Source organism: Streptomyces canarius (genome assembly GCF_014650735.1).
Lineage (GTDB): Bacteria > Actinomycetota > Actinomycetes > Streptomycetales > Streptomycetaceae > Streptomyces > Streptomyces olivaceoviridis.
The window spans coordinates 1-55,015 of the sequence record NZ_BMVN01000019.1; the positions used below are offsets into that span (position 1 = coordinate 1).

Below are 55,015 nucleotides of genomic sequence, written 5' to 3' on the forward strand. Positions count from 1 at the left end.
TAGTCGACACCGGTCAGGCACATCACCCGCCACCAGCGCTGTCCCTGGTGCGGGGGCTCCGGCTCGGCGTGGGGTCCGGTGTGGCCACCGCCCTTGCCCATGTCGGACAGGCCCTCCAGCATCCACGCGCGCAGGCGTCTGGTACTGGGAGGGCGCTCGGTCGTGACCATCGGCGTGCTCCTGATGTGCGGCTCAGCTCTTTGCGGCCATCACGCGGACGGCGGCACCAGCGTAAGCAGAGAGTGACGCCTGGGCCCATGGATCACGGCTCGGGCGGCGTCAAGCTTGCGTTAAGAATGGCCCGCGCGGGGCGGAGCCGCACCAAGAAGGGGACGCCGGGGGCGGGTTCGGCCGGGGTGGGGCGAAGCGGATGAGCACGGGGGAACCGGCGGGGGAGCCGCCCGGGTGGCGGCCACCGAGCGTCACTCCAGACCCGACGCCCGGAACACACCGAGGGCCGTCTCACGGTCCACGCGGCGGGCCAGGTGACGCAGCTCCGCCGTGCCGCACAGCAGCGTGCCGGCGGCCTCCGAGCCGCGGGCGCCCTCGTCCAGCCGGTACCACAGCTCCGGGTTGCGGACGAGGACCTCCGGGTCGATCTCGATCCGGTTGCCGAGGGCGTCGCGCAGCACCAGGCGCTGGGTCACACCCTCCAGCGGGCGCACCGCGGTCAGCAGATCGGTGCGGACGCGGCGGGTGCGGTACAGGCGCCGGGTGGCCAGCCAGTTCCGGCCGGCGGACACGCGCACCGGGAACAGCACGAGGAGCAGGAGCAGGGCCAGCAGGAGCCACAGGGCACCGCGCCACCAGGTCAGCGAGCCGGCCGCCCAGTCGACGCACAGCAGCAGGCCGAACAGCGCGCCCGCACAGCGGGCCGACGTGCGCGCGTCCTGGGTCCAGCCGCGGTCGTGCACCACGGTCCCGGTGCCGGACGGGTGGGCGCCGGTCGGCTGGGGGCGGGTGTCGTTGCCGTGCTCCATGGGGAAAACGGTAGTCCGTCGACGGTGCCCCGGCTCTGCCGTTGACGGCGCTCTGACGGCCGGGGGCCGGTTCTTGACGGGATGGCAACGGCCCGGCGCGGCGTCCTCGCCCCACGCGCCGGTGCGTGGCGTGGTCGCCCCCTTCACAGCCCCCGGGTGTCGATGCGCAGATGCCACGTGTTGCGACGGTGGACGGACAGCAGCTCCGACTCCAGCGGGGACGGGGGCACCGCCAGCACCGGGCAGACCGCGTGGGCCAGGCAGTGCCGGGAGACCCGGCCGGAGAAGGCCCGGTGCAGTCCGCGCCGCCCGGTGCCCACGACCAGGACGTCGTCCTCCCGGTTCGCGGTCGCCACCAGCGCCGGGCCGGGGGCGCCGCGGACGACGACGGGCTGCACCGGCACACCGGGACCCTCCGCGTCGAAGATCTCCTCCAGCACCGAGGCCAGCCGCTGCTTGGCGAGCCGCTGCCACTCCTCGACCAGCAGTCCGGCGGCGGGGGAGCGCCGCGCGGCGGAGTCACCGCCCGGTGGTTCCCAGGCCAGTACGGGCCAGAGCTGGGCTCTCAGTCGGCGGGCCAGCGCGGCGGCCCGCCGCAGGGCCGTGACGCTGTTCAGGGAGCCGCTCACACCGACCACCACGCGCGTGGCCGCCGAGCCGTCGTAACCGGACATGACTCATGACTCCACCGTTTTGGACGGGCACCGGAGAGGGTGACACCCCTGACACCCGTGACACCCGAGGGCATGGCCGTTGCGATTCCTCGCTTCCTTCCATCCCACTCCCGTGCCGGTGATTCGACCAGCCGGGCGGCACGAACCCTCCCGTGAACGCTCCTCCGGCCATTAAGATTCGGCGCTCAGAACGAAACTTTCGAGCGCCTCCAGGAGGCGAGCATGCGAACGTACGACAATCCCGTCATCCCGGGTTTCCACCCCGACCCCAGCGTGTGCCGGGTCGGCGACGACTACTACCTGGTGTGTTCCAGCTTCGAGTACTTCCCCGGCGTTCCGCTGTTCCACAGCCGGGACCTGGTGCACTGGCGCCAGATCGGCAACGTGCTCGACCGGCCGGGGCAGTTGGACCTGCCCGACGACCTCCCGGCGTCCGCCGGCATCTACGCGCCGACGATCCGGCACCACGACGGACTCTTCCACGTCGTCACCACCAGCGCGGGCGCCGGCGGCACCTTCCTCGTCACCGCGGAGCGCCCCGAGGGCCCCTGGTCCGACCCGGTGTGGATCGATCTGCCCGGCATCGACCCGGACCTGGCGTGGGACGAGGACGGTTCCTGCTGGGTCGCGATGGCCGGGGTGAGCGTCGCCCGGATCGACCCGCGCACGGGAGGGGTGCTGGAGGGTCCGCTGCCGATGTGGTCCGGCACCGGCCTGCGCGACCCGGAGGCCCCGCACCTGTACCGGATCGGCGACTGGTGGTACCTGCTGCTCGCCGAGGGCGGCACCGCCCTGGGGCACGGTGTCTCCGTGGCGCGCGCCCGCTCGCCGCGCGGGCCCTGGGAACCGGCTCCCGGCAACCCGCTGCTGTCCCACCGCGGCACCGGCCTGCCCATCCAGTGCACCGGCCACGGTGACCTGGTCCAGGCGGCCGACGGCACCTGGTGGATGGTGCTGCTCGGCACCCGGCCCCGTGGCTGGTTCCCGGAGTTCCACGTCCTCGGCCGGGAGACGTTCCTCGTCCCGGTGGAGTGGGCCGACGGCTGGCCGCGGACGGGTCCGGTCCAGGAGCGGCATCCGGCGCCGGCCGCCTGGGCCCCCGTGGAACAGCCGCCGGCGCGGGACGACTTCGAGGGCCCGGCGCTCGCACCGCACTGGATATCCCCGCGGCGCCGGCCCGATGACTGCTGGTCGCTGACCGAGCGGCCGGGCCGGCTCACCCTGGCCGCCACCGGTGGCAGCCTCGACCGGCCCGGGCACACCTTCGTCGGCCGCCGCCAGCAACACCACGACTGCCGGGCGGCGGCGTCGCTGGAGCCCGGCGCCGCGCGGGCGGGGCTGTCGGTGCGCCTGGACGAGGCCCACCACTACGACCTGGAGGTGACCGGGGGTACCGCGGCCGTGATCGCGCGCATCGGCCCGCTGCGGCAGCGCGTCGCCGAACACCCGGTGCCGGCGGAGGCGGTCACCCTGGCCGTCGAGATCCGCGCCACCCGGGACCCCGGGACGCAGCACGGCCCCGACACCCTCGTCTTCTCCGTCGCGACCGCCGAGGGAACCGTCCGGCTCGCCGAACTCGACGGCCGCTATCTGTCCACGGAGGTGGCCGCCGGTTTCACCGGCCGTGTCATCGGCATGTACGTCACCGAGGGCCGCGCGGCCTTCGACTGGTTCGAGTACGCGCCCGCCACGCCGTAGGCGAGACCCTGACGCACCGAGCGATGTCGAAAGTTTCGAAAGGGGTGGGGGGTGCGGGGCTGCTCGGCCCCCACGCCGGACACGCGTCGGGGCCGGGCACACGGGTCATGTGCGGCCGACCCCTCAGGGCACTGTGCCCCTGTTCAGGTCAGGCCGGTGTGCCGTGCCCGGTCAGGTCGCCCTGTCGCCCTCAGGCGGCGGTCATCACCTGCTCCGCACCGAGCGGGCGGTGCGGAGCGATGACGCGGCCGTCCGGCAGCAGCTCACCGGTGTCCTCGAAGAGCAGGACGCCGTTGCACAGCAGGCTCCACCCCTGCTCCGGGTGGTGCGCCACGAGGCGGGCGGACTCCCGGTCGGCGGATTCGGCCGACGGGCACGTCGGTTGGTGCTGGCACATGGGCGGGATCTTTCGCTCTGTCGTGATCATGTCCGTCCCCCGTGGTGATGAGTCGGTCGGAAACCAGTGTTGTCCTCTGGGCGTCGTTCCGCAGGGATTTCACGGCACCGCTTCTCACAGGTTCAGGACGCGTCACCCGCGCGGACGGTTCAGTCCAACTGCACTGTCCCTTCGGGTGGTTCGCAGTAGCCGGATGGGACTAGTCCGGATGGCTCCGGGCGGCGGAGTGCTCGAAAGACAGTCGTACCCCGCTTCCCTCGCGGGAAGCGGGGTACGCGGGCGTCGGTCAGGCAGGCGAACCGAGTAGCGGGAGAGGAGTCGCCCGATGGGTCAGCACCGGAAGCAACTCGGCGACCGGGAACGGACGGTGCGTCGGAATGCCGGGCGGTGCGGGCGCCAGCGGCACGAGCAGATCGGTGGCGGTGGGATGGCCCTCGCTGCCGTCGCCGGAGCAGTCGCCGTGCAGCCACAGGGTGAGCATGTACAGCCCGGGCACGGACAGCAGTCTCGCCTGGTACGGCTGTTGCAGGGCCTCGGCCTGTTGCAGGGCGCGTTCGGTGGAGGCGACGTACGGGCCCTCGAAGAAGTGCGAGAAGGCCCAGCCGTCGGGGGTCAGCATGGTGTCGGCCGCGGCCACCGCGCGATCACCGCACCGGATCAGGAAGCGCCAGCCGGCCAGCCGCGTCGCGGACAGGCCTTGCGCGGTGATCCGGTCCAGCACGTGGACGGGCAGCGGGAGTTCCGGTGTCGCCGGACCCTGCGCGGCGCGCAGGGAGGGAGTGCGCGCCTCACGGACCGCGGTGGGGGAACCGAGGGCGGTGAGGACGGAGCGCAGGGCAGGCGCAGGGGCAGGAGGTACGTGCAGCGGCATGTGGGTCGCCTCTCATTCGACAGGCGCGGCGGCGCGAGGAGGGTGGGGCGGACGGCGCTGTCAGCTCACGGAAGGCCGGAGAGGTGGGGGCCCAGGTCGGTGTGAAAGAGAGTGCGGCTCGGTCTGCCGCCCGTCAACGGGGACGGCAGGAACACCGCGGAAACCAGGACCGAGGACGCCAACCTTCTGCCTTGTGGAGGAAGTTTATACGACGTGTGTTCGGCCGGTGTTTCGGCTATCCGATTTCGGTCGGCCCGACAAGGCGGAATTAGGCCGTCGATTTACGGAAATCATCCCGATTTCCGGATGGGGTCCCCGTCGCTGACCTCGCCATACGCACCGGTAACGGTCGGCCGAATGTCGTCGGCGTTTTTCACGAGGTGTGCGGGGCACCCGAAGGTGCGAGTGCGGCATGCCCCGTGAATGTGCCGCCGGGAACATTCCGACAGACTAGCGGGCGGCGGGCCCGCGCGGGACGTTATCGATCGCTTCGGCTGGGCATCATCCCACCTGACCCGGGAGCCAGGCGGCCGGATCGTCGGCCCGCCCATCCGAGGAGGGACACTTCGATGGGGGAGAAGGTCGTGGCAGGGCAGTTCGACCTGTCCGATCGCCAGCGCTACCGTGAAAAGCTCCAGCAGTGCCTGACGGGACTGGAGCGGCTGCTGCGCGAGAAGCGATTCGACCGGCCCAAGAATCTCATGGGAGTCGAGATCGAGTTGAATCTCGCCGGGTCGGACGGTATGCCGAAAATGTTGAACGGGCAGGTACTGGAGCGCATCGCGAGCCGCGATTTCCAAACAGAACTCGCCATGTTCAACCTGGAAGTCAACATAGCCCCACACCGACTGGGCGGCCGGGTATTCGACCGGCTCGCCGAGGAACTGCGCACGTCGCTCGCCTATGCCGACCGGAAGGCCGGCGAGGTGGACGCGGGCATCGTGATGATCGGCATCCTGCCCACCCTCGACCGGGACGACCTGGTCTCCTCCAACCTCTCCGAGGTCGACCGCTACACACTCCTCAACGACCAGATCGTCGCCGCGCGCGGGGAGGACTTCCGGCTCGACATCGAGGGCGTGGAGCACCTCGTCTGCACCTCGAAGTCGATCGTGCCCGAGGCCGCGTGCACCTCCCTGCAACTGCACCTGCAAGTCACCCCGGGCCGGTTCGCCGACGTGTGGAACGCGGCCCAGGCGGCCTCCGCCGCGCAGATCGCCGTCGGCGCGAACTCACCGTTCCTCTTCGGGCACGAACTGTGGCGCGAGTCCCGGCCCCCGCTGTTCCAGCAGTCCACCGACACCCGGCCGCCCGAGCTCCAGGCGCAGGGCGTACGGCCGCGCACCTGGTTCGGCGAACGGTGGATCACCTCCGCGTACGACCTGTTCGAGGAGAACCTGCGCTACTTCCCGGCCCTGCTGCCGATCTGTGACGACGAGGAGCCACTGGAGGTCGTCGAGGCCGGCGGGGTGCCCAAACTCGCCGAACTCGTGCTGCACAACGGCACGATCTACCGCTGGAACCGGCCGGTGTACGGCATCGCGGACGGCGTCCCGCACCTCAGGGTGGAGAACCGGGTGCTGCCGGCCGGGCCCACCATCACCGACGTGATCGCCAACGCGGCCTTCTACTACGGCCTCGTCCGCGCCCTCGCCGAGGAGTCCCGGCCGGTGTGGACGCGGCTGCCGTTCGCCGCGGCCGAGGCGAACTTCGACGCGGCGTGCCGGTACGGCATCGACGCGCGCTTCGTGTGGCCCCGGCGGGGGCGGTACGGCGGCACGGGCGAGGTCGACGCGGTCACGCTGGTCCGCGACGAGCTGCTGCCGCTGGCCTCGACCGGACTGGACGCGTGGGGTGTGGAGGCCGCGGACCGGGACCTCTACCTGGGCGTGATCGAGGAACGCTGCCGGCGCCGCGTCAACGGGGCGTCCTGGCAGGCGGCCACCTTCCACCGGGCGCTGGAGCAGGGGCTGTCACGGCAGGCGGCCCTGGCGGCTACGACCCGGAGGTACGCCGAGCTGATGCACGTGGGGGAGCCGGTGCACACGTGGCCGGTGGGGCTGCCGGAGCCGGTACCGCTGGGCTGAGCGCCGGGCTCCGCCGGGCCGCTGGAGGGGCCGAGCGCCGGAGCGGCGGAGCAGAGGGGGCGGCGGACCGAGGCGGGTGGCGGGGCGTGGTCCAGGAGCCGGTCGCGGGCGTCCGGCAGCCCGCCGTAAGGCCACGGCGGGCTGCCGTAAGCCCGCGGCGGGCTGTCGTATGGCCGCGGCGGGCTGTCGTAGGGTCACGAGAGAGCCCCTGCCCTTCGGGGGCATGCCGCGCCCTCCACAGCTCCTTCTGCGATCCTTGCCGGGCGAAGGGTGGGCCAGGGGCCCGTGAGCCGGCTGGAGGCAGGGGTGCAGGTGGAGGCTGACTCGGTGGCCGATTCCGCGGCGCGGGAGCGTGACCCGCGACGGATGCTGCGGGACGAGACGCTGCTCGTCCTGGCGCTCTCGCTCGGGGCGAGCGGGGTGTCCGCGCTGATCAGCTTCATCGGCTCGGTCACCAAACCGGGCGGGCTGAAGGACCAGGCGGCCACCCTCAACGCCTCCGCCGCACCGGGCCGCCCCTGGCTGGACCTGGCCTGGCAGCTCTTCGGCATCGCCACCGCGCTGGTCCCCGTGGCACTCGTCGCCCACCTGTTGCTGCGCGAGGGCGCGGGCCTGCGCACCCTCGGCTTCGACCGCACCCGTCCCTGGCCCGACCTCGCCCGGGGTGCCGGCATCGCGGCCGTGATCGGCAGCACCGGCATCGCCTTCTACCTCGCCGCCCGCGGCCTCGGCTTCAACCTCACCGTCGTACCCGAGGCACTTCCGGACGTGTGGTGGAAGTACCCGGTGCTGATCCTCTCCGCGTTGCAGAACGCGATCCTCGAAGAGGTCATCGTCGTGGGCTACCTGCTGCGCCGGCTGGGGCAGTTGGGCTGGACCCCGGGGACCGCGCTGGCGGCCAGCGCGGTCCTGCGTGGCTCGTACCACCTCTACCAGGGCGTCGGCGGCTTCCTCGGCAACATGGTCATGGGCGTGGTGTTCGTCTACCTGTACCGCCGCTGGGGCCGGGTCGGGCCGCTGGTCGTCGCGCACTCCCTGCTCGACATCGGCGCGTTCGTCGGCTACGCCCTCCTCGCGGGCAGGGTGGGCTGGCTGCCGACCGCCTGAGCACGCCCTCAGGCGCGCAGTTCGCCGTCGACGACCGTCACCGCGAAGCCGGTGAGCAGGGTGCGCTCGCCCCGCAGGCCGGTGCGGACCAGCCCGGTGCGGCGGGAGGCCTGGAGCCCGGTGAGGTCGTCGCGGCCGAGGCGGGCGGACCAGTGCGGGGCGAGCGCGGTGTGGGCGCTGCCGGTCACCGGGTCCTCGTCGATGCCGACGTTCGGGAAGAAGCAACGGGAGACGAAGTCGTAGCCTCGGGACGGCTCGTCGGCGCGGGCGGTGGCGATGATGCCGCGTGAGGAGTAGGCGCCGAGGGCCCGGTGGTCGGGGGAGAGGCCGAGCACGGTCTTCTCGTCGGCGAGTTCCACCAGCAGGTCACCGACGTTCGGACCGGTGTCGAATGCGGCGACCGGCCGCGCACCGAGCGCCTCGGCGACCCCGGCCGGGATCTCTACCGGGGTGAGCGGGGCGGTCGGGAAGTCCAGGGTGACCGAGCCGTCCGCGCCGGGCGTGGCGATCAGCACGCCGCTGCGGGTGGCGAACCGCACCGGGCCCTCGTGGGCGCCGGTGGTGTGCAGGACGTGGGCCGTGGCGAGGGTGGCGTGGCCGCACATCGCGACCTCGGTGACGGGCGTGAACCAGCGCAGCGCCCAGTCCGCCTCGCCGCCCTCGGGCAACCGGTGCGCGAACGCCGTCTCGGCGTGGTTGACCTCCATGGCGACGTTCTGGAGCCAGTCGTCGTCCGGGAAGACGTCGTCCAGGAGCAGGACTCCGGCCGGGTTGCCGGCGAAGGGGCGGTCGGTGAAGGCGTCGACGATTCGGATGCGCATGGCCCGACGCTAGCGGCTGCGACGGCCCTCGGACCAAGGCCAATTCAGGGCTGCCGGACTGGTTCCCGGCCCGGCCGGCCGCACGTGACTCGACTCAGTGGACTTCGACTGTTCTCACTGGGTTGCGGAAGGGGGCGGGACGACGCCGGCCACACCTGTACGGGCCTTCGGTGACGAGGCGCCTTCGGTCTTGAGCCGGACTGGAGTTCGCGGGCTGGTACTACGCGGTGACGGTCGGCGATCTGCTCAGGGTCAGAGTCCGCCATGCTCAGGGCACACAGGGCACACCGGGCCGCTCAGCGTCGGTCGCCCCACGTGCGGGGATTGTCAGGCGATCGGTTCCGATATATCGTTGAGGCATCGCGAACGATATGCGATACGGACGCGACAGATCAAACGATGGAATGGAGTGATCGCGATGCGCACCCACGGTTTCGAGCGTGGACATCGGCACGAGGGCCCCGGCCGACGGGGTATGGGTGGGTTCGACGGGCGGCGGGCCGCCTTCGGGCCCTTCGGTCCGGGCGGTCCGGGCTTCGGTCCCGGTGGACCCGGATTCGGACCGGGCCCCTGGGGGCCGCGCGGGCGGGGCGGTCCGCGAGGGCGGGCACGGCGCGGTGACGTACGCGCCTCGATCCTGGCCCTGCTCAAGGACCGGCCCATGCACGGCTACGAGATGATCCAGGAGATCGCCGAACGCAGCGGCGGCGCCTGGAAGCCCAGCCCCGGTTCGGTCTACCCGACCCTCCAGCTGCTGGAGGACGAGGGCCTGATCGCCAGCGAGAGCGAGGGCGGCAAGAAGCTCTTCGCCCTGACCGAGAGCGGACGCGCCGCCGCCGACGAGGGACCGGACGCCCCCTGGGAGGAGGCCTCGCGCGGGGTCGACTGGGAGGCCCTCACCGAGATCCGCCAGGCCGGCTTCGGGCTGATGGAGGCCTTCGGCCAGGTGTGGAAGACCGGCAGCAAGGAGCAGCGCGAGAAGGCGCTCGCCGTCATCAACGACGCCCGCAAGAAGCTGTACCTCATCCTCGCCGACGAGGACTGAGCCCCCTGGACGAGGGCCGCGGCGCCCCGCGCTTCCGCGCGGGGCGCCTTCGTCTGTCCCGGCTCAGGCCACCAGGCCGTCCAGCTTGCGCAGCGACTCGTTCAGGGCGGCCGTCGCCGAGTCCTTGAGCTTACCCGCCATCAACGACACCGCGGCCCCGGTGAACTCCCCGTCGATCCGGAGCGTCGTGGCGTCCCCGTCCGGGGTCAGCGTGTAGCGGGTGGCGACGGTCACCGCCATCGGGCCCTTGCCGCGGATGGCGAACACCCGGGCCGGTTCCAGCTCCTCGATGGTCCAGTCGACCTCCGCCGGAAAGCCCATCAGCTTCATGTTCTCCTGGAACGTGCCGCCCACGGCCAGGGTCTTCGGGCCGCCCCGCGGGAAGCTGGTGTGGGTCGCGTTCCACGCCCCGTACGAAGGCCAGTCGGTGAGCTGGGCCCACACCTTCTCGGCCGGCGCCTGGATGCGTGCCTCGGCGCTGACTTCGGCCATGCGACCACCCCTTCGGATCGGGCGTATCGGGCTACGATGTCGCGGAACGTAGCCGCGGTGGCGCGAACATTCAATACTGATGAACTGTCAGGACCGTTGCGGGGGTGTGCCGTCCGTGCGCGGGATCGGTCTGATCTCCTCCGTAAGGATGAGATCCGGCTCGGCGATGTCCACTCCGCGTGGGACGCGAAGATGGTTCCCCTCGTGGATGCCTCGTCCCGTTGCGGCTGATGAGGTAGGGGATGTGCAACCCCGTACAGCCCACCGGACCGCCGATGACGGAGCGGTTCCGTACCCGGACGGCGCTGCCGGGCTCGGTGTCGAGCTCGCGGCGGTGGTCTCCGCTGCCCGCCGCAGGGCCGTCCGGGACAGGGACCGGCACACCGACACCGCCCATCTGCTGCACGCCCTGCTGGAACACGATCCCGAGGCCCGCGCCGCCGTCGGGGGCCCGCAACGGCTCGCCCGGGTCCTCGGTTACCTGGTGCAGCGCAGCATCGGCTACGGACTGCGCTGGCAGAGCCGGGTGGAGGACTCCGGCACGATGCCCCTCGTCCCCGCGCCGGCCGGCCCCGCCGACGCCGCGGGTCTCGCCGGGCCTGCCGGCCCCATGGTTCCCGCCGGTCCCGGCGGTCCGGGCAAGGGCGCCGAGGGCTGGTCGCCCGCCGCGTCCGCCGCGCTCGCGGACGCCCGCGCGCGTGCCCGGCGGCGGGGCGCGCCCCGCGTCGGCGGCACGGACCTGCTCGCGGCGCTCGCCGCGGACCCGCGGTCCCGGGCGGTCGAGGTCCTCGAACGCGCCGGCGTCCCCGCCCGCGAACTGTCCGCGCGGATCGAGGCGGGCGCGGACGTGTACGCCGACGACGGCGGGGCGGCCCGCTGACCCCCTGGTCCCGCCTCCGGCCGCCGTCCATCAGCTGAGACAGGTGTCACCAGGGGTGACGCTCCTGTCGTCGCCTGCCATCATGTGCCGGTGCGTACGTCTGTGAGTAGTAAGGACAGCCCCGGCAAGGGAGCCGGGCTCGGTCTCGCGCTCGGCTCGGCGCTGGCCTTCGGCGGGTCCGGAGTGGCCGCCAAGCCGTTGATCGAGGCGGGGCTCGACCCCCTCCACGTGGTGTGGCTGCGGGTGGCGGGCGCCGCCCTGGTCATGCTGCCGGTCGCGATCCGGCACCGGGCGCTGCCGCGCCGCCGGCCCGCGCTGCTCGCCGGGTTCGGGCTGCTCGCCGTCGCCGGTGTCCAGGCCTGTTACTTCGCCGCGCTCTCCCGCATACCGGTCGGCGTGGCCCTGCTCGTCGAGTACCTGGCCCCCGCCCTGGTGCTCGGCTGGGTGCGGTTCGTGCAGCGGCGGCCCGTCAGCCGTGCCGCCGCGCTCGGCGTCGTCCTCGCCGCAGGCGGGCTCGCCTGCGTGGTCGAGGTCTGGTCCGGCCTGAGCTTCGACGCGCTGGGCCTGGTGCTGGCGCTCGGCGCCGCCTGCTGCCAGGTCGGCTACTTCGTGCTGTCCGACCAGGGCAGCGACGCGGGTGGGGAGGCGCCGGACCCGCTCGGTGTCATCGCCTACGGGCTGCTCGTCGGCGCCGCCGTGCTGACCGCGGTGGCCCGCCCCTGGAGCATGGACTGGCCGGTGCTGGCCGGCTCCGCCCGCCTGAACGGCACCGCCGTACCGGCCGTCGCCCTGCTCGCGTGGATCGTGCTGGTCGCCACGGTGATCGCGTACGTCACCGGGGTGCTGTCCGTGCGCCGGCTGTCGCCGCAGGTCGCCGGGGTCGTCGCCTGTCTGGAGGCGGTCATCGCCACCGTGCTGGCCTGGGTGCTGCTCGGCGAGCACCTGTCCGCGCCGCAGGTCGCCGGGGGTGCGGTCGTCCTGGTCGGCGCGTTCATCGCGCAGTCCGCCACCCCGGCCGAGGGCTCCTCCACGCCGGTCGCCTCGGGTGGCGCGGAAAGGGAGTTGTCCGCGCGGGGTACGGCCGCCTAGGCTCCGGATCATGCCGCACCGCGCGCTCGTCCTCCCGCCCCCGGCCGCCTGAGGCGGGCCTCCGGGTCCCGCCCGGTGCGTGCGCGCCGGGCCGGGCGGTGCTGCCCGCAGATGAAGTCCACGTGCCCCGCCCGAGCGGGACGCTCCCGAACTTCCGCACGTCCACGTGCGCTTCTGCGGAGAGATTCCTTTGCCGACCTTCTCGCACCCCGCTTCAGGCCTGCCCGTCGGGCGTGGCCTGCTCTACCTGATCGTCACCGGTGCCGCCTGGGGCACCGCGGGCGCCGCCGCCTCGCTGGTCTACCGGACCAGCGACATGGGCGCCTTCGCCCTCTCCTTCTGGCGCTGCGCGCTGGGGCTCGCCCTCCTGTCGGCCGGCCGGCTGCTGCGGCCACGCGACCGCCGTCCGGCCCCGGCCCGGCGCCTGCGCCGCACGCTCACGAGGGCGCCGGCCACCGGGCTCGGCCTGGCCGTCTTCCAGACCGCGTACTTCGCGGCCGTGGCGTCGACCGGGCTGGCCGTGGCCACCGTCGTGACCCTCGGCGCGGGTCCCGTGCTCATCGCGCTCGGCGCCCGGCTGCTGCTCGGGGAACGGCTCGGCGCCGGTGGTGCCGCGGCGGTCGCCGGCGCGCTCGCCGGACTGGCCGTGCTCACCTTCGGCGGCTCGGCGGCGACCGTACGGCCGGCCGGGGTGCTGCTGGCCCTGGCCTCGGCGGCGGGCTACGGCGTGATGACCCTGCTCACCCGCTGGTGGGGGAGGGGCGGCGGCACCGACGCCGCCGGCACCACGGTGGGCGCCTTCGCCGTGACCAGCCTGTGCCTGCTGCCGTTCGCGGCGGGGGAAGGACTGTTCCCGCACACCGCCCACCCGGCCCGGCTGCTGTGGCTGCTGCTGTACATCGCCGCCGTACCCACGGCCCTCGCGTACGCGTTCTACTTCGCCGGAGCCGCCGTCGTCCGGTCCGCGACCGTCTCCGTGATCATGCTGCTGGAGCCGGTGACCGCGGCCGTGCTCGCCGTCGTCCTGCTAGGCGAGCGGCTCACGGTGACCACGGCGGCCGGCACCCTGCTCATGCTCGGCGCGGTCGCGGGCCTGGCGGTGAGCGAGGCCCGCGGGGCCGGCCGGCGGGAACCCGCCCCGGTGTGACCCTCGGCCGCTACCGCGCCGCCAGGTAGTCCGGCAGCTCGACGCCGGGCGCCAGGTCGGCGTTGCGGACCGGTGTGTCGTAGCCCTTGCGGAGCGGGACGACCCCGGCCCAGTGCGGCAGGTCCATGTCCTCGGGCTCGTCGTTGGCGTCGCCGGTGCGGACCTTGGCGGAGACCTCCTCCAGGTCCAGGCGGATGACCGCGGTGGCGGCCAGCTCCTTCTTGTTCCCGGGCCGGGAGTCGGCGGCCCGGCCCGGGACGACGTGGTCGACCAGCGCGTCCAGGGCCAGCCGCCGCTCCTCGGGGTCGGTGACCTCGTACGCGGTGCCGTGCACCACGACCGAGCGGTAGTTGATCGTGTGGTGGAAGGCGGAGCGGGCCAGCACCAGCCCGTCGACGTGGGTGACCGTCAGGCACACCGGCAGACCCGGGTCGGCCTGGCCGGTCATCCGCAGCGGCCGGGAGCCGGTCGAGCCGTGCACGTAGAGCCGCTCGCCGACCCGGCCGTACAGCGTGGGCAGCACCACCGGGGCGCCGTCCCGGACGAAGCCGAGGTGGCAGACGTACCCCTCGTCCAGGATCGCGTGGACGAGCTCCCTGTCGTAGGACGCCCGCTCGGCGGAGCGCGTGGGCACGGTCCGGTCGGTCGGCGTGTAGGCGGCGGCCCGTGTGTCCTCGGTCGTGCCCTGCATGTCGTCCCCTCCAGTGGCGGCGAGTTTTGTACTAGTGCATAATGCTGTTTGTGCTAGGAGAATATCGGATCGCCGGGCGCGGCGCAGCCGAGATCGCGGCCGGCGTCGAGCAGGCGGTCGGCACCGGCGAGCTGCGACCGGGCGAGGCCCTGCCCCCCATGCGGGAGCTGGCGGCCCGGCTCGGAGTGAACGCGAACACGGTTGCCGCCGCCTACCGCATCCTGCGCGAACGCGGCGTGATCGAGACGGCCGGCCGCCGGGGCAGCCGTATCCGCCCCAAGCCGGCCACCACGGGCCGGGAGCAGCTGCGCGTGGAGGTGCCCCCCGGCGGCCGGGACCTGTCCACGGGCAATCCCGACCCGGCCCTGCTGCCCCTCCTGGCCCCGGCCCTCGCCGCTGCGGCGGAGCAGGGCGACCGCGTGCCCGTCCGCTACGGCGACGACCCCGTGGACGAGGACCTCGCCCGCCTCGCCCGCGCCGAACTCGACGCCGACGGCGTCCCGGCGGGCCCGCTGACCGTGACTTCCGGCTCCCTCGACGCCGTCGAACGCGTGCTCGCCGCGCACCTCAGGCCCGGCGACACGGTCGCCGTCGAGGACCCCGGCTGGGGCAGCCTCCTCGACCTCGTCCCCGCGCTGGGCCTGCACACGGCCCCGGTCGGCGTGGACGACGACGGGCCGCGCGCCGACGACCTGCGCCGCGCCCTGGAGGCCGGGGCCCGCGCCCTGATCGTCACCGACCGGGCCCAGAATCCGACCGGCGCCTCGGTCACCGCCACGCGCGCGCGTGCCCTGCGCGCGGTGCTGCGGGACCACCCGGGGACCCTGCTCATCGAGGACGACCACGGCCACGGCATCGTCGACCTGCCGCTGCACCCCCTCGCGGGCGTCACCCACCACTGGGCCTTCGTCCGCTCCGCCGCCAAGGCCTACGGCCCCGACCTGCGCCTCGCCGTCCTCACCGGGGACCCCGTCACCGTCGACCGGGTCCGCGGCCGTCAGCGTCTGGGCCCCGGCTGGGTGAGCCTCCTGCTGCAACGGGCCGTGGCCCACCTGTGGACCCAGGGCGCGGTCGACCGGGCGGCGGTGGCGGAGGCGTACCGGGCCCGCCGGACCGGCCTGGTCGACGCGCTGGCGGAGCGGGGGGTCGTCGCGCACGGCCGCAGCGGCATGAACGTCTGGGTCCCGGTCCCCGACGAGACGGGCGCCATCGCCCGCCTGCTCCACAGAGGCTGGGCGGTCGCCCCGGGCGCCCGCTTCCGCCTGGCCTCCCCGCAGGCGGTCCGCATCACGATCTCACCGCTCGCCGAGGAGGACATCACCCCGCTGGCCGACGCGGTGGCGGCGGCGGTGCGCCCGTCCCCGGCCCGCGCCTACGGCTGACGGTGACGGCGTACGGGGTACGGGGCGCGGTGAGCCACCATGGACCCGCACCCCGCACCCCGCCCCTCACGCGCCCTTGCCCCGCACCTGTGTGAGCGCGGCCCCCGCCAGCACGATCACCGCCCCGACCGGCGTGGTCCACCGCAGGGTCTCCCCGAGGATCGCCACCCCCGCGGCCGTGGCGATGACGGGGATGAAGTACGTGACCATCTGGGCGGTGGTGGGCCCGACCTCGGCGACCAGCCCGTACTGGATCAGCACCGCCAGTCCGGTCCCCAGCGCGCCCAGGGCGGCGACGGCCAGCAGCGGAACGACGGCGAAGTGCTCCGGGACGCTGGTGAACAACGGCGTCACGACGGCCAGCTGCACGGTCGCCAGCAGCAACTGGCCCCCGGTCATCGACAGATGGGAGTTCCCCGTGCCGGCCAGGGTCCGCCGCACGTAGATCCAGCCGACCGGGTAGCTCAGCGAGGCCAGCAGCGCCATCGCGGTACCCGTGGCGTCCAGCCCGTGGAAGCCCTGCCAGGCGCCGAGCACGGTGAGGACGCCCAGGAAGCCCAGGCCGAGCCCGGCGACGCGCACCCGGGTCGGCCGGTCCTCGGACAGGGCGACCAGGGACAGGGCCATGCCCCACAGGGGGGACGTGGCGTTGCAGATGCCGGCCAGGGTGGACGGGATCGTCAGCTCGGAGTAGGCGAACAAGGAGAACGGCAGGGCGTTCAGCAGGAACGCGGCGACCGCCATGTGCCCCCACAGCCGGGCCCCGCGCGGCAGCCGCTCCCGCTTCACCGCCATCGCCGCCACCAGTACCGCCGTACCGAACACCAGCCGCCCGAGGGTGACCTGGAAGGGCGCGTACCCCTCGGTCCCCACCTTGATCAACAGGAAGCTGAAGCCCCAGATCAGGGACAGGACGCCGAAGCGGAGCCGCCAGTCGAGGCGGGCGCGCGGCCGGGCGGGGGCGGGCAACTGGGACCGGGTTCGGGTCGCTGCGGTGACCGTGCTCATGGGCTCCACGATGCGGGAGACCACCTCGTAGCACAATCGAGATTTCTCACCTGGTACCTCTTAGAATCGCTTACATGTTGAACCTGGAGCGCCTGCGCACCCTCGACGCCCTGGCCCGGCACGGCTCGGTCAGCGCCGCCGCCGACGCGCTGCACGTCACCACGTCCGCGGTCTCGCAGCAGCTCGGCAAGCTGGAGCGGGAGGTCGGCCAGCAGCTCCTCGCCAAGAACGGCCGGGGCGTACGGCTCACGGACGCCGGCCGGCTGCTGTCGGAGCACGCGGCGCGCATCCTGTCCCAGGTCGAGCTGGCCCGGTCCGACCTGGAGGCACAGCGCGGCCAGGTCGCCGGCGAACTGAGGCTGTCGGCGTTCCCGACCGCCGCCCGCGGCCTGTTCCCCGCCGCGCTCGGCGCCCTGCGCACCGAGCATCCGGGACTGCGCGTGCGCTCCAGCGAGCTGGAGCCGGAAGCGGGCATCGCCGGGGTCGTGCGCGGCGATCTCGACCTCGCGGTGGTCCTGGACTGGTACAACAAGCCGATGCCCGTGCCCGACGGCCTGGTCAAGGCGCCCCTGCTGGACGACCCGGCCGAGGTCGCCATGCCCGCGACGCACCGGCTCGCGGACCGGGACGAGGTGGACCTCACCGAGTTCGCCGAGGACGAGTGGATCACCTGGGGCGAGGGCGAGTTCTGCCACGAGTGGCTGATGTTCACCCTGCGGTCCAAGGGCGTCGAGCCGATCGTCGGCCACCGCGCGGGGGAGACCCACACCCAGCTCGGGCTCGTCGCGGCCGGGCTGGGCGTGTGCATCGCGCCGCTGCTGGGCCGGCACCCGGTGCCCGAGGGGGTGGTCCTGGTGCCCCTCAGGCAGCGCGTGCGCCGCCATGTGTACGTGGTCTGGCGGGCGGACGCCGACCGCAGGCCCTCCATCCGCGCGGCCGTCGAGGCGCTGCGGACGGCGGCCCGGAAGCTGGGCTGAGACCCGCGGTGCGGGCTACGCCCCGCCCAGCTTCCGGAAGTCCCACGACACGATCTTGTCCGGGGTCAGCCGGGCCCAGGCGTGCCGGCCGTCGTGCGGCATCTCGTCCAGACCGAAGTTCTTGCGCGCGAACAGCGTCTCGGCCGTGTCCAGTTCGGCGCACAGCTCGCCCCGGCGCGGCACCTCGCCGACGAACTCCACCCGGCCGGACAGCTCGACCCCGCGCAACTGGTCGTACTCCTCGCCGGAGTCCACCACGACGGCCACCCGGGGGTCGTGGCGCAGCTGCGCCCAGCGCCGGCTGCGCACCACCGAGTACAGCCACAGCGACGTGCCGTCCCAGGCGAACCACAGCGCGCTGACGTGCGGTGCGCCGTCGGCCGAGACGGTCGCGACCCGGCAGGTGCGCTGGGCGGTGAGGAACTCGTCCAGTTCGCCGGGCGTCATCATGATCTTCCGGCCCCGGCGCTGCTGTGTGACGGTCATGCGGCCCCCTCTTCTCCCACGTCGTGTCAGAAAACTATGGTGATCCTCTGACATCACGTCAGAAAAGAGAAGCCGTCGTCTTCAAGGGGGCGCTGCCATGCCGTCGTACGAGCGACTCGACGACCTCCTCGATCCCGCGAGCACCGTGCTGCTCACCGTGGAGTGCCAGCAGGGGGTCGTCGGCCCGGACAGCGCCCTGCCCGAACTCGCCCGCGCCGCACGCACGTCCGGCGCCCTGCACAACGTGGCCCGGCTGGTCGCCGCCGCCCACGACACCGGTGTGCAGGTGATCCACGCGGTCGCCGAACGCCGCCCCGACGGCCGGGGCGCGAACCGCAACGCGCGCCTGTTCCGGGCCGCCGAACGGCTTCCCGTGCAGCAGCTGACCGGCAGCACGGCGGTCCGCGTCGCGCCGCCGGTCGAGGTCGCCGAGCAGGACTTCGTCGTACGGCGGCTGCACGGGCTGTCGCCGATCCACGGCACCGAGGTCGACGCCCTGCTGCGCAACCTCGGCTGCCGCACGCTGATCGTCAGCGGGGTCTCGGCCAACGTGGCCGTTCCCAACGCGGTGTTCGACGCCGTCAACCTCGGCTACACCGCCGTCGTCCCGGCCGACGCCATCGCGGGGGTGCCCGCCGACTACACCCCCGCGCTGATCCGCAACACCCTCGCGCTGGTCGCCACGGTCGCGACCACCGACGAACTGCTCGGCTGCTTCGGGCGGGCGCGCGGACGGCGCTGAACCCGCTCAGGCCAGTGCGATCTCGTCGCCGGAGACCGTGATCTTCGCCGCGGGCAGCGGCTGCGTCGCGGGCCCCTTCTTCACACTGCCGTCCGTCACGGAGAACTCGCTGTTGTGGCACGGGCACACGATCACGCCGTTCGCCACGCTGCCCACCGCGCAGCCCTGGTGGGTGCACTGGGACGAGAACGCCTTGTAGGTGCCCGCCGACGGCTGGGTGACCACGACGCCCTGGTCCTTGAAGATCTTGCCGCCGCCCTCGGGGATGTCGGCGGTCCTGGCCAGCGCGGCGCCGGCGCCGTCCTGCGCGGACCCGCCGGATCCCGAGCCGGTGCCGGCGGTGCCGGACGAGTCGTCGCCCGAACCGCAGGCGGTCAGCGCGGCGGCGAGCCCCGCCGCTCCGGCCGCCGCCATGACGGTACGGCGGGCCGGTCCCGCTGCGGGGTGGAGGGATGCGCTGGTCATCTGAGCGTGTCCTTTCGCGGAGCTTCTCGTGGTCCGTCAAGGGGTACGGCCGGAAGAGGGCGGCCGTTCAGACGGGCGCCCGGATCCTTCCCGTCCGGTGACGAACCGGAAACCGCGCGACGGGGCTCCCGCCCCCGGGCGGCCCCTCAGGGGGGCACCGAGCCGGGAGCGGGAGCCTCGGGTCAGGACGGGGGCTGGAGAACCGCGTCGATGACGTAGATGGTGGCGTTCGCGGCCTTGATGTTGCCGCAGACGATGTTCGCCTTGCCGTTGACCTTGAAGTGGCTACCCGAGCCCGAGGTCGTCAGCTTGCTGCCCTCCACCGTGGTGAAGGAGCCCTTGGAGAGTTGGTCCGGGGCGATCCGCTGGTCCACGACGTGGTAGGTCAGCACCTTTTTCAGCTGCCCCTCGTTCTTCAGGAGTGCGGCAAGCTGCGAGGCGGTCACCTTCTTGAACGCCTGGTCGTTGGGGGCGAAGACGGTGACGTCGGGTTTCCCGTCGAGGGTACCGCCCAGCCTGGCCCGGACCGTGGCCGCCACCAGCTGGCTGAGCTCCGGGTAGGCGGCTGCCGCCTCCACGACCTTGTCCCTGGCCGTGTCGGCCTTCTGCGAGAGCGACGAGCAGCCGGGACCGAACGTCCCCGACGGGCTGGGAGACGCGTCCTGTGCGTGGCTCTGCGACGTCAGACCTCCGAGTGCCAGTGGAACGGCGACCAGAGCCGCCCAGGTGGCCCTTGCTGTACGCATGCGGGTGAACCTCATCGCAACCTTCCTCCCGTGGAGGTGTGAGCACTGCGACGGAGTGGACAGCGGAAGTTCTCGTTTCCGCTGGGCGGGGCGGGGCGACTGCTGCGCCAGGCCATGGGCCGTTCCACCCGGCCACTCAGCGAGCGTAACCAGCAGGTGCGGATGGCCGCATCTCGAAGCCCGGCCCCTGGGAGAGCCGGGTCGCCGGTCCGTTCGCGGGAACACGTCATCGCGGCCGTGGACCCTGCCGGACGAACTGTGGTCTCCCGCTGGGTCGTCGGGACCCCGCCACTCGACCGACCGCGTGCCCGTCTGCGGGCACAACGGGTGACGCGTTCGGTGTGGACCGCCGTACCCGCCGCCGCAAGCCGTTCACTGACAGGTGTGATCAGGCTTGGTACGGCGCTCGTGGGCCTCGGCGGAGCGCTCGGCGGAGGCTTCCTCGGAGCGACAGCCCACTACGTGGTCAGAACGCTGGGACAGCGCCGCAGAGACGAGCGATCGGGACTTCAGGCCCAGCGGCAAGCCGTGCACCAGCAGTTCAGACAGGTGTGCGCGGCAAGGGACTGGGTGGCTGGGCTGCCGCGGTCGATCAGCGCGTCGGACTCACCCGAGCAACGGCACCGGACCAAGGCCGAAGCAGTCAGGCTCAGGGACGAGTGCCGCAGCGTCTGGGACAGCGCCCAAGCCGACATCGACAGTGGCGAGGTCCGCTCGGCCATGGCCGGCCTCGAAAGGGAGGTCGCGACCGTCCTGGGCCAAGTGGCGAAGGGGAACTTCGCCCCGGACACGAACCGGCTTCAACAGCGTCTCGACGAGCTGACGGCTGCCGCGAAGCACCGGCTGACGACCCGTCTCGGCGTACGGCCCTCCGAACTGACACGCCTTCGGAGGGGCGGCGAGGCCGACGGTCACCACGAGCCCCGGCGATCCGGAAGGTAAGCTGACATCACAGGGCGCCGTCCTCACTGTCCACCGGCGCTCGTCACGGCTAGCGCCGGGGAGACATCCGGTCCTTGCTGTGCCCAGGGCGGTTCTGCCCTTCCTGCGTCGTCCACAGGGCGACGATCGAGGTGGTGAGGAGCATGGCCGTACCGGACGGGAACGGACGGGCGCCGACCGCATCACATGCCGATCCCCGAGGGGACCCGTTCCTGCGGACGCAGTTCGCCGTACCGGCGCGTCCCGTGACGTTCCTGCGGCGCGACCGGCTGGCCGAGCACCTCGACGAGGCCCTGCTGACCCCGTTGACGGTGGTCCACGGAGCCGCGGGAGCGGGCAAGACCCTGCTGGCCGCCGACTGGGCCTCGACCCGGGACGAGCCCGTCGCCTGGCTCACCGCCCAGGTGGCGGACAGGGGAGGCGGCACCTTCTGGGCGTACCTCCTGGAGGCCCTGCGCCTCGCCGGCGTGACGACGTCCGCCGACGTCGGCCTCCCCGCCGAAGCGGGCCGCGCGGACGACAGGCTGCTCACGCGGCTCGCCGCCGAACTGAGCGCCCGGACCACCCCGGTGATCCTGGTCGTCGACGAATACGACCGGGTGACCGACCCGGAGATCGCGGACCAGCTGGAATTCGTCCTCCGTCAGGCGGGCCACGGCATGCGCCTGGTTCTCGTCACACGCACCGAGCCCCTCCTGCCGCTGCACCGCTACCGGGCGGCCGGCACCATCACGGAGATCAGGAACGCCGAGCTGGCCTTCACCCCGGGCGAAGCGTCCGCTCTCCTGGCGCTGCACGGCCTGCGTCTCCCGGCCGACGACGCGGGCGCGCTGGTGGAGCGCACCCGTGGCTGGGCAGCCGGACTGCGCCTGTGCGCCCTGGCGGCACAGGGAGAGCCGGATCCGCGGACGTTCCTCAAGGAGTTCGAGGCCGACCGCACCACGATCGCCGACTTCCTGCTGGCCGAGGTGCTCAAGCGGCAGACAGCCCAGACGCAGGACCTGCTGCTGCGGGTCAGCGTCCTCGAACGCTTCTGCCCCGATCTCGCCAACGCCCTCACCGGGCGCACCGACGCCGAACGGGTCCTGACCGCTCTGCACGGCCAGAACGCCTTCGTCGAGTACCTCGGGCACGCCTGGTTCCGTCTCCATCCGCTGTTCGGGGAGATCCTCCGCGCCTACCTCCGGGTGCGCTCCCCGGAGCTGGAAGCCGAGCTCCACCGCCGCGCGGCACGCTGGCTGCGGCGCTCGGGGTCCCTCGGCGAAGCGCTCGGCCACGCGGCCGCGGCGGACGACTGGGAGACCGCCGCCCGCGCCGTCATCGGCGACCTCGCCCTGGGAGAGGTCTTCACCGGCCTGCACTGCGACGATCTGTCCCGGCTGTTCTCCCGCATGGGGCCCGAGCCCGCCAGTGCGGCCACGGACCTCGTCCGCGCCGCCTGCGAACTGTCCCGCTGTGAGGTCGCGCGCGGCTCTTCCCGACTGCGACGGGCGGCACAGGCCCTGGCGGCACAGGCCGGATCGGCGGACGGCGATCCGGCCGACCTGGCCGCGACCCGGCTGAGCTGCGCCTTCCTGGAGACTCTGGTAGCGCGCCTGACGGGTGCGCCGGGACGAGCCGAGAGGGCGGCACGGTTCGCGGAACAGGTGCGGCGCGACGTTCCGGACGCGCTTCTCGAGGCGCACCCCGAGCTGATCGCACTCCTGCTCACCCACCTCGGCTCGGCACGACTGTGGGCGGGCCGGGTCCGCGATGCCCGAGCGGCCCTGACCACGGTGGTCGACTCCAGCGGGACGGGGGCGACGGAGCAGGCACGTCGGGAGTGTCTGGGCCACCTGGCCCTGATCGACTATCTGAAGGGCTGGCCGGGCAGAGCCGAGCGCAAGGCGTTGGCCACGGTCACCGCGGCGGACCGCGGCGGCCCGCCCCCGGCGCCCGGGCCGGGGCTGGCCTCGCTGGTCCTGGCCGCGGTGGCCGTCGAACGCGACGAGCTCGACCGGGCACAGGCGCTCCTCGACGCCGCGGTGGACGCGCGGCACCCGCCGCCGGACCCGGTGACGCAAGCGGGGCGGGCCATCGTCACCGGGCGGATCCTGCTGGCCCGCGGCGACACGCAGGCGGCGCTCGAAGCGGCGGACCGGGCCGTCGTGGCCGATGTGGCGTCCCCCTGGGCCGAAGCGCACACGGCGTCCGTGGCCGCCGCCGCTCACCTCGCCGAGGGCCGGCCGGAGATGGCCGTCAAGCTGCTGGAAGACGCGCCCGGCGACGAGCCGGTGTGCCTGGTGGGGGCCGCGCAGGCGGAACTGGCCGCGGGCAGACCCGAGGCCGCGGCCGAACTGCTCGACAGAATGCGGCCACAGGGCGACCTCGGTCCCGCCCTCACCGTACGGGCCGCACTGGTCAGGGCCCAACTGGCAGGCGAGGACGGTGACTACGCCGCCCGGCGCGGCCTCGTCTCGCGGGCGTTCCGGGAAGCCCGCCGCGAGCGGCTGCGACGCCCCTTCGCGGACGCCGGGCCGTGGCTGCGCACCCTGCCCTTGGGAGCACTGGCCGAGGGCTGGCTCCCCTGCGGACCCACGCGGCGCGGCTCTCCGGCGCGCACGGGGGAGCAACCGGCGCTGCCGGTGGTCGAGGAACTGAGCGGACGGGAACGCGACGTCCTGCGCCGGCTGGCCCAGATGATGTCCACGGAGGAGATCGCAGCCGACCTGTACGTCTCGGTGAACACGGTGAAGACCCATCTCAAGAGCGCCTACCGGAAGCTGGCCGTGAACCGGCGTCACGACGCGGTGCGCCGCGCGCGCGAACTGGGGCTCCTGTGACGGCACGCCTCGCGAGCGGGCGGGCCGGACGCACGTGGTCGGGCGCCCTCGTGACAGGCGGTCTCACCTCCCACGGGCGAAGCGGTGCGAGGGACGGAGCCGGAGGATCGCACGGACGGGGACCGGCGGTCCCCTCGGGGAGACGTGGGGAGAGCAGCTCATGCGCTACGAGATTCGCGTCGACGGACGGATGACCGAGACGCTGGTCAAGGCGTTCCCCGAGCTGGACCACGTCCTGATGGCCGGCCAGACCATCCTCTTCGGAGCGGTCGTCGACGAGGCACACCTGTACGGGCTGCTGGCCCGCTGCCAGTCCCTGGGGCTGAGGGTGCTGGAGATGCGCCAGATGCCGTCCTGACCCGGCCGTCGGCCTCACTCCGGTGTGCCCCGCCCCTGGCGCCGAAGACCGGCGCGGACGGCGGCCCCGAGCACCCGTACGGCGAGACCCACGATCAGCAGCGTGCATGTCATCTGGCACATCACCAGCACCCTTCCCGTCTCGGAGATCGCGAAGATGTCACCGAAGCCGGCGGTGCTGAACGTGGTGAGCGTGAAGTACAACGCGTCGGTCCTGCTCAGGTGCTCGTTGAAGGATCCGGGCACCGTGCGTTCGAGCAGGTAGTAGCCGCTCGCGAAGAGGACCAGATACAGCGCCACGGTGGCCGCCACGGTCTCGACGGCCTTCAGCCGCGGCCAGGGTGAGCGCCTGATGAGCCACACCTCCCAGCCGAAGAACAGGCCGGCCGCCAGCAGGCCACCGACGAGGGTCAGTGCGGCGAGGTCCTCGTGGTGCCGGTCCAGCGGCAACAGGTAGTACGCGGTGACGAGACCGGCCGCGACACCGGCCGAGCGGGTGACCGAGACGGCCATCGCCCAGGCACCCGGCCGGAGGGCACGTGCCGTCCCCGCCGGCGGGTCCGGCTGCTCGCCCGCAGCCACTGGATCGGTCATCGCGTGCCTCTTCGTCCGCTCCGCCACGGGCCGGCCGCCGGCCCTCCGCACCACCTCATCGTCCCGGCCCTCCGCTCGGATCACCCGCCGTGGGTGACCCCCCGGCGACCGGTCGGCGCCACTCTGGCCCGGTGAGGTGCCCGCACACGGCCCCGTCGGCCCTGCGGAAGAAATCCGCCGATCGCGTGAGGAGGAGCCATGACCTGCTCCCGCGGTCACGAGCCGTACGACCGACCGCGGCGGCTCGCCGGCGGGGCCCCTCCCTCAGGACCGCCGGCCCGGGTCACCGGCGCGGTCGGGCCCACGAAGGCCACGCGCCCCTCCGCCCGGCGAGCCGCACGGCCCGGACCGGGCTTCCCGGGCCGGCGTGACCTGGGCACGGACGATGCGCACCCGGACGTCCGCGAGCTCCCGGAGGGGAAACCCTCCGCGGGCCGGGCCCCCGACGCCGCCGACGACACTCCCTCCGAAGGAGGACCATGGATTCCGGCACCGCCTCCGGACCGTCCGGCCCGGAATCGCCCGTACCGGCCGGTCATGCCCTGACCGCCGAGGAACACGCGGAGTACCTGCGGCTCCAGCGCGCCGCGCGGGTACGCCACCGGCGTCTGCGTCGCCTGGGCGCATCGGTCCTGCTGGTCCTGACGCTCGTGCTCGCCCCGCTGGCCGTCGTCGCGGTCTGGGTCCACGACACGGTCGCCGACACCGACCGGTACGTGCAGACCGTGGCGCCGCTCGCCTCGGAGCCGGCCGTCCAGAACGCCCTCGTGAACCGGTTGACCGACCGCGTGGTGAGCCAGGTCGACGTCCAGGCCGTGACGTCCTCGCTCACCAAGGTCCTGGCGGACAACGGGGCGCCGCGCCGTGTGGTCGACGCGGCCGGGGAGCTGACCGGCCCGCTGCGCTCCGCCCTGCGGTCGGTCGTGCACCGGGTCGTCCACCGCGTCGTGACCAGCGATGTCTTCGAGCAGGCATGGGTGGCGGGCAACCGGCGGGCGCAGTCCTCGGTGGTCGGCATGCTCACCGGAGAAGGGCAGGGAGCGCTCCGGGCGAAGGGTGACACCGTCCAGCTGGACATCGGTGTGGTGATCGACCAGGTGCAGAAGCGCCTGGTGGACGCCGGATTCAAGCACGCCTCCGCGATCCCGCAGATCGACCGTTCGGTCACCCTGTTCCAGACCGAGAAACTGCACAAGGCCCAGAACGCGATGCGGCTGCTCGACATCCTCGGCGTCTGGGTCCCCGTCCTGGCTCTCGTCGCGGCCGTCGCGGCCGTGTGGACCGCTCCGGGACACCGGCTGATGCTGATGGTCACCGCTCTCGGTGTCGGTTTCATGATGGTCGTGCTGCTCGTGGCACTGGTCGTCGTACGGCGTGTCTATCTCGACTCGGTCCCGCCGGCCACGTTGCCCCCCGACGCGGCGGCGGCGATCTTCGACACCTTCGTCCGTTTCCTGCGGGACAGTGTCCGCACACTGATCGTCGTCTCGTTGATCACGGCACTGGCGGCCTGGCTGTACGGGCCGAGCCGCGCGGCCCGGGCCGTGCGGTCCGCGGCGCAGAAGGGCACCACGGCGGCGGGACGGGAGCTGAGCGGCGTCGGGGTGCGCACCGGCCACTTCGGTCAGTGGCTGGCCGTTCACCGGTCCTGGACCACCGGTGTGATCATCGGGGCCGGCGTCCTGTCCCTCGTGCTGTGGAACCACCCCACGGTGGGCGCGGTGGTGCTCGTCCTGGTCCTGGTCGTGGTCGTGCTCGCCGTCGCGGCGGTCCTGTCCGCGGCGACGGGACCGATGTCCGACCGGGTGAACCGATCGGTCCCATGACGGACGTTCACCCGTACCGGGTGAGGTGGCCGCGGCCCGTTCCGCGCACGCTGGGCGTACGGAACGGCTACCGGGCGCGGACCTGGGACGGAGGGTGAGACATGAGCACGCACATCCGCCTCGCCTATGACTATCCGGCGCTGAGCGTCTTCTGGTCCATGCTGGTGTTCTTCGTGTGGATCATGTGGTTCATCCTGCTCTTCCGGGTCGTCACCGACATCTTCCGTGACGACGACCTGGGTGGCTGGGGCAAGGCGGGGTGGCTCGTGTTCGTCGTCGTCCTGCCCTTCCTGGGCGTCTTCGTCTACCTGATCGCCCGCGGCAGGAACATGGGCCGCCGGGAGGTGCAGCAGGCCCGCGCGCAGCAGCAGGCCGTCGACGACTACATCCGCCGCACCGCCCGGGCGGACGCCCCGCTGAGCAGTGCCGACGAGATCGCGAAACTGTCCGCGATGCGCACGCACGGAGACATCACCGACGACGAGTTCCGGCGCGCGAAGGAACTGGTCCTCGCCGGCGGCGGGCCGTCCGGGCCTTCGGACGGAGCCGCCTCCGCCTCAACGCGCTGAACACGGCGCACAGCACAGAAACGAGGTCGCACCATGCCCGCCGCACACACCGCTTCCACACAGACCGCCAAACAGCAATGGGCCACCGGCCTCACGGCCTTCGCCGCCGTCATGCTCGTACTCGCCGGGATGCTGGACGTCTTCCGCGGCATCATGGGGATCGCGCACGACGACGTCTTCCTCGCGACACGCAGCTATGTCTTCCGGTTCGACCTCACGGGCTGGGGCTGGATCCATCTGATCCTCGGCGCCGTCGCGCTGCTGGTGGGCTTCGGTCTCTTCGGGGGCGCCCTGTGGGCGCGCGTCGGCGGAGTGGTCATCGCCTCGCTGGTCATCATCGCGAACTTCCTCTCCCTGCCGTACTACCCGGTCTGGTCGATCGTTCTGATGGCCTTCTCCGGCTTCGTCATCTGGGCCCTGTGCGTGGGGCGGCAAGGTGCCTCCGGCATGTTCGACTGAGGGCCACGCACGCCGGGCGCGGGCGAGGACCGCGGTGAGGGCGCCATGATCGTGAGGATGGTGTCGATACCGGAGGGGGCCACCACGCGCCTCTCCTTGGCGGAGGCGCGTCAGCGGCTCGCCCTCGACCCGTTCCTGCTGCTCGACGTCGAGCTGCCCGTGGAGGAGGGCCCGGCGGGCGAGCCACTGGCCCACCGGCTCGGACTGGACGCCCGGGAACTGGCCTGGTTCGGCAGGAAGGGGGAGTCCGCGCGGGCCGAATTCCTGGGTGACATCGCCACGTTCGTCGTTCCGGTGGTCCATGGCGACCGGGTCGCCCATCTCCACATGCTGGCCGGTGAACGCCACCTGGTCGTCTCCCACTGGGGCCGGGCCGTCCTGGCGGCGGACTGGACCACGTCCCTGCGGCGGGAGAAGCCGCACGATGCCGTGGCCGCGCTGTTCCTGGTGCTCCAGGAGGCGCTGACGACGTTCCGCCGGGCCGCGGTGGGCGCCCGGCTCAAGGTGGAGGAGCTGGAGGACGACATGTTCGCGAAGCGGCGCCCCGAGCAGATCTACCGTCTGTCCCACCTGCGCCGCCGGGCCGCCCTCCTGCACCACTCGCTGCTGCCGTACTTGCAGGTGGTCGAGGAGATGATCACCCGCAGGATGATGAGCCCCGACTTCCCGGTGGAGCGGCAGCGGCTCGCCCAGGAGTTCCAGCGCGCGGCCCGGCTCGTCCTCGCGGACATCGAGTCCTTGCAGGAGGCCACCCGCCGGGCTTTCGCCAGCTACGGGTCCCTGATCGCGGGCGAGCAGAACGGTGTGATCAACCGGTTGGCCATCGTGTCGGTGATCTTCCTGCCGTTGTCGTTCCTGACGGGCTTCTTCGGCATGAACTTCGCGTTCATGACGGACGAGTTGGAGAGCAGGGTGGTCTTCTGGCTGCTGGCCATAGGGCTCCAGGCGGGCGTCCTGCTCGTCTCCCTCTACGTACTGCACCGCACCCGCGCCTGGCGAAGACTGCGGGACCAGGCCTGACGCCCTTCACCGACGATCACCCTCGGTTACTATGCTCACTTCATGCCGGAGGCCGGAAGCAAAGGGGCGAACGGCCCTTGACGCAAGGCTGAAGAGACGGGCTGCCTGGGAAAATGCTGAAAGAGGTCACCGCGACCCGCTATATCACGCCCCTGCGTGAGGGAGGCTCGCTGCCGGGGCTCGTCGAGGCCGACGACTTCGGGACGTACGTCATGAAGTTCACCGGCGCCGGACAGGGCCGCAAGACGCTGGTCGCCGAGGTGGTGTGCGGCGAACTCGCCCGGCGCCTCGGATTCCGCATGCCCCGCCTGGTCACCGTCCGCCTGGACCCGGTCCTCGGGCTCGGCGAGCCGGAGCAGCAGGTGCAGGACCTGCTCCGGGGCAGCGGCGGCACCAATCTCGGCATGGACTTCCTGTCCGGCGCCCTCGGCTACGACCCGCTCGCCTTCCCGGTGAGCCCCGAGGAGGCCGGCCGGATCGTCTGGTTCGACGCGCTGATCAACAACGTCGACCGCTCCTGGCGCAACCCCAACCTGCTCGTGCACCAGGGCGAGCTGTGGCTCATCGACCACGGCGCCACCATGATCTGGCACCACAACTGGCCCGGCGCCGAGGCCTCGGCGGCCCGTCCCTACGACGCCTCGGACCACGCCCTCGCCGGTTTCGCCCCGGACGTCACGGCCGCCGCGGCCGAGCTGGCCCCCCGGGTCACCGAGGACCTGCTCGCCGAGGTCACCGCCGAGATCCCCGACGTCTGGCTCGCCGACGAGCCCGGCTTCGACACACCGGACGACCTGCGCCGGGCCTACGCGCGGCCGTTGCTCGCGCGGGCGGCCGGCATCGCCGAGCGGATCACCGGCATCGGCACCGTCAGCGGCTCCGTAACGGGGGAGGGCAAGTGAGCGAGCGCCACATCCACATGGCCGGCCATGTGACCGAGCGGCACATCACCCGGGCGGGCCAGGGCGGCGACCGGGACGTGTTCGAGTACGCGCTGCTGCGGGTCGTGCCCCGGGTGGAGCGCGGGGAGTGCATCAACGCGGGCGTGGTCGTGTACTGCCGCGCCCGGGACTACGTCGGTGCCCTCACCCATCTGGACGAGGCCCGGCTGCGCGCGCTGGACCCGGCCGCCGACGTCGCCGGGGTGCGGGCCGCGCTGCGTGCGATCGAGTGGCACTGCGCGGGCGGTGACCAGGCCGGGCAGGCGGCGGGCGACGACGCGGGGCGCCGCTACCGCTGGGTGATCGCACCCCGTTCCACCGTGGTCCAGCCCGGCCCGGTGCACACCGGCCTGACGGCCGACCCGGCGGCCGAGACGGAGCGGTTGCTGGACCTCTTGGTGAGGTAATGGATCACACCGGGCGGATGTGCCGTTGACACCGGGTGCCAGGGCTTCTAGCGTCACGGGTGCTGAAGGTACTAAGCGGTCGCTCACCGCACCAGGGGGTCCTCTCCGAGGGCCCGACAGGTTCTCTCAAGGGCGAGGAGACACAGCAATGTCCACCACTGAACAGCGGGTCGCGGTCGTCACCGGCGCGGCGCGCGGCATCGGCGCCGCCACCGCCGTACGACTGGCGGCGGAGGGCCGCGCGGTCGCCGTGATCGACCTGGACGAGGCCGCCTGCAAGGACACCGTCGAGAAGATCACCGCGGCCGGCGGCAAGGCCATCGCGGTCGGCGCGGACGTCTCCGACGAGGCGCAGGTCGAGGCGGCCGTCGCCCGGATCGTGGAGGAGCTGGGCGCCCCGACCATCCTGGTCAACAACGCGGGCGTGCTGCGCGACAACCTGCTGTTCAAGATGAGCGCCTCCGACTGGGACACGGTCATGAACGTGCACCTGCGCGGCTCCTTCCTGATGACCAAGGCCGTCCAGAAGCACATGGTCGACGCCGGCTGGGGCCGCGTCGTCAACCTCTCCTCCTCCTCGGCGCTCGGCAACCGCGGCCAGGTCAACTACTCGGCCGCCAAGGCGGGTCTCCAGGGCTTCACCAAGACCCTCGCCATCGAGCTGGGCAAGTTCGGCATCACCGCCAACGCCGTCGCCCCCGGCTTCATCGCCACCGAGATGACCAAGGCCACCGCCGACCGGGTCGGCATGGGCTTCGAGGACTTCAAGAAGGCCGCCGCCACCCAGATCCCGGTGCAGCGCGTCGGTGAGCCCGAGGACATCGCCAACGCCATCGCGTTCTTCACCGGCGAGGCGGCCGGCTTCGTCTCCGGCCAGGTGCTGTACGTCGCCGGCGGACCGCTCAACTAGGGATCCAGGGGTAACACGGACATGACTGAACTCCCGGAGCCGTCCGGCAGGGTCGCGATCGTCACCGGCGCCAGCCGCGGTATCGGCTACGGCATCGCCGAGGCGCTGATCGCGCGTGGCGACCGCGTCTGCATCACCGGCCGGGGCGAGGACGCCCTGAAGGAAGCCGTCGAGAAGCTCGGCGCCGAGCGGGCCATCGGCGTCGCCGGCAAGGCCCATGACCTCGACCACCAGAGCGAGGTCGTCGAACGCGCCGTGGAGGCCTTCGGCCGGGTCGACTTCCTCGTCAACAACGCGGGCACCAACCCGGTGTTCGGCCCGATCGCGGACCTCGACCTCAACGTCGCCCGCAAGGTCTTCGAGACCAACGTGATCTCCGCGCTCGGCTTCGCCCAGAAGACCTGGCACGCCTGGCAGAAGGACAACGGCGGCGCGATCGTCAACATCGCCTCCATCGCGGGCCTCGCGCCCTCGCCCTTCATCGGCGCCTACGGCGTCAGCAAGGCCGCGATGATCAACCTGACCCAGCAGCTCGCGCACGAGTTCGCGCCCAAGGTGCGGGTCAACGCGATCGCCCCGGCCGTCGTCAAGACCAAGTTCGCCCAGGCCCTGTACGAGAACCGTGAGGAGGAGGCCGCGGCGGCCTACCCGCTCGGCCGGCTCGGAGTGCCCTCCGACATCGGCGGAGCCGCCGCGTTCCTCACCTCCGAGCAGTCCGACTGGATCACCGGTCAGACCCTCGTCGTGGACGGCGGCATCTTCCTCAACGCCGGCGTGGGCTGAGCCGCGCATCTCTTCCGGGCGTCGATTCTCGGACGGATCGGCGCCCGGAAGGCCGTCCAGGGTCCGCACAGCGGAATGACAACGTCGTCACCGCTCAGTCGATCAACACAGCCTGAATTCGGGCAGGTTCAGGCTCCCGGACGCTGCGGTATGGTCTGCCGACCCTTGGTACGGCGGATCGAGGAGCGTGCGCGTGTTCAACCGGAGCCGATGCCTGCGGAGAGTCGCGGCGATCGCGTCCCTGTCGCTGGTGGCCGGATGCAGTCTGCTGTCCGACGGCGACCCCGACAGCCAGGGGCCGATCGTCGTGGGTACCACCAGCGCTCCCAGCACCCTGGACCCGGCCGGCGCCTGGGACGGTTCCTGGGAGCTGTACCGGAACGTCTTCCAGACGCTCCTCGCCTACCCGAACGGCGCCACCACCCCTCAGCCCGACGCCGCCGAGAGCTGCTCCTTCACCGACTCCACGAGCCGCACCTACCGCTGCAAGCTGCGCGCCGGCCTGAAGTTCGCCGACGGCGACCCGCTGACCGCAGAGGCCGTCCGGCACTCCATCGACCGCATCCGCGCCATCGACGCCCCCGGCGGCCCCGCCGGGCTGCTCGGCAGCCTGGACAACGTCCGGACCAGCGGCGACCGCGAGATCGTCTTCCACCTCGACCGGCCCGACGCCACCTTCCCGTTCGTGCTGGCCACCCCCGCCATGTCGATCGTCGACCCGGACGACTACCCCGCCGACTCCCTGCGCGAGGACACCACGGTCCACGGCTCGGGCCCGTACGAGCTCCGGTCCTACGAGGAGGGCGGCAAGGCCGTCCTGGTGCGCAACGACACCTACCAGGGCTTCGCCAAGCGGCAGAACGACGCGGTGACCATCCGGTACTTCAAGGACTCCGCCGGCATGGTCAAGGCACTGCGGGACAAGCAGATCGACGTCACCTACCGCGGCCTGGCCGCCGACGACATCCTCGCCCTCCAGGAGCACGCCGGCGAGGACCTGCAACTGGTCGACGGGGCCGGCACCGACATCAGCTACCTGGTGTTCAACCCCGAGGACCCCTGGGCCAAGCAGCCCGCCGTGCGCAAGGCCATCGCCCAGATCGTGGACCGGGGCGCCATCGCGCACAAGGTCTACAAGGACACGGTCGACCCGCTGTACTCGATGGTCCCCAAGGGCCTGACCGGCCACGCCACCCCGTTCTTCGACGACTACGGCGAACCGAGCGTCCCCAAGGCCCGTGAGATCCTCTCCGGCGCCGGCATCACCCGGCCCGTCCCGCTCACCCTCTGGTACACCACCGACCGCTACGGCTCCGAGACGGCCCTGATGTTCCGGGAGCTGAAGCGGCAGCTGGACGGCTCCGGCCTGTTCAGCATCACCCTCAGGAGCCGCCCGTGGAAGAGCTACGTGGTCGGTTACCAGAAGGGCGAGTACCCGGTGTTCGGACGCGGCTGGTTCCCGGACTTCCCGGACGCCGACAACTTCATCGCCCCGTTCGTCGGCGAGCACAACGCGCTCGGTACGCCCTACCCGGCCAAGGAGATCACCGACCGGCTGCTGCCCCACGCGCGCGCGGAGAGCGACCGCGCCCAGACCGTCAAGGACGTGGAGGCGGCCCAGCGGATCATGGTGGACGACGCCCGGCTGATCCCGCTGTGGCAGGGCCGGCAGTTTCTCGCGGCCAGCGTCGACATCTCCGGCGGTGAGCAGGCCCTGGACCCCTCGACGATCATGATGATGTGGACGCTGCACCGCAAGACCAGCTGGTGAGCCCGGCTGCGGGCTCGGCGGACGGTCCTCGCGGCACCGGTTGTCAGTGGTCGCCTGTAGGTTCGAAGACCTGAAGTGACCGCACGCCGTAGTTGATCGACATCGTGAGGACGTTGACGTGACCGACATCGCCATGCTGCCCGAGTCCTGGCGCGGGGTTCTGGGCGACGAGCTACAGCAGCCCTACTTCAAGGAGCTGACCGAGTTCGTCGAGGAGGAGCGGGCGAGGGGTCCCGTCTACCCGCCGCGCGAGGAGGTCTTCGCCGCGCTGGACGCCACGCCGTACGAGCGGGTGAAGGTCCTGGTCCTGGGCCAGGACCCGTACCACGGCGAGGGCCAGGGCCACGGCCTGTGCTTCTCGGTCCGCCCCGGCGTGAAGACCCCGCCCTCCCTGCGGAACATCTACAAGGAGATGCAGGAGGAGCTGGGCCTGCCCGTCCCGGACAACGGCTATCTGATGCCGTGGGCCCGGCAGGGCGTGCTGCTGCTCAACGCGGTCCTCACGGTCCGGGCCGGCGAGGCCAACTCGCACAAGGGCAAGGGCTGGGAGAAGTTCACGGACGCGGTGATCCGCGCGGTGGCCTCCCGGCCCGACCCGGCCGTCTTCGTCCTGTGGGGCAACTACGCGCAGAAGAAGCTCCCGCTGATCGACGAGACCCGGCACGTGGTGGTCAAGGGCGCGCACCCCTCGCCGCTGTCCGCGAAGAAGTTCTTCGGCTCCCGCCCGTTCACGCAGATCAACGAGGCGATCGCCGCGCAGGGGCACGAGCCGATCGACTGGCGCATCCCGAACCTGGGCTGACGGCGGCCGGGGCCCGGGGGAGCGGCCCGCGGGGGCGCGGGGCCGCGTCGAGGCGCGGCTCCGCCGCGCGGGCGCGACCCGCCACCACGGGCCCGCGGCCGACCACCGGCCGTCGGCACGACGGCGCCGCCTGTCCGGGAATCCGGTGCGCGACGGTTAGCGTCAGCAGCGGACCATTGCCGACGGCCCGGAGGGACCCCGTGGCGGAGCGACAGGAACAGGCGGCGCCGGACGCCGTGCTGACGCGGATCGGGCAGGTCGTGATGCTGCACCACGGAGGCGACCGCGAAGAGGCCCGCAGTCGCTTCCTGGACCTGTGGGCGGAGGTCGGCGAGGAGGGCGACCCGCTGCACCGCTGCACCCTGGCCCACTACTTGGCCGACACCCAGGACGACCCGGCGGACGAACTCGCCTGGGACCTGCGGGCGCTGTCGGCGGCGGAGGAGGTCGCCGACGGCCGTGTGGGCGCCGACCCGTCGAGCGTGCGGGGCTTCTTCTCCTCCCTGCACCTCAACCTTGCCGCCGACTACGCCAAGCTGGGCCGGGTCGAGGCCGCCCGCAGCCATCTGCGCCGGGCCCGCAGCGCCGCGCGGTGCCTGGCCGACGACGGCTACGGCGCGGGTGTCCGGTCCGAGATCAGCCGTCTGGCCCTGCGGCTGGGGGAGGACGGCACGCCGGGCGAAGAGGGCTGGAGACCGCCGCGCCAGGGATAGGCCCTGTCGTTTGGATCATCCCGGCGTCGCGGGGCCTGGCACGCACATCTGCCGCGTTGGCGCCGGTTGCCGACTCCCCCATGCTCGGCCATCGCGTCGGCGCCCTCCTTTGCCTTGCGGCTGCACGCACCAGGCCCCGCTCGGCTCGGCTCGACGGCACCGCTCCTCGTAGCCGGATTGCTCCCAACGACAGGGCCCAAGGCCTGTGAGTTCACCGTCTTCAGGGCGGCGGTCAGTGGCCGTACGCCTGTGCGCAGATCCGGGCTTGGGGGCTGTCCTTCCGCCAGCCGCCGTACGTCCTGCCCAGGGCGCAGACATCCGGAGGACGGGTCACCGCCGGGGGTGGGAGGGGCACGGGGGTGTGCGGTCGGCGGGAGGGAGCCGGGAGCGGGAGCCCGGGTGGGGCCGGCGGGCGGTGGGTGACCTCGGGTGCGGCCGGGGCCCGGTGCCGGGCGGGCGGTCCGGAGCGCTCCGGGCGCCCGGACGGGCCCGTCCTCTCCAGTGCCTCGCGGGCCGGTGCCTGCACCACACGGGGCTCCGCGCTGCCGTCCGGCCGGGTCGCCGTCGGCCGCGAGGGCGCGCTGCCCGGCGGCACCGCGTCCCGCACCGTCACACAGCCGGAGAGGGCCGAGACGGCCACGGTGACCAGAAGCGCTGCGGTGGTCGTCGTTCGATGCACCCGCGCAACTCTGCTGGGCCGGCAGCCGGTTCGGCACCGGGGAAGCCGGATCCGATGCCCGTACGGGTGACCGCATGCCCCCCGTCGAGGGACGCGCCGTACCGGAGCTGACGTCCAGCCACCGCCGGCGCCGTACCGAACCTGGTCGCTCCTCCCTCAGGGCATCGACGGCATCGCCGCCCGGTGGCCCCCGTATGCTTCCGGCAGGAACACGCGGTCAAGCCGTAGGGGAGAGCACGTGAAGGTCGGCTGCATCGGACTCGGGGACATCGCGCAGAAGGCGTATCTGCCGGTGCTCGGCACGCAGCCGGAGGTCGACCTGCACCTGCACACCCGCACGCCCGCCACCCTCGACCGGGTCGGCGACAGCCTGCACCTGCCCCGGGAGCAGCGGCACACCACCCTCGACTCCCTGCTCGCCGCCGGCCTCGACGCGGCCTTCGTGCACGCGCCCACCACCGTCCACCCCGAGGTGGTCACCCGGCTGCTGGAGGCCGGCGTGCCGACGTACGTGGACAAGCCCCTCGCCTACGAACTCGCCGACTCCGAGCGGCTGGTCGCCCTCGCCGAGCGGCGGGGCGTCTCGCTGTTCGTCGGCTTCAACCGCCGGTACGCCCCCGGGTACGCCCAGTGTCTGGACCACCCGCGCGAGCTGATCCTCATGCAGAAGAACCGGGTCGGGCTGCCCGAGGAACCGCGCTCGATGATCCTGGACGACTTCATCCATGTCGTCGACACCCTGCGGTTCCTGGTGCCGGGCCCGGTCGACGACGTCACCGTGCGCGCCCGTGCCGAGGGCGGGCTGCTGCACCACGTCGTGCTCCAGCTCGGCGGCGACGGCTTCACCGCGCTCGGCGTGATGAACCGGCTCAGCGGCTCCACCGAGGAGATCCTGGAGGTGTCCGGACAGGACACCAAGCGCCAGGTGGTCAACCTCGCCGAGGTGATCGACCACAAGGGGCAGCCGACCGTGCGCCGGCGCGGCGACTGGGTGCCGGTGGCCCGCCAGCGCGGCATCGAGCAGGCGGCCCTCGCGTTCCTCGACGCCGTGCGGGCCGGGAAGCTGCTCAGCGCCAGGGACGCGCTGGCGACTCACGAACTGTGCGAGCGGGTGGTCCGAGCGGTTCAGGACCGCTGCGGCGCAGCCTGAGCGCCCGCGCCCCCTCGGTCACGCACAGCGTGGCCAGCACCAGCAGCGCCCCGTCCACAGGCCAGTCGCCATAGCGGACGTACGGCGTGACGCCGTGCGCGAGCGGTACGTCGTACACGCGCGCGGCGCTCGCGTCGGTGGTGAGCCACGGGCCGAGGCGCTGACCGGCCGGGCCGTACACCGCCGAGACGCCCGTGAGGGTGGCGTGCACCATCGGACGGCCGGTCTCCGCGGCGCGCAGCGCGGCCAGCGAGGCGTGCTGCTCGGGCGCCCAGCTGTGCTGGAAGGACGAGGTGGACGACTGGCCGAGGAGGACGTCCGCACCGTCCTCGGCGAGGTGCCGGCTCATGTCCGGGAACGCGGTCTCGAAGCAGATCAGCGGGCCGATCCGCAGCCCGTGCCCGACGTTCATCACGGTCTGTTCGCTGCCGCGGTGCCGGTCCTCGCCGGCCGCCCGGCCCACCGAGGTGGCCCAGCCGAGCAGCGAACGGGCCGGTATGTACTCGCCGAACGGGACCAGCCGCATCTTGTCGTACCGGTCGCCGGTCGGTCCGTCCGGGCCGACCAGCACCGAACTCTTGTATATGCCGGGCCGGTCGGAGCGCCGGGCGTCCACGTTCACCAGCACATCGGCGCCGGTCTCGCGGGACAGCGCGGCGAGCCGCCGGGACAGGTCGGGGCGGTCGTCCAGGTCGAAGCCGACGCTGGACTCGCCCCACACCACCAGGTCGGCGCCCTGCCCGGCGAGCCGCCGGGTCAGCCGCTCCTCCTGGTCGAACCGCTTGTCGCCGCTGTCCTGCCCGGCCACGATCCCCGGCTGTACGACGGCGATCCGCACCCGCCCGTCGACGTCCGGGCGCGGCGCCCAGGCCCACGCGGCCGAGGCCGCGGCAGCCGTGGCGACCAGTGAGGCCACGGCCGGCACCCGCGACGCGCGGACGGCGAGCAGCACGGCCACGGCCACGTTGACGGCCACCACCAGGAAGCTGAGCAGCCAGACCCCGCCGACCGAGGCCAGCCGCAGCGCCGGGCCCACCTGCCACTGGCTGGCGCCGAGCATGCCCCACGGCCCGCCGAGCCCCTGCCAGGACCGGACCAGTTCCACCGCCAGCCAGGCCGACGGGAGCACCACCAGGGCGGCGGCACACCGGCTCGCCGACGGCACCCCGCCCAGGAACCGGCGCACCAGCAGGCCCCACGGCGCCCACAGCAGCCCCAGCAGGGCGGCGATCAGGAAGATGAACACGTGCAGGCTCGGCAGCAGCCAGTGGTGGACGGCTATGAGGAATCCGATGCCGCCCCACCAGCCGTCGTACGCGGCCCTGCGCCCGGTCGGCGCGGAGCGGGCGAGCAGGATCCACGGCACCAGCGCGATGTAGGCGAACCACCACAAAGAGGGAGCCGGGAACGAGAGCACCGGCAGGGCACCGGCGAGGGCGGCGGCGGCCGAGCGGCGCCAGGGGGAGGTCAGCCAGCGGTTGATCGTCCTCATAGGGAGCCTCCCTACCCAGCGATAGGTCCAGTGTGCGCGGTGAGCGGGAGGCCGTGTCTCTTCTGGCCAGGGCGGGGGCGGTCGTACGGCGTCCGCGGGCGTGCGGGGCGCGCTGCCGAGCCGCGTGTCGGTACGCCCCCGCGCCGCTCAGGGGCTCCCGGCGTTACGGGGCGCCCGGCCCGCGGCGCCACTTCTCGTGTACGACGACCTCGCTCAGGCGCCAGCCCTCGGCGGTGCGCAGGAGTCCGAAGTCGTAACGGCCGCCGCACACCAGGTCCGGGGCGGCGGAGCCGTCGGGGCCGGTGAAGCGCATGGTGTTGAGGTAGTCGGCGCGGACACGGGCGGTGTCGCCGGTGTCCTGGTCCAGGACGCCGAAGCGGACCTGCCGGTTGACGATCAGGTGCTGGCGCACGGCGAACAGGGTCAGGCTCCCGGCCAGCCAGGCGGCGACCCGGTCGGCGTCGCCCTCGATACCGCCCGCCGAGCGGTAGTCGGCGCGTCCGTCCGCCGTGAACAGCCCTCGGTACCCCGTCCAGTCGCCGTCGTCCACCGCCACCGCGTACGCGGTGACCAGGTCGTCCACGGCCAGGCGGTCCCTCACGGTCGCGAACTCCGCACGCTGGGTCATCGGCACAGTGTTGGGCACGGCGGGCGCTGAGCCAAGAGGTGTGCGGGGTGAATATTCGGTGGTGCCGGGTGGGCCGCCCGGCCGAACCTGTCCCGGTGAACGAACAGAACGAACAACTCGCCGGCACCGAGCCCAGGTTCCGCGTCCGCGCCCGGCACACGGAGACCACGGTCACCGTCTACCAGGCCTACCGCCCGGGGATCGGGCGTGTCGCCGCACGCACCGGACGCTTTCCCTCCGCCTGGAAGCGGGACCGGATGACGTGGATCAAGCCGTCGTTCCTGTGGATGATGTACCGCTGCGGCTGGGGCACCAAGGAGAACCAGGAGACCGTCCTGGCCGTCGAGATCCGCCGGGACGGCTTCGAGTGGGCCCTGCGCCACGCCTGCCTGTCCCACTACGTGCCCGCGCTCCACGAGGACCAGGCCGCCTGGAAGGCGGAGCTGGCGCGCTGCCCGGCCCGGGTGCAGTGGGACCCGGAGCGCGATCTGCGCTTCGCCCCGCTGCCGTACCGGTCGTTGCAGCTCGGCCTCGCCGGGGAGGCGGCGGCCCGGTACGCGGACGAGTGGATCGTCGGCATCGAGGACGTCACACCGCTGGCCGCGGAGATCCACGGGCTGGTGCGGGCGGGGGAACCGGAGCGGGCGAAGGGGCTGCTGCCGAAGGAGCGGCCGTATCCGGTGGCCGATGAGGTGCTGGCGCACCTGCGGGCGTAGGACGGCGGCGGGATGCCCGCGGGGTGGGGTGCCGGACGGGGTGCGCCGGGCCGGGTCAGGCCGCCTCGATGACCTGACAACGGATCGCCTCGGCCCACTCGATCACCAACAGCTCGTACTCCGCGCGCTCCTGGGCCGACAGGGTGCCGCCCGCACGCAGCCACAGCGCCCGGATCTGCTCGTTCACCTCGGCAGCAGAGCGCACGGAACCAGGGGGCAGGGATTCGGGGGACATGCCGAACAGCCTAGGGGCAAGGTCTGACGGTGCGCTACCACGCGGCTACGCAGAAGGTATGGGGTTGGTCACCAACGCCGCCCGGTCATCCGTCCGTGGCCGCGAACAGCCCGGCGCCCGCGGGGCGTTGCCCAGGTCCTGGGCGGGCCGCCGCGGGCGCGAAGATGTCCGAAACAGAGGTGGTGGCGCGGGCCGTCAGCCCGCCGACTCCGCCGCGTGGGGGCTCAGCACGCCGGCACCGACCAGGGCGATGATCGCCACGCCGAGGGCGATGCGGTACCAGACGAACGGCATGAAGCTCTTGTTGGAGATCCACTTCATGAACCACGCGATGACCGCGTATCCCGAGGCGAACGCGATCACCGTCGCGAACAGGGTGGGCGGCCAGTCCACATGGCCCTCGCCCAGCGAGTCCTTCACCTCGAAGGCGCCGGAGGCGAGGACGGCCGGGATGGCGAGCAGGAAGGAGTAGCGGGCCGCGGCCTCGCGCCGGTAGCCCATGAACAGGCCGCCGCTGATGGTCGCGCCGGAGCGGGAGACGCCGGGGACGAGGGCGCAGGCCTGGCACAGGCCGAAGATCAGGCCGTCCTTGACGCCGAGGTTCTCCAGGGTCTTGCGCTGCTTGGGCGCCCGGTGCCGGCCGCCGGTCTCGTCGCGCGCCGCCATCCGGTCGGCGATGCCGATGACCACGCCGATGACGATGAGCATGGTGGCGGTGATCCGCAGATCGCGGAACGGCCCCTCGATCTGGTCCTTCAGCGTCACGCCCAGCACCCCGATCGGGATGGAGCCGACGATCACCAGCCAGCCCATCTGCGCGTCGTGGTTGTGCCGCATCGCCTTGTCGAACAGCGAGCGGAACCAGGACGAGATGATCCGGCCGATGTCCTTGCGGAAGTAGATGAGGACCGCGGCCTCCGTGCCGATCTGCGTGATGGCCGTGAAGGCCGCCCCCGGATCCTTCCAGCCCGAGAACGCCGCGGTCAGCCGCAGGTGCGCGCTGGAGGAGACGGGCAGGAACTCGGTCAGCCCCTGGACGAGTCCGAGGACGAGGGATTCAAACCAAGACATGAAGGTATGGCGTCCAAGCGCTGAAGGGAGAAGAGGTGATCATATGACGGAGGAAGCGTAGCGGGCCCCGCCGACAGCGCGGCGGCGAGGTCCCTCCTATGCGGCCGACGGCCCGGTGACGGTCCAGCCCGGGGTCTGCGGACGGGCCGTCAGGTCCTCGTGGCGCACGGGATCGCCGCAGGCCTGGCACGTGACCACCGGCACCAGTTCCTCGCCGCAGCGGTGCTCGACGGCCATGGGCAGGTCGACGCCCTTGCGCAGATGCCGGTCGCCCCACTCCTTGAGGGTCATCAGGACGGGCTCCAGCTCCAGCCCGGCCTGCGTGGGCCGGTACTCGAAGCGCTGCGGGCGCTCGCTGTAGAGGCGCTTGGTGAGGACGCCGGCCTCGACGAGGCGGCGCAGCCGGGTGGACAGGATGTCGCGCGGGGCGCCGATGTTGCGCACGAGCTGGTCGAAGCGGCCGTTGCCCAGGCACACCTCGCGCAGGACGAGCAGGGAGTACTTCTCGCCGACGATCGCGAGGGCGTCGGCGATGGAGCAGGGGCGCGAATCCTTCGTGGCGGCCATGGGCCCAGTCTAGAGGAGGGTTTGAATTTCCAACCCAAGGGGTTATGGTGAGTTCGCATTTCCTACTCACCGGTAGCTCGTCCGATCAAGCTGGAGGCCGGCGCCATGCGAGACGCGGTCATCGTCGAAGCCGTACGCACCCCCGTCGGCAAGGGCAAGCCGAACGGCTCCCTCGCCCACGTCCACCCCGTGCAACTCCTCGCCCACACCCTGCGCACCCTGGTCGAGCGCTCCGGCGTCGACCCGGCGTTGATCGACGACGTGATCGGCGGCACCGTCGACCAGGTCGGCGAGCAGGCCATGAACACCACCCGGTACGCCGTGCTCGCCGCCGGCCTCCCCGAGTCCGTCCCCGCGACCACCGTGGACCGCCAGTGCGGCTCCTCCCAGCAGGCCGTCCACTTCGCCGCGCAGGGCGTGATCTCGGGCGCGTACGACCTCGTGGTCGCCTGCGGTGTGGAGTCGATGAGCCGGGTGCCGATGTGGTCCAACGTGCCCGCCGGCAAGGACCCGTTCGGGCCCGGCGTCGCCGAGCGCTACCCGGACGGCCTGGTGCCGCAGGGGATCAGCGCCGAACTCATCGCCGCCAAGTGGTCCCTCACGCGCGCGCGGATGGACGAGTTCGCCGTCTCCTCGCACCACAAGGCCGCCGCCGCGTGGCGGACCGGGCTCTTCGACGCCGAGGTCGCCCCGCTCGACGGCGTCGCGCGCGACGAGTCCGTCCGCCCGGACAGCACGCCGGAGACCCTCGCCGGACTCAAGCCCGCCTACTACGACCCCGGCTTCGCCGAGCGCTTCCCGCAGATCGAGTGGAACGTCACCGCGGGCAACGCGAGCCCCATCAACGACGGTGCCTCCGCCGTCCTGATCACCTCCAGCGACACCGCGGCCCGGCTCGGCCTGCGCCCGCTGGCCCGTCTCCACAGCTTCGCCGTGACCGGCTCCGACCCGCTGCTCATGCTGACCGGGGTCATCCCGGCCACCGAGAAGGTGCTGCGCCGGGCCGGGCTGAAGCTGGACGACATCGACCTGTTCGAGGTCAACGAGGCCTTCTCCAGCGTGGTGCTCGCCTGGCAGCAGGAGACCGGCGCCGACCTCGCCAAGGTCAACGTGCACGGCGGCGCCATCGCCCTCGGTCACCCCCTCGGCGCCAGCGGCACCCGCCTGACCACGACCCTGGTCCACGCGATGCGCGAACGCGGCGCCCGCTACGCCCTCCAGACCATGTGCGAGGCGGGCGGCCTCGCCAACGCGATGATCCTGGAAGGCGTCTGAGCCGGGGCTCCGGCCGGGGGACCGGGCGGGCGCAGGGCGGCGCCGAGCGGTGTCCCGGCGCCGCCGGGCCGCCGGGCACCACGCCATGACGCCGGTCACCAGGCCGTGACCCGCCCGGCGGCGACCGGCTCGTCGACGAGCGGAGTCACGGGCTCGAACACGACGGGGGCCGCCTGCCCCGCCGGTCGGGCCGGGGACGCTCCGGGGCCGCAGACCGCGACAAGGGGCGGTCACGGGGGAGCGGGCCGCGTGGGACGCCGACCGTGCCGCCTCGGTGGCGTCCTGCTCGCGCCGTCCAGGCGAAGGTCCTCACGGTGCCACAGGGCCGCCGGTGGTCACCCGGGGCCGCCACCAGTTCGTCCAGCGCCCCGTGCGGTGCCTCGGCCCTCGCTCGGCGCGGGCGGCCCGCTCACGCCGGGACTGGCGCGGTGCGGTGGACGCGCCGCCGAGCGGCGTGCCGGCCACGGCGATGACGCTGGACCCCATGAGAGGCCCTCCCCGGCGGACGGGCGACCGCGCTCACCGGCCGCGCAGCTGGTGGCGTTTGCGCCAGGCCACCGCCGTGCCCGCCAGCGCCGGTACGGCGATGCAGGCCATCGCGATCAGGAAGGCGGGGGAGGTCGGCGCCGAGGCGCGGGCGCCGGCGACGGCGTAGGCGGCGGTGTTCGGGACCGAGCCCAGACCGGTGGCCAGCAGGAAGGGCAGCCAGCCCATGCGGGAGACGGCCGCGCAGTAGTTCGCCGCCCAGAACGGCACTCCCGGGAAGAGCCGCAGGGCCAGCATGGACCGGAGCCCGTGCCGGCTGAGCTGCCCGTCGGCCGCGCGCAGCCAGCGCCCCCGCAGCAGCGGGCGCAGCGCGTCCTGCCCGAGCAGCCGGCCCAGCCCGAAGGCCACCCCGGCCCCGAGCACCGTGCCCGTCAGTGCCGTCGCCAGCCCCACCTGCGAGCCGAACAGCGCGCCCGCGGCCAGGTTCAGCAAGGGACGCGGCACGAACGCCACGGTGCACAGCCCGTACGCCGCCGCGAAGACGACGGCCGCCGCGGCCCCGCCGAGCTGCGGCGGCCAGCCGTGCGTCAGCAGCCGCTGCGGCTCGAAGAGCAGCACGCACGCGGCGGCACCCACGAGCAGGGCGACCAGCAGCGACAGCCGTGCGTACGGGGACAGCAGTACGCGGGTGCAGCGGGCGGCCAACCCCGTGGGGGGCAGGGGAAGAACGGGGGCGACGAGCTCCTGGGCGGCGGCCCGGGGAGAGGCCGTGGCGGTGCCAGAGCGGTTGGCATCGAGCATCCGTCGACAGTAACCGACGAACGTGTGTGATCGCCGTCAGCTGTGTCCCGTGACCGTCACAGCACGGCACCGGCGCCGACGGGGCCGGTGGACGGGAAGGCGAACGAGAAGGGGTCCAGGCGTCCGTGACGCCTGGACCCGTGCCTCACGCGGCGAGCCGGACCGCGTGCCTCATGCGGCCAGGGCGTGACCAGGGTGCAGGACCACCTTGGTATAGCCCTCGATCCGCTTGTCGAACTTCTCGTACGCCTGCGGCGCCTGGTCCAGCGGCAGCTCGTGGGAGACCACGAAGCTGGGCTTGGCCCGCCCGGCGATGATCATGTCGCGCAGCTGGCGGTTGTACCGCTTGACGTTGCACTGACCGGTGCCCATCTGCTGGCCCTTCTCGAACATCCGGCCGATGGAGACCAGCAGCTGGCCGTGCTTGGCGTGCTCGTCGGGGCCGCCGGGGTCCGAGGGCACGTACAGACCCGGTACGCCGAGCATGCCCGTCGGCCGTACCGTCTCGACCAACTCGTTGAGGACGATGGCGGGTTCCTCGTGGCTGGCGTCGTGGCTCTGGGCCTGGTAGCCGACGGCGTCGACGCCCTTGTCGGTGCCCTCACCTCCGGTCTGTTCCTTGATCTGCTCCGCCGGGTCGCCCTTGGTGAAGTCGATGGGGATGGCTCCCATCTCCTCCGCCTTGGCCAGCCGCTCGGGCACCCGGTCGACGGAGAAGACCTTCGCCGCGCCGCGCAGCAGTGCCGAGTACGCGGCCATCAGGCCCACCGGTCCGGCGCCGTAGACGGCCACGGACTCACCGGGGGACACCAGGGCGAGTTCGCAACCGTGATAGCCGGTCGGGAAGATGTCGGCGAGCAGCACGAAGTCCGTCTCGAACTCCTCGCCCGGAGGCAGTTTCAGGCAGTTGAAGTCGGCGTACGGCACCCGCAGCCGCTCGGCCTGGCCGCCGATGAACGGCCCCATCGCCACATAGCCGTAGGCCCCGCCGGCGAATCCGGGGTTGACCGTCAGGCAGAAGCCGGTCTTCCCGACGAGACAGTTCTTGCAGAATCCGCAGGCGACGTTGAACGGCATCACGACGCGGTCGCCCTGGGACAGGGAGGTCACGCCGTCGCCGACCTCCTCGATGATGCCCAGGTTCTCGTGTCCGAAGACGATGCCCGCCGGGGCCGCCGTGCGTCCCTCGTACATGTGCAGGTCCGAGCCGCATATGGCGGTCGACGTGACCCGTACGAGGACATCGTTGGGGTGCTGGATCTGAGGGTCCTGGACCTCCTTCACCGTCACGCTGAAAGGCTCTTCGTAGACGACGGCTTTCACGTCTGTCACCTCCGCGTCGAGCGTCACCCCCTCTTCCAGGGAACGCCCGTCCGGAAGGGGTTGCAAGCCACGTCGAGAACGATCGATGTATCGAGCATCGAAATCGCGGACGCGAACGAATCCGAAAACCATTCGACGCCGGACGTGCCGTCGGCGATGATCGACGGCATGTTCCGGTACGCCTTCCTCGTCGCCGCATCCGCCGTCGCGGATGCTCCGAAGGCTGCCGTCCCGCACCTCGTGGCCGCCGTCGACGGCGCCCGAAGCTGACCCTCTCCGGATCGTCCGGCGGACCCCGCAGGGGGAGGGTCGGCCGGTTCCCGGGGTCCCGCGTCTTCCGTCACGGCTGAGAGGCTTCGAGGTACAGCCATGTCCAAAACGGCCTACGTGCGCACCAAGCCGCACCTGAACATCGGCACCATGGGTCACGTCGACCACGGCAAGACGACCCTGACCGCCGCCATCACCAAGGTCCTCGCCGAGCGCGGCACCGGCACCTTCGTACCGTTCGACCGCATCGACCGCGCCCCGGAGGAGGCCGCCCGCGGCATCACCATCAACATCGCCCACGTCGAGTACGAGACCGACACCCGGCACTACGCCCACGTCGACATGCCGGGCCACGCCGACTACGTCAAGAACATGGTCACCGGCGCCGCCCAGCTCGACGGTGCCGTCCTGGTCGTCTCCGCGCTCGACGGGATCATGCCGCAGACCGCCGAACACGTCCTGCTCGCCCGGCAGGTCGGCGTCGACCACATCGTGGTCGCGCTGAACAAGGCCGACGCGGGGGACGAGGAGCTGACCGACCTGGTCGAGCTGGAGGTCCGCGACCTGCTCACCACCCAGGGGTACCCGGGCGACGCCGTCCCCGTCGTCCGCGTCTCCGGGCTGAGGGCACTGGAGGGCGACCCGCGCTGGACGGCGTCCATCGAGGCGCTGCTCGACGCGGTGGACACCTACGTGCCGGTGCCGGAGCGGTACCTGGACGCGCCGTTCCTGCTGCCGGTCGAGAACGTGCTGACCATCACCGGGCGGGGCACGGTCGTGACCGGCGCCGTGGAGCGCGGGACCCTCCGGCTGGGCGACCGGGTGGCCGTGCTGGGCGCGGACACCGACACCGTGGTCACCGGGATCGAGACCTTCGGCAAGCCGATGGAGGAGGCGCAGGCCGGCGACAACGTGGCGCTGCTGCTGCGCGGGGTGCCCCGGGACGCCGTCCGGCGCGGACACGTGGTCGCGGCGCCGGGCAGTGTGGTGCCGAGCCGGCGGTTCTCGGCGCGGGTGTACGTGCTGTCCGCGCGCGAGGGGGGCCGTACGACGCCGGTCGTCAGCGGCTACCGGCCGCAGTTCTACATCAGGACGGCGGACGTCGTGGGCTCCGTGGACCTCGGCGAGGTGGCCGTGGCCCGGCCCGGGGACACGGTCGGGATGAGCGTCGAGCTGGGACGGGAGGTGCCGTTGGAGCCGGGGCTCGGCTTCGCGATCCGTGAGGGCGGGCGGACCGTGGGAGCGGGGACCGTCGTCGCCGTGGGGTGAAGGGACGGGGACGCGGACACCGACAATGGAGAAGTGAACGCATCGATACCCGTCACCCGCACCACCGACCACGGCACCGCGAAGCTGATGCCCGACGTCGACCGTGAGCGGGCCTGGCTGCTCACGGTCGACGGGGCACCGCAGTCGTACGTCGATCTCGACGAACCGGAGTACCTGGAGTTCGAGTACGCGCGGCGGCTGGGATACGTCCTGGACGCCGTCGCCGAGGCCGGGCGGGCGGTGGACGCGGTGCACCTGGGCGGGGGTGCGCTCACGCTGCCGAGGTACCTCGCAGCCACCCGCCCCGGTTCCCGCCAGGACGTCGTCGAGGCCGACCGGGGGCTGCTGGAGCTGATCACCGAGCGGCTGCCGCTGCCGGACGGCTCGGGCATCGCGCTGCACGCCGCCGATGCCCGGGCCTGGCTGGAGGGCGCGCCGGACGACCACGCCGATGTGCTGGTCGCCGACGTGTTCGGCGGGTCCCGGGTGCCGGCGCACCTGACCACGCTCGCCTACGTCCGTGAGGCCGAGCGGGTGCTGCGGCCCGGCGGGGTGTATCTGGCCAACCTGGCGGACGCGGCGCCGTTCGCGTTCCTCCGGTCCCAACTGGCCACGCTGGCGGCCGTTTTCGAGGAGCTGGCGCTGATCGCGGAGCCGGGCGTGCTGCGCGGGCGGCGGTTCGGGAACGCGGTGGTCGTGGCCTCGCACCGGCCGCTGGACACCGCCACGCCGGCCCGGCGCGCCGCGGCGGACGCCTTTCCGGCGCGGGTCGAACACGGGGCGGCGGTCCGGGAGTTCATCGGTGCGGCGCGGCCGGTCGAGGACATCGACGCCGTACCGTCACCCGAGCCCCCCGACGGGGCGTTCGGCATCGGCTGACGGCGCCGGGGAGCCGGCGACCGGGTGCATGCGGCGGGTGAGGTCCCGGACGTCCGGGACCAGCAGCACCAGGGCGGTCACCAGGACCACCAGGCCGGCACACCCCCACAGGGCGGCCGGGCGGCCGACGGCGGCCTCGGCCGGGCCGGCCAGGGCCGTGGCGAGCGGCATGAGGGAGACCGAGCCGAACCAGTCGTAGGCCGAGACCCGGGAGAGCTTGTCCTCGGGGATCTCCTGGTGCAGCGCGGTCATCCAGGAGACGCCGAACACCTCCACCGTCGTACCCGCGACGAACATCACCCCGTACAGCACGCCCGCCGGCACCGGCACGGCCAGCGCGGCCCCCGGCAGGGCCAGCGGGAAGACGCACAGCGTGCCGGCGAGCAGCAGACGGCGGGGCTTCCAGCGGGTCATCAGCAGGGCCCCGGCCACCGTCCCCGCACCGAAGGCGGCCAGGGCCAGGCCCCACGGGCCCGCGCCGCCCAGGCTGTCCCGGGCGACGAGGGGGCCGTAGACCGCGTCGGCCGCGCCGACCACCGCGTTGGCGATCGAGAACTGCACGACGATGGCCCACAGCCAGGGCCGGCCGGTGAACTCCCGCCAGCCCTCGCGGAGATCGGCCAGCATGCCCCCGCCCGGCGCGCGCGGCGGGATGTGGCCGACGTCGAGGAAGGAGCGCAGTGCGGCGGCGACGGCGAAGGCCGCCGCGTCGAGGGCGAGCACCCAGCCGGGACCGACGGCCGCGACCAGGGCGCCGCCCAGTGCCGCGCCGCCGAGGGCCGCGCCCTGGGTGGCCATGCGGAAGACGGCGAACGCCCGGCCCGCCTGTTCGCCCTCGACGGAGGACATCAGCATGCCCTCCGCGGCGGGGCCGAAGAACGCCTGACCGGTGCCGCCGAGCGCGGTGAGCAGCATCATCTGCCACAGCCGGGGCTCACCGGCGAGGACGAGGGCCGCGAACGCCGCCTGGGAGAGGCAGTTGAGCGTGTTGGCGGCGACCATCACCCGGTGCCGGGGGAGCCGGTCCGCGACCGCGCCGCCGATGAGCAGGAAGACCACCAGCGGCAGGGTGCGGGAGGCGGCGACCAGGCCGACGTCCCCGCCGTCGCCGCCCGACTCCAGCACGGCGAACGCGGCGGCGATCAGCGAGCCGTTCGCACCGAGGCTCGTCACGATGGCCGCCGCGGTCAGCAGGGAGTAGTTGCGCCCCGCCCAGGCGGGTCCACGGGGGCGGGCGGGGGAGCCGGAGGTCTGGGTCACCGGCCGACTATCCCCGCCCCGCTTCCGCTGTGCCAAGTGGTTTCGCGGACGTCGTGGGCGGGTCGCCGACGCCGTGGTGGTCAGTCCACGATCGGGTCGCCGTGCAGCCGCACCGTGCTGAGGATCTTGTTCATCGTCGCGTCGGGCACTTCGTCCTCGACGCCCTTCGCGCCGTAGAACGTCCACGAGACGAAGCTGCCCGTGGAGTTCTTGAAGGCGAAGGTGGTGGCCTTGCCGTCGGTGTCGCACTTGTTCTTCTTCGGCACGCCGACGACGTACGACGTCGCGACGCTGCCCTGCACACCCGAGGCCGTGGTGAAGGGCTTCGCCTTGCCGATCCGCAGGTACTTCTTGGCGGCCTCCGACTGGTCGGTGTAGCCGCCGAAGGCGAAGGTGGCCGAATCGCCGCGGGCGATGCTCGCGGTGTCCTTGGCGCCGTTCTCGCCCTTCGTGCCGCCGGCCGCGAGCGCGTGCGACTCCTTGGTGCCGCTGTCGTCGGAGGTGCAGTAGTCCGGCTTCAGGAGCGTGGCGCCGGAGAAGCCGATGTACGCGGAGCCGTCGCCCTTCGTCTCGTCCTCGAAGAAGGAGAAGACGCCGGGCCGCTCGACCTCCCAGTCGGCGGGCACGTCGAAGGCCGTGCCGTACTTGGGGTTGACCACGACCTTCCAGCCCGCCACGGTCGGCTTCTCGCTCTCGTCGCCGCGCGGGTCGCCGGTCGCGGACGCCGTGGGCGAGGCGGGCTCGGTGCCCGTCGGCGACGGGCTCGTGTGCTGTCCGCCCTTGCCGTCGGCCGCCTCGTCGTCCTTCGAACCGCCCAGCACCAGATAGCCGGTCACGGCGGCGGTGACGACGACCGCCGTGGCCGCGACGATCGCGACGAGCTTGGTGCGACCGCCACCGCCCTGCGGGGGCTGGGGCACGGGTGCGCCGGGGGGCTGCCCCGGCTGTCCCCACTGCGGCTGCTGACCGTACGGGCCGCCCTGCGCCTGCTGACCGTAGGGGCCGGCCTGCGGGTACTGCTGGTAGCCGGGCTGCTGGTACGGGTTCGGCTGCTGGTAACCAGGCTGCTGATACGGGTTGTTCTGCTGGTCGTTCTGCGGGTTGGGCGCGCCCCCTGGCGGCTGCTGATCTGGCCACATGGCCAGTAACCCTAGTGGCTTCCCTGGTCAGGCCCGGCTACTCGTGAGTAACATGACGCCCATGAGCGCAGACCAGATGTCGATCGGCGACATGCTCGCCGCCACCGTGCCCATGGCCCGGACCCTCAACCTGGAGTTCCTTCAGACCGCGCCCGACAAGGCCGTGGTCTCCCTGCCGGACCAGAGCGCCTACCACAACCACGTGGGCGGCCCGCACGCCGGCGCGATGTTCACCCTCGGGGAGTCGGCCAGCGGTGCCATCGTGCTGGCCGCCTTCGGGGACCAGCTCTCGCGCGCCGTGCCGCTCGCCGTGCGGGCCGACATCGCCTACAAGAAGCTGGCCATGGGCGTCGTCACCGCGACCGCGACGCTGGGCCGCCCGGCCGCCGAGGTCGTCGCCGAACTGGACGCCGGGCAGCGCCCCGAGTTCCCGGTGTCGGTCGAGATCCGGCGCGCGGACGGCGCCGTGACCGGCGAGATGACCGTCGTGTGGACCCTGCGCCCGAGCGACCCGCAGAAGTGAGCACCGCGCCCCCGCGGAAGGTGGCGCGGTAGGCGCTGGGCCAGGTGCCGGGCGCCGCGCGGACGTGCTGCCGCGGACGGGCGCGGGCCTCTTGGGAAGCGGGTCTCTCGACAGACGCCGCTCAGTCGAGACAGAACTCGTCGCCCTCGATGTCCCGCATGCCGATGCACGCGTCGGTGGCGTCGTACAGGAGTCGCTCGCGTACCGCGCCGAGCGCGACCAGTCGTGCGCCCTCCGCCTCGAGCGCGGCCAGGCGCTCCTCACCCACGAGCCCGGTACCGACCCGCACGTCGAGATGCACCCGGTTCTTGACGACCTTGCCCTCGGGGACGCGCTGGAAGAACAGGCAGGGGGCGAAGGCGGACGGCATCGACGTCCAGGCGTGAACGTGACGGGTCGGCGAAGCAGAGGTGGGTGCTGGAAGCGGGCGCGGTGGCGCGTTCCGGCGCCGGACCGAAGGGGGGAGGTGCCGGACCGAAGGGGGAGGTTGCCGACGCACTCACCTCACCGGTCACGGACACCGCCACCGGCACCGCCACCGGCACCGGCGGGGCCGTGCCGGCGGCCCTCCGGAGGATGCTCGGCTGACAGGCGGCCGGCGCGCCGGCGAGGCGGGCGCCGGGGGAGGACTCCTCACCGGGTGCCCCTGCCGCCCGTCCAGGTGGTGCCGGGCAGGCTCAAGGGCGCCTCGTGCAACGCCCGAGTGGGTGGCAGAGCCGGGCTCGTCGGGCCGCCGGTGCCGGTCATGGTGCGCTCGGCACGCGCACGCTCGACGGGGCCCCGCCCACGCCCGAGTCGGGTGCGTGGGCGGGAAGGCCGGTTCACAGCACCTTCGCCCGGATCAGTGCCGACAGCACCAACGCCCCGGGCAGCAGCGGCACCCAGTCCGACAGCACCCGGTACCCGATCACCGTGGCCGTCGCCACCGCGGGTCCCGCGCCGAACGTGACCAGCGTCCACACCAGCGCCGCGTCGACCGCCAGCCCGCCCGGCGCCGGCACCGCCCCGACGGCCGTGCCCGCCGCCAGATGGGCCAGCACCACCTGCTCCCACGGCAGCCCCAGCCCGAGCGAGGCCCCGACACAGGCCAGCGAGCCCGCCTGCACCAGCGGCATCGCGACCGCCCCGCCCCACAGGGCGAGCACCCGGCGGGGACGGGAGTGCACCGCGCGCACGTCGGCCAGGGCGGAGCGCAGCAGCCCGGTCACCGGCCGACGTAACGGCCGTACGACCGTCAGCAGCACCCCCGCCACCGCGACCGCCCCGCCCGCGACGGCTGCGAGCGGCACCAGCAGCCGACCGTCCGGGACCAGGTCCCCGAGGCGCCGCCAGGCCGGTGACACCGCCAGGAACACCAGCAGGACCAGCGTCTTCGCCGTGGACCTGGCCAGTGAGTACAGCCCGATCGACGCGGTCGCCCGCTCCAGCGGCACCCCCCGCCCGCGCAGGAAGCGCAGGGTGACCGCGTGGGCACCGAGCCCGGCGGGGAGCGCGTGATTGGCGGCGCCGGCGGCGAACTGCGAGGCCAGCAGCAGCCCCGGCGGCAGCCGGTCGGTCAGGGCGCCCTGCCGGGCACAGGAGGCGGCCACCCAGGTCAGACAGGTGAAACCGGCTCCGGCCAGCAGCCACCCCGGGTCGGCCGCGACCAGCCGCCGCACCCCCTCGTACACCACGGGCCGGTTGGCCACGGCCCAGCCGGCGGCGAGCAGCAGGGGCGCCAGGCACAGGGCCAGCCGTACCGGCCGGGCGGACATGCGGGACGCCGGCCGGGCCGTGGCCGTGGTCCCGGGACACGCCCCGGTGACCGACGGGGCCGGTGCGGCGCACTCGGGGCGGGCAGCCGCGCCCGGGGGCAGCGAGCCGGACGGGGACAGTGAGGGCACGGGGACGTCGTCCTTCCGCGGCGGGCCCCACGGGGGCCTGGGGGGAGGCGGGCCGGGCGGAACCGCGGAGAGCCTTCCCCTCCCGCGTGACACCGGGATGGCCGGAAACGTAAGGGGCGGGGGCGGGACGGTGCCGCGGGCCGGGCGCGGGCAAGCGGCCGTTCACCGCCGACCAGGTAGCCTTCCCTTGGGGCGCGCTTTACATGCGGCGACCCGACGGGCAGGGACAGCGACAGGGGAGGACCGGCGGTGCACGTCCAGGAATGGCTCGACTCGGTGCCGGCGGTCGCCGTGTACGCCGTGGTGGCTCTGGTGATCGGTCTGGAGAGCCTGGGCATCCCGCTGCCGGGGGAGATCATCCTGGTCTCGGCGGCGCTGCTGTCCTCCCAGCACTCGGATCTCAACCCGGTCGTCCTCGGTGCCTGCGCGACCGCGGGCGCGGTGATCGGCGACTCCATCGGCTACGCCATCGGCCGCAAGGGCGGACGCCCGCTGCTGGCGTGGCTCGGGAAGAAGTTCCCACGCCACTTCAGCGCGGGCCATGTGGCCACCGCCGAGCGGTCCTTCGAGAAGTGGGGCATGTGGGCGGTCTTCTTCGGCCGCTTCGTCGCTCTGCTGCGCATCTTCGCCGGCCCCCTCGCGGGCGTCCTGCACATGCCGTACTGGAAGTTCCTCATCGCCAACGTCCTCGGCGGCATCTGCTGGGCCGGCGGCACGACGGCCGTCATCTACTACGTGGGCATCGTCGCCGAGGACTGGCTGAAGCGCTTCTCGTACGTGGGCCTGGGAGTGGCGGTGCTGATCGGCCTGGCCTCCATGCTGATCCTCAGGCGCAAGGCGAAGAAGGCCCAGGCGGACCAGCGAGAAGCGGAACCGGTGGGCGCCGGGGAGTGAAGCACCCGGCACCCACCGCCGCGGGCGTTCCTACTGGTGCACGTCCTTGTGCGCCTTGCCCAACTCCGCGTAGAGGGTGCCGTTGAGGGTGACCCCCTCCCGCTCCTCCTCGGAGAGGGGCCGCTTCACCTTCGCCGGCACCCCCGCCACCAGCGAGCCGGCCGGCACCACCATCCCCTGCGGCACCAGCGCCTGGGCCGCGACCAGCGATCCCGCGCCGATCACCGCGCCGTTGAGCACGGTCGCCCCCATCCCGATGAGGCAGTCGTCCTCGACGGTCGCCCCGTGCACCACCGCGTTGTGCCCGATGGACACCCGCTCCCCGATGGTGACGGGGAACCCGGCATCGGAGTGCAGGGTGACGTTGTCCTGCACATTGGCCTGCGCCCCCACGGTGATCCTCTCGACGTCGCCGCGCAGCACGGCCCCGTACCAGACACTGGCCTCCGGGTGCAGGACGACGTCCCCGATCACGGACGCCGTGGGCGCCACGAACGCCTCCGGATCGACCTGCGGTTCCTTGCCCCCGATGCCCACGATCAGCGCCTTGTGCGTCATCACCGTCTCCTTGTGTCAGCCGTACACGGCACCGTACGGCACCCGGTGGGGCAAAGATCACAGCAGCCCGCCCTCTGCGCCGGAAGCAACCGGTGAGTAACGTGACCCCGTGCCGAAGCGCAAGAACACGTTCTCGTCCTGGCGACAGGGCCTCGCCCAGCGAGCCGTTCACGCGGCCTGGTCCTGGATGCAGCGCAACGGGTCCGTCACGGCCGAGCGCCCCGCGGGCTTCCGTTTCGGCTCCATCGGCGAGGCCACCCGGCTGGCCTTCCCGCTCGGCACGGTCTTCGGCGAACCCTGGATCCGGCTCGGCTCCCACTGCATCATCGGCGAGCAGGTCACCCTCACCGCCGGCCTGATGCCCGACCTGGACCTCGGTCCCGAGCCGATCCTGCGCATCGGGGACGGCGTGGTCCTCGGCCGCGGCAGCCATGTCATCGCGGACACCACGGTCACCATCGGCAGCGACTGCTACTTCGGCCCGTACGTCTACGTCACCTCCACCAACCACTCCTACGACGACCCGCACGAGCCCATCGGCAGGCAGTGGCCGCGGATGGAGCCGGTCGAGATCGGCCCGGGCTGCTGGATCGGCACGGGCGCGATGATCCTGCCGGGCGCGCGGATCGGCCGGAACGTGGTCGTGGCGGCCGGCGCGGTGGTGCGGGGCACGGTGCCCGACCACGCGGTGGTGGCGGGCGCGCCCGCCAGGGTCGTACGGCGCTGGACGCCCGACGAGGGCTGGCAGCCGCCGTTGCGGACCCCCGCGCCGGTGCCGATCCCGGACGGTATGACGCCGGGGCAGCTGCGGGCGCTCGCGGATCTGGACGAGGACGCGGTGGCCCGGCTCGCCGCGCTGGAGCCCGAGGGCTGACGCGGGCCGGGTCAGCCGGTCGCGAGCAGCAGTGTGCCCAGCAGGGCCAGGCCCGCTCCCGCCGCCTGGATCGCGCGCAGCCGCTCGCTGAGGAAGCCGCGCGCGGCCAGCGCGGTCACCACCGGATACAGCGAGGCGAGCACGGCCGCGACGGTGACCGGGCCGCTGCGGGCGGCCACGGCGTACGTGCCGTTGGCCGCCACGTCGGCGAGTCCGACGAAGGCCAGCGCGGGCAGCGAGGCCCAGGGGAAGCCGCCCTCCGGGAGGGCGGCGCCGCCGCGCCGGACCGAGACGGCGAGCGCGGCCCCGCCCACCGCGACATTGGTCAGCCGCTGCGCGAAC

The 55,015-nt window shown here is 72.8% G+C and carries 60 protein-coding genes (1 of these 60 cut by a window edge); 33 read left to right on the plus strand and 27 right to left on the minus strand.

Annotated elements, in window-relative coordinates; all coding sequences use genetic code 11:
- Positions 1-422: 422 nt before the first annotated feature.
- Together IE294_RS25105 and IE294_RS25110 are read right to left on the minus strand one after the other, a co-directional pair.
- The gene (locus IE294_RS25105) at positions 423-980 is read right to left on the minus strand and encodes a hypothetical protein (RefSeq protein ID WP_189889742.1); all 558 of its coding nucleotides are present in this window, start codon (positions 978-980) and stop codon (positions 423-425) included.
- Positions 981-1,123: 143 nt separating this feature from the next.
- On the minus strand, positions 1,124-1,654 hold the full coding sequence (locus tag IE294_RS25110; RefSeq protein WP_189889744.1) for a universal stress protein: 531 nt from the start codon (positions 1,652-1,654) through the stop codon (positions 1,124-1,126).
- A 222-nt stretch (positions 1,655-1,876) separates the two neighbouring features.
- Between IE294_RS25110 and IE294_RS25115 the strand changes: the two genes are divergently transcribed.
- Positions 1,877-3,352, plus strand: coding sequence for a glycoside hydrolase family 43 protein (locus tag IE294_RS25115; protein ID WP_189889746.1), 1,476 nt, complete (start codon positions 1,877-1,879; stop codon positions 3,350-3,352).
- Positions 3,353-3,542: 190 nt separating this feature from the next.
- Here the strand turns inward: IE294_RS25115 and IE294_RS25120 are convergent, their stop codons facing one another.
- Positions 3,543-3,749: a DUF5999 family protein gene (locus IE294_RS25120; RefSeq protein WP_189889748.1), complete on the minus strand. Its 207-nt coding sequence runs from the start codon at positions 3,747-3,749 to the stop codon at positions 3,543-3,545.
- A gap of 286 nt (positions 3,750-4,035) precedes the next feature.
- A complete protein-coding gene (locus tag IE294_RS25125) occupies positions 4,036-4,620 on the minus strand; it encodes a hypothetical protein (RefSeq protein WP_189889750.1) in 585 nt (194 codons plus the stop codon).
- A 569-nt stretch (positions 4,621-5,189) separates the two neighbouring features.
- On the opposite strand from IE294_RS25125, the gene IE294_RS25130 reads away from it, so the two are divergent.
- Both IE294_RS25130 and IE294_RS25135 read left to right on the plus strand, forming a co-directional pair.
- A complete protein-coding gene (locus tag IE294_RS25130; RefSeq protein WP_189889752.1) occupies positions 5,190-6,707 on the plus strand; it encodes a glutamate-cysteine ligase family protein in 1,518 nt (505 codons plus the stop codon).
- A gap of 306 nt (positions 6,708-7,013) precedes the next feature.
- On the plus strand, positions 7,014-7,814 hold the full coding sequence (locus IE294_RS25135; protein ID WP_189889994.1) for a CPBP family intramembrane glutamic endopeptidase: 801 nt from the start codon (positions 7,014-7,016) through the stop codon (positions 7,812-7,814).
- 8 nt (positions 7,815-7,822) lie between these two features.
- On the opposite strand, the gene IE294_RS25140 is transcribed toward IE294_RS25135, so the two are convergent.
- Positions 7,823-8,635 carry a PhzF family phenazine biosynthesis protein gene (locus IE294_RS25140; RefSeq protein ID WP_189889754.1) on the minus strand — a complete coding sequence of 271 codons (813 nt, stop codon included), beginning with the start codon at positions 8,633-8,635 and terminating at the stop codon, positions 7,823-7,825.
- Between the two features lie 418 nt (positions 8,636-9,053).
- Here IE294_RS25140 and IE294_RS25145 point away from each other — a divergent pair, with 418 nt between their 5' ends.
- Positions 9,054-9,680, plus strand: a complete 627-nt coding sequence (locus tag IE294_RS25145; protein WP_189889756.1) for a PadR family transcriptional regulator — start codon at positions 9,054-9,056, stop codon at positions 9,678-9,680.
- Between the two features lie 63 nt (positions 9,681-9,743).
- Here the strand turns inward: IE294_RS25145 and IE294_RS25150 are convergent, their stop codons facing one another.
- On the minus strand, positions 9,744-10,172 hold the full coding sequence (locus IE294_RS25150; protein WP_189889758.1) for a type II toxin-antitoxin system Rv0910 family toxin: 429 nt from the start codon (positions 10,170-10,172) through the stop codon (positions 9,744-9,746).
- 244 nt (positions 10,173-10,416) lie between these two features.
- On the opposite strand from IE294_RS25150, the gene IE294_RS25155 reads away from it, so the two are divergent.
- From IE294_RS25155 to IE294_RS25165, 3 genes are all read left to right on the plus strand, one after another.
- A complete protein-coding gene (locus IE294_RS25155) occupies positions 10,417-11,052 on the plus strand; it encodes a Clp protease N-terminal domain-containing protein (RefSeq protein WP_229917332.1) in 636 nt (211 codons plus the stop codon).
- Positions 11,053-11,136: 84 nt separating this feature from the next.
- Entirely contained in the window at positions 11,137-12,141 is a 1,005-nt protein-coding gene (locus IE294_RS25160; RefSeq protein ID WP_189889760.1) for an EamA family transporter, read from the plus strand.
- Positions 12,142-12,331: 190 nt separating this feature from the next.
- On the plus strand, positions 12,332-13,288 hold the full coding sequence (locus tag IE294_RS25165) for a DMT family transporter (RefSeq protein WP_189889762.1): 957 nt from the start codon (positions 12,332-12,334) through the stop codon (positions 13,286-13,288).
- A 10-nt stretch (positions 13,289-13,298) separates the two neighbouring features.
- Here IE294_RS25165 and IE294_RS25170 read toward each other — a convergent pair whose 3' ends face one another.
- Complete coding sequence (locus IE294_RS25170) at positions 13,299-13,979, minus strand: pyridoxamine 5'-phosphate oxidase family protein (RefSeq protein WP_189889764.1); 681 nt, start codon at positions 13,977-13,979, stop codon at positions 13,299-13,301.
- Between the two features lie 50 nt (positions 13,980-14,029).
- Here IE294_RS25170 and IE294_RS25175 point away from each other — a divergent pair, with 50 nt between their 5' ends.
- Positions 14,030-15,361, plus strand: a complete 1,332-nt coding sequence (locus IE294_RS25175; protein ID WP_189889766.1) for an aminotransferase class I/II-fold pyridoxal phosphate-dependent enzyme — start codon at positions 14,030-14,032, stop codon at positions 15,359-15,361.
- Between the two features lie 66 nt (positions 15,362-15,427).
- Here IE294_RS25175 and IE294_RS25180 read toward each other — a convergent pair whose 3' ends face one another.
- Entirely contained in the window at positions 15,428-16,369 is a 942-nt protein-coding gene (locus tag IE294_RS25180; protein WP_189889767.1) for a DMT family transporter, read from the minus strand.
- A 74-nt stretch (positions 16,370-16,443) separates the two neighbouring features.
- On the opposite strand from IE294_RS25180, the gene IE294_RS25185 reads away from it, so the two are divergent.
- Positions 16,444-17,346, plus strand: coding sequence for a LysR family transcriptional regulator (locus IE294_RS25185; protein ID WP_189889769.1), 903 nt, complete (start codon positions 16,444-16,446; stop codon positions 17,344-17,346).
- Positions 17,347-17,361: 15 nt separating this feature from the next.
- Here the strand turns inward: IE294_RS25185 and IE294_RS25190 are convergent, their stop codons facing one another.
- Positions 17,362-17,832 (minus strand): pyridoxamine 5'-phosphate oxidase family protein, encoded by a 471-nt coding sequence (locus IE294_RS25190; protein ID WP_189889770.1) that lies wholly within the window; start codon positions 17,830-17,832, stop codon positions 17,362-17,364.
- 97 nt (positions 17,833-17,929) lie between these two features.
- Between IE294_RS25190 and IE294_RS25195 the strand changes: the two genes are divergently transcribed.
- The gene (locus tag IE294_RS25195) at positions 17,930-18,574 is read left to right on the plus strand and encodes a cysteine hydrolase family protein (RefSeq protein WP_189889772.1); all 645 of its coding nucleotides are present in this window, start codon (positions 17,930-17,932) and stop codon (positions 18,572-18,574) included.
- Positions 18,575-18,580: 6 nt separating this feature from the next.
- Here the strand turns inward: IE294_RS25195 and IE294_RS25200 are convergent, their stop codons facing one another.
- Positions 18,581-19,039, minus strand: a complete 459-nt coding sequence (locus IE294_RS25200; RefSeq protein ID WP_189889774.1) for a Rieske (2Fe-2S) protein — start codon at positions 19,037-19,039, stop codon at positions 18,581-18,583.
- Between the two features lie 182 nt (positions 19,040-19,221).
- Positions 19,222-19,785, minus strand: coding sequence for a fasciclin domain-containing protein (locus tag IE294_RS25205; RefSeq protein WP_229917333.1), 564 nt, complete (start codon positions 19,783-19,785; stop codon positions 19,222-19,224).
- Between the two features lie 384 nt (positions 19,786-20,169).
- Between IE294_RS25205 and IE294_RS47815 the strand changes: the two genes are divergently transcribed.
- The 3 genes from IE294_RS47815 (at position 20,170) to IE294_RS25215 (ending at position 23,907) form a co-directional block, all read left to right on the plus strand.
- Positions 20,170-20,727 (plus strand): hypothetical protein, encoded by a 558-nt coding sequence (locus IE294_RS47815; RefSeq protein ID WP_229917334.1) that lies wholly within the window; start codon positions 20,170-20,172, stop codon positions 20,725-20,727.
- Between the two features lie 143 nt (positions 20,728-20,870).
- A complete protein-coding gene (locus tag IE294_RS25210) occupies positions 20,871-23,549 on the plus strand; it encodes a winged helix-turn-helix domain-containing protein (RefSeq protein WP_229917335.1) in 2,679 nt (892 codons plus the stop codon).
- A gap of 160 nt (positions 23,550-23,709) precedes the next feature.
- The gene (locus tag IE294_RS25215; RefSeq protein ID WP_014671381.1) at positions 23,710-23,907 is read left to right on the plus strand and encodes a DUF8691 family protein; all 198 of its coding nucleotides are present in this window, start codon (positions 23,710-23,712) and stop codon (positions 23,905-23,907) included.
- A 14-nt stretch (positions 23,908-23,921) separates the two neighbouring features.
- Here the strand turns inward: IE294_RS25215 and IE294_RS25220 are convergent, their stop codons facing one another.
- On the minus strand, positions 23,922-24,419 hold the full coding sequence (locus IE294_RS25220; protein ID WP_189889999.1) for a potassium channel family protein: 498 nt from the start codon (positions 24,417-24,419) through the stop codon (positions 23,922-23,924).
- 560 nt (positions 24,420-24,979) lie between these two features.
- On the opposite strand from IE294_RS25220, the gene IE294_RS25225 reads away from it, so the two are divergent.
- The 11 genes from IE294_RS25225 to IE294_RS25275 all read left to right on the plus strand — a co-directional run bounded on the left by IE294_RS25225 (position 24,980) and on the right by IE294_RS25275 (position 34,701).
- On the plus strand, positions 24,980-26,326 hold the full coding sequence (locus IE294_RS25225; protein ID WP_189889777.1) for a hypothetical protein: 1,347 nt from the start codon (positions 24,980-24,982) through the stop codon (positions 26,324-26,326).
- A 101-nt stretch (positions 26,327-26,427) separates the two neighbouring features.
- Positions 26,428-26,895, plus strand: a complete 468-nt coding sequence (locus IE294_RS25230) for an SHOCT domain-containing protein (protein WP_189889779.1) — start codon at positions 26,428-26,430, stop codon at positions 26,893-26,895.
- Between the two features lie 33 nt (positions 26,896-26,928).
- Positions 26,929-27,354, plus strand: a complete 426-nt coding sequence (locus tag IE294_RS25235) for a DUF7144 family membrane protein (protein ID WP_189889781.1) — start codon at positions 26,929-26,931, stop codon at positions 27,352-27,354.
- A 57-nt stretch (positions 27,355-27,411) separates the two neighbouring features.
- The gene (locus IE294_RS25240; RefSeq protein WP_229917337.1) at positions 27,412-28,374 is read left to right on the plus strand and encodes a CorA family divalent cation transporter; all 963 of its coding nucleotides are present in this window, start codon (positions 27,412-27,414) and stop codon (positions 28,372-28,374) included.
- Between the two features lie 113 nt (positions 28,375-28,487).
- The gene (locus IE294_RS25245; protein ID WP_189889783.1) at positions 28,488-29,276 is read left to right on the plus strand and encodes a HipA family kinase; all 789 of its coding nucleotides are present in this window, start codon (positions 28,488-28,490) and stop codon (positions 29,274-29,276) included.
- Entirely contained in the window at positions 29,273-29,722 is a 450-nt protein-coding gene (locus tag IE294_RS25250) for a DUF3037 domain-containing protein (RefSeq protein WP_229917338.1), read from the plus strand. The genes IE294_RS25245 and IE294_RS25250 overlap by 4 nt, the downstream gene beginning before the upstream one ends.
- Before the next feature lie 148 nt (positions 29,723-29,870).
- Entirely contained in the window at positions 29,871-30,632 is a 762-nt protein-coding gene (gene fabG, locus IE294_RS25255; RefSeq protein WP_014671373.1) for a 3-oxoacyl-ACP reductase FabG, read from the plus strand.
- A gap of 21 nt (positions 30,633-30,653) precedes the next feature.
- Positions 30,654-31,415, plus strand: coding sequence for an SDR family oxidoreductase (locus tag IE294_RS25260; protein WP_189889785.1), 762 nt, complete (start codon positions 30,654-30,656; stop codon positions 31,413-31,415).
- A 193-nt stretch (positions 31,416-31,608) separates the two neighbouring features.
- Positions 31,609-33,186: an ABC transporter substrate-binding protein gene (locus IE294_RS25265; RefSeq protein WP_189889787.1), complete on the plus strand. Its 1,578-nt coding sequence runs from the start codon at positions 31,609-31,611 to the stop codon at positions 33,184-33,186.
- A gap of 118 nt (positions 33,187-33,304) precedes the next feature.
- On the plus strand, positions 33,305-33,988 hold the full coding sequence (gene ung, locus IE294_RS25270) for a uracil-DNA glycosylase (RefSeq protein WP_059265445.1): 684 nt from the start codon (positions 33,305-33,307) through the stop codon (positions 33,986-33,988).
- 200 nt (positions 33,989-34,188) lie between these two features.
- Positions 34,189-34,701 (plus strand): hypothetical protein, encoded by a 513-nt coding sequence (locus tag IE294_RS25275; RefSeq protein WP_189889789.1) that lies wholly within the window; start codon positions 34,189-34,191, stop codon positions 34,699-34,701.
- A 232-nt stretch (positions 34,702-34,933) separates the two neighbouring features.
- Here the strand turns inward: IE294_RS25275 and IE294_RS25280 are convergent, their stop codons facing one another.
- Positions 34,934-35,380, minus strand: coding sequence for a hypothetical protein (locus IE294_RS25280; protein WP_189889791.1), 447 nt, complete (start codon positions 35,378-35,380; stop codon positions 34,934-34,936).
- A gap of 238 nt (positions 35,381-35,618) precedes the next feature.
- On the opposite strand from IE294_RS25280, the gene IE294_RS25285 reads away from it, so the two are divergent.
- The gene (locus IE294_RS25285; protein ID WP_189889793.1) at positions 35,619-36,530 is read left to right on the plus strand and encodes a Gfo/Idh/MocA family protein; all 912 of its coding nucleotides are present in this window, start codon (positions 35,619-35,621) and stop codon (positions 36,528-36,530) included.
- Here the strand turns inward: IE294_RS25285 and lnt are convergent.
- Positions 36,448-38,022, minus strand: a complete 1,575-nt coding sequence (gene lnt / locus IE294_RS25290) for an apolipoprotein N-acyltransferase (protein WP_189889795.1) — start codon at positions 38,020-38,022, stop codon at positions 36,448-36,450. The two genes, IE294_RS25285 and lnt, sit on opposite strands and share 83 nt — an antisense overlap.
- Positions 38,023-38,185: 163 nt before the next feature.
- On the minus strand, positions 38,186-38,650 hold the full coding sequence (locus IE294_RS25295) for a nuclear transport factor 2 family protein (protein WP_189889797.1): 465 nt from the start codon (positions 38,648-38,650) through the stop codon (positions 38,186-38,188).
- 95 nt (positions 38,651-38,745) lie between these two features.
- Here IE294_RS25295 and IE294_RS25300 point away from each other — a divergent pair, with 95 nt between their 5' ends.
- Positions 38,746-39,366: a DUF4291 domain-containing protein gene (locus IE294_RS25300; protein WP_189889800.1), complete on the plus strand. Its 621-nt coding sequence runs from the start codon at positions 38,746-38,748 to the stop codon at positions 39,364-39,366.
- Positions 39,367-39,421: 55 nt separating this feature from the next.
- Here the strand turns inward: IE294_RS25300 and IE294_RS25305 are convergent, their stop codons facing one another.
- From IE294_RS25305 to IE294_RS25315, 3 genes are all read right to left on the minus strand, one after another.
- Entirely contained in the window at positions 39,422-39,601 is a 180-nt protein-coding gene (locus IE294_RS25305) for a hypothetical protein (RefSeq protein WP_189889801.1), read from the minus strand.
- A gap of 195 nt (positions 39,602-39,796) precedes the next feature.
- On the minus strand, positions 39,797-40,672 hold the full coding sequence (locus IE294_RS25310) for an undecaprenyl-diphosphate phosphatase (protein WP_189889803.1): 876 nt from the start codon (positions 40,670-40,672) through the stop codon (positions 39,797-39,799).
- A 96-nt stretch (positions 40,673-40,768) separates the two neighbouring features.
- Entirely contained in the window at positions 40,769-41,239 is a 471-nt protein-coding gene (locus IE294_RS25315) for a winged helix-turn-helix transcriptional regulator (protein WP_189889805.1), read from the minus strand.
- 105 nt (positions 41,240-41,344) lie between these two features.
- Between IE294_RS25315 and IE294_RS25320 the strand changes: the two genes are divergently transcribed.
- On the plus strand, positions 41,345-42,514 hold the full coding sequence (locus IE294_RS25320; RefSeq protein ID WP_189889807.1) for a thiolase family protein: 1,170 nt from the start codon (positions 41,345-41,347) through the stop codon (positions 42,512-42,514).
- A gap of 309 nt (positions 42,515-42,823) precedes the next feature.
- On the opposite strand, the gene IE294_RS25325 is transcribed toward IE294_RS25320, so the two are convergent.
- From IE294_RS25325 to IE294_RS25335, 3 genes are all read right to left on the minus strand, one after another.
- The gene (locus tag IE294_RS25325) at positions 42,824-43,000 is read right to left on the minus strand and encodes a hypothetical protein (RefSeq protein ID WP_189889809.1); all 177 of its coding nucleotides are present in this window, start codon (positions 42,998-43,000) and stop codon (positions 42,824-42,826) included.
- A 33-nt stretch (positions 43,001-43,033) separates the two neighbouring features.
- Positions 43,034-43,801, minus strand: coding sequence for a TVP38/TMEM64 family protein (locus IE294_RS25330; RefSeq protein ID WP_189889811.1), 768 nt, complete (start codon positions 43,799-43,801; stop codon positions 43,034-43,036).
- A 171-nt stretch (positions 43,802-43,972) separates the two neighbouring features.
- A complete protein-coding gene (locus IE294_RS25335) occupies positions 43,973-45,124 on the minus strand; it encodes a glutathione-independent formaldehyde dehydrogenase (RefSeq protein ID WP_189890003.1) in 1,152 nt (383 codons plus the stop codon).
- Between IE294_RS25335 and IE294_RS25340 the strand changes: the two genes are divergently transcribed.
- The 3 genes from IE294_RS25340 (at position 45,053) to IE294_RS25350 (ending at position 47,542) form a co-directional block, all read left to right on the plus strand.
- On the plus strand, positions 45,053-45,394 hold the full coding sequence (locus IE294_RS25340) for a hypothetical protein (protein WP_189890019.1): 342 nt from the start codon (positions 45,053-45,055) through the stop codon (positions 45,392-45,394). The two genes, IE294_RS25335 and IE294_RS25340, sit on opposite strands and share 72 nt — an antisense overlap.
- A 99-nt stretch (positions 45,395-45,493) precedes the next feature.
- Positions 45,494-46,663 carry an elongation factor Tu gene (gene tuf / locus IE294_RS25345; RefSeq protein ID WP_189889814.1) on the plus strand — a complete coding sequence of 390 codons (1,170 nt, stop codon included), beginning with the start codon at positions 45,494-45,496 and terminating at the stop codon, positions 46,661-46,663.
- 33 nt (positions 46,664-46,696) lie between these two features.
- Entirely contained in the window at positions 46,697-47,542 is an 846-nt protein-coding gene (locus IE294_RS25350; RefSeq protein WP_189889815.1) for a spermidine synthase, read from the plus strand.
- Here the strand turns inward: IE294_RS25350 and IE294_RS25355 are convergent.
- Positions 47,504-48,802 carry an MFS transporter gene (locus IE294_RS25355; RefSeq protein WP_189889816.1) on the minus strand — a complete coding sequence of 433 codons (1,299 nt, stop codon included), beginning with the start codon at positions 48,800-48,802 and terminating at the stop codon, positions 47,504-47,506. The two genes, IE294_RS25350 and IE294_RS25355, sit on opposite strands and share 39 nt — an antisense overlap.
- Before the next feature lie 80 nt (positions 48,803-48,882).
- Positions 48,883-49,941: a DUF8017 domain-containing protein gene (locus tag IE294_RS25360; protein ID WP_189889817.1), complete on the minus strand. Its 1,059-nt coding sequence runs from the start codon at positions 49,939-49,941 to the stop codon at positions 48,883-48,885.
- Between the two features lie 52 nt (positions 49,942-49,993).
- Between IE294_RS25360 and IE294_RS25365 the strand changes: the two genes are divergently transcribed.
- Positions 49,994-50,464, plus strand: coding sequence for a DUF4442 domain-containing protein (locus IE294_RS25365; RefSeq protein ID WP_229917339.1), 471 nt, complete (start codon positions 49,994-49,996; stop codon positions 50,462-50,464).
- 121 nt (positions 50,465-50,585) lie between these two features.
- On the opposite strand, the gene IE294_RS49760 is transcribed toward IE294_RS25365, so the two are convergent.
- Positions 50,586-50,963 carry a VOC family protein gene (locus IE294_RS49760; RefSeq protein WP_373315849.1) on the minus strand — a complete coding sequence of 126 codons (378 nt, stop codon included), beginning with the start codon at positions 50,961-50,963 and terminating at the stop codon, positions 50,586-50,588.
- A gap of 322 nt (positions 50,964-51,285) precedes the next feature.
- On the minus strand, positions 51,286-52,347 hold the full coding sequence (locus IE294_RS25375; protein WP_189889819.1) for a lysylphosphatidylglycerol synthase transmembrane domain-containing protein: 1,062 nt from the start codon (positions 52,345-52,347) through the stop codon (positions 51,286-51,288).
- Between the two features lie 249 nt (positions 52,348-52,596).
- Here IE294_RS25375 and IE294_RS25380 point away from each other — a divergent pair, with 249 nt between their 5' ends.
- The gene (locus IE294_RS25380) at positions 52,597-53,241 is read left to right on the plus strand and encodes a DedA family protein (protein WP_189889820.1); all 645 of its coding nucleotides are present in this window, start codon (positions 52,597-52,599) and stop codon (positions 53,239-53,241) included.
- Positions 53,242-53,271: 30 nt separating this feature from the next.
- Here the strand turns inward: IE294_RS25380 and IE294_RS25385 are convergent, their stop codons facing one another.
- The gene (locus tag IE294_RS25385; protein ID WP_189817325.1) at positions 53,272-53,799 is read right to left on the minus strand and encodes a gamma carbonic anhydrase family protein; all 528 of its coding nucleotides are present in this window, start codon (positions 53,797-53,799) and stop codon (positions 53,272-53,274) included.
- 109 nt (positions 53,800-53,908) lie between these two features.
- Between IE294_RS25385 and IE294_RS25390 the strand changes: the two genes are divergently transcribed.
- On the plus strand, positions 53,909-54,673 hold the full coding sequence (locus IE294_RS25390) for an acyltransferase (protein ID WP_189889821.1): 765 nt from the start codon (positions 53,909-53,911) through the stop codon (positions 54,671-54,673).
- 11 nt (positions 54,674-54,684) lie between these two features.
- Here the strand turns inward: IE294_RS25390 and IE294_RS25395 are convergent, their stop codons facing one another.
- A protein-coding gene (locus tag IE294_RS25395; RefSeq protein ID WP_189889822.1) for a DMT family transporter crosses the window boundary here: on the minus strand, positions 54,685-55,015 show its 3' portion. Its footprint extends 527 nt past the window's final position; only the last 331 of its 858 coding nucleotides appear in the window; its start codon lies beyond the right edge, outside the window; its stop codon occupies positions 54,685-54,687.

Bases quoted from the DNA above. Each gene is read 5' to 3' on its own strand.
- IE294_RS25105 (WP_189889742.1), bottom strand. From the start codon at position 980: ATGGAGCACGGCAACGACACCCGCCCCCAGCCGACCGGCGCCCACCCG.
- IE294_RS25110 (WP_189889744.1), bottom strand. From the start codon at position 1,654: ATGTCCGGTTACGACGGCTCGGCGGCCACGCGCGTGGTGGTCGGTGTG.
- IE294_RS25115 (WP_189889746.1), top strand. From the start codon at position 1,877: ATGCGAACGTACGACAATCCCGTCATCCCGGGTTTCCACCCCGACCCC.
- IE294_RS25120 (WP_189889748.1), bottom strand. From the start codon at position 3,749: ATGTGCCAGCACCAACCGACGTGCCCGTCGGCCGAATCCGCCGACCGG.
- IE294_RS25125 (WP_189889750.1), bottom strand. From the start codon at position 4,620: ATGCCGCTGCACGTACCTCCTGCCCCTGCGCCTGCCCTGCGCTCCGTC.
- IE294_RS25130 (WP_189889752.1), top strand. From the start codon at position 5,190: ATGGGGGAGAAGGTCGTGGCAGGGCAGTTCGACCTGTCCGATCGCCAG.
- IE294_RS25140 (WP_189889754.1), bottom strand. From the start codon at position 8,635: ATGCGCATCCGAATCGTCGACGCCTTCACCGACCGCCCCTTCGCCGGC.
- IE294_RS25145 (WP_189889756.1), top strand. From the start codon at position 9,054: ATGCGCACCCACGGTTTCGAGCGTGGACATCGGCACGAGGGCCCCGGC.
- IE294_RS25150 (WP_189889758.1), bottom strand. From the start codon at position 10,172: ATGGCCGAAGTCAGCGCCGAGGCACGCATCCAGGCGCCGGCCGAGAAG.
- IE294_RS25170 (WP_189889764.1), bottom strand. From the start codon at position 13,979: ATGCAGGGCACGACCGAGGACACACGGGCCGCCGCCTACACGCCGACC.
- IE294_RS25180 (WP_189889767.1), bottom strand. From the start codon at position 16,369: ATGAGCACGGTCACCGCAGCGACCCGAACCCGGTCCCAGTTGCCCGCC.
- IE294_RS25185 (WP_189889769.1), top strand. From the start codon at position 16,444: ATGTTGAACCTGGAGCGCCTGCGCACCCTCGACGCCCTGGCCCGGCAC.
- IE294_RS25190 (WP_189889770.1), bottom strand. From the start codon at position 17,832: ATGACCGTCACACAGCAGCGCCGGGGCCGGAAGATCATGATGACGCCC.
- IE294_RS25195 (WP_189889772.1), top strand. From the start codon at position 17,930: ATGCCGTCGTACGAGCGACTCGACGACCTCCTCGATCCCGCGAGCACC.
- IE294_RS25200 (WP_189889774.1), bottom strand. From the start codon at position 19,039: ATGACCAGCGCATCCCTCCACCCCGCAGCGGGACCGGCCCGCCGTACC.
- IE294_RS25205 (WP_229917333.1), bottom strand. From the start codon at position 19,785: ATGCGTACAGCAAGGGCCACCTGGGCGGCTCTGGTCGCCGTTCCACTG.
- IE294_RS25210 (WP_229917335.1), top strand. From the start codon at position 20,871: ATGGCCGTACCGGACGGGAACGGACGGGCGCCGACCGCATCACATGCC.
- IE294_RS25215 (WP_014671381.1), top strand. From the start codon at position 23,710: ATGCGCTACGAGATTCGCGTCGACGGACGGATGACCGAGACGCTGGTC.
- IE294_RS25220 (WP_189889999.1), bottom strand. From the start codon at position 24,419: ATGGCCGTCTCGGTCACCCGCTCGGCCGGTGTCGCGGCCGGTCTCGTC.
- IE294_RS25225 (WP_189889777.1), top strand. From the start codon at position 24,980: ATGGATTCCGGCACCGCCTCCGGACCGTCCGGCCCGGAATCGCCCGTA.
- IE294_RS25230 (WP_189889779.1), top strand. From the start codon at position 26,428: ATGAGCACGCACATCCGCCTCGCCTATGACTATCCGGCGCTGAGCGTC.
- IE294_RS25235 (WP_189889781.1), top strand. From the start codon at position 26,929: ATGCCCGCCGCACACACCGCTTCCACACAGACCGCCAAACAGCAATGG.
- IE294_RS25240 (WP_229917337.1), top strand. From the start codon at position 27,412: ATGGTGTCGATACCGGAGGGGGCCACCACGCGCCTCTCCTTGGCGGAG.
- IE294_RS25245 (WP_189889783.1), top strand. From the start codon at position 28,488: ATGCTGAAAGAGGTCACCGCGACCCGCTATATCACGCCCCTGCGTGAG.
- fabG (WP_014671373.1), top strand. From the start codon at position 29,871: ATGTCCACCACTGAACAGCGGGTCGCGGTCGTCACCGGCGCGGCGCGC.
- IE294_RS25260 (WP_189889785.1), top strand. From the start codon at position 30,654: ATGACTGAACTCCCGGAGCCGTCCGGCAGGGTCGCGATCGTCACCGGC.
- lnt (WP_189889795.1), bottom strand. From the start codon at position 38,022: ATGAGGACGATCAACCGCTGGCTGACCTCCCCCTGGCGCCGCTCGGCC.
- IE294_RS25295 (WP_189889797.1), bottom strand. From the start codon at position 38,650: ATGACCCAGCGTGCGGAGTTCGCGACCGTGAGGGACCGCCTGGCCGTG.
- IE294_RS25305 (WP_189889801.1), bottom strand. From the start codon at position 39,601: ATGTCCCCCGAATCCCTGCCCCCTGGTTCCGTGCGCTCTGCTGCCGAG.
- IE294_RS25310 (WP_189889803.1), bottom strand. From the start codon at position 40,672: ATGTCTTGGTTTGAATCCCTCGTCCTCGGACTCGTCCAGGGGCTGACC.
- IE294_RS25315 (WP_189889805.1), bottom strand. From the start codon at position 41,239: ATGGCCGCCACGAAGGATTCGCGCCCCTGCTCCATCGCCGACGCCCTC.
- IE294_RS25320 (WP_189889807.1), top strand. From the start codon at position 41,345: ATGCGAGACGCGGTCATCGTCGAAGCCGTACGCACCCCCGTCGGCAAG.
- IE294_RS25325 (WP_189889809.1), bottom strand. From the start codon at position 43,000: ATGGGGTCCAGCGTCATCGCCGTGGCCGGCACGCCGCTCGGCGGCGCG.
- IE294_RS25330 (WP_189889811.1), bottom strand. From the start codon at position 43,801: ATGCTCGATGCCAACCGCTCTGGCACCGCCACGGCCTCTCCCCGGGCC.
- tuf (WP_189889814.1), top strand. From the start codon at position 45,494: ATGTCCAAAACGGCCTACGTGCGCACCAAGCCGCACCTGAACATCGGC.
- IE294_RS25360 (WP_189889817.1), bottom strand. From the start codon at position 49,941: ATGTGGCCAGATCAGCAGCCGCCAGGGGGCGCGCCCAACCCGCAGAAC.
- IE294_RS25365 (WP_229917339.1), top strand. From the start codon at position 49,994: ATGACGCCCATGAGCGCAGACCAGATGTCGATCGGCGACATGCTCGCC.
- IE294_RS25385 (WP_189817325.1), bottom strand. From the start codon at position 53,799: ATGACGCACAAGGCGCTGATCGTGGGCATCGGGGGCAAGGAACCGCAG.